This is a genomic window from Janthinobacterium pasteuri, assembly GCF_051380775.1.
In the GTDB taxonomy this organism is placed as follows: domain Bacteria; phylum Pseudomonadota; class Gammaproteobacteria; order Burkholderiales; family Burkholderiaceae_D; genus Janthinobacterium.
In genome coordinates this window covers 442,875-499,056 of record NZ_JBNYXS010000001.1, presented here as the reverse complement: position 1 = coordinate 499,056, position 56,182 = coordinate 442,875, and the positions used below count along the sequence as shown (strand labels likewise).

Annotated in this window: 54 protein-coding genes (2 of these 54 only partly in view); 37 read left to right on the top strand and 17 right to left on the bottom strand. The window is 62.4% G+C overall.

Translation table 11 applies throughout. The features are described from left to right. The 8 genes from ACQ4WN_RS02250 to ACQ4WN_RS02215 form a co-directional block, all read left to right on the top strand. A protein-coding gene (locus ACQ4WN_RS02250; RefSeq protein WP_436550066.1) for an amidohydrolase crosses the window boundary here: on the top strand, positions 1-1,025 show its 3' portion. 649 nt of this gene lie to the left of the window's left edge; the window shows 1,025 of its 1,674 coding nt (coding positions 650-1,674); its start codon lies off the left edge, out of view; the stop codon is at positions 1,023-1,025. A gap of 118 nt (positions 1,026-1,143) precedes the next feature. After that, positions 1,144-2,847 carry a urocanate hydratase gene (gene hutU, locus ACQ4WN_RS02245; RefSeq protein ID WP_436550065.1) on the top strand — a complete coding sequence of 568 codons (1,704 nt, stop codon included), beginning with the start codon at positions 1,144-1,146 and terminating at the stop codon, positions 2,845-2,847. Positions 2,848-2,866: 19 nt separating this feature from the next. After that, entirely contained in the window at positions 2,867-4,435 is a 1,569-nt protein-coding gene (gene hutH, locus ACQ4WN_RS02240; RefSeq protein ID WP_436550064.1) for a histidine ammonia-lyase, read from the top strand. 20 nt (positions 4,436-4,455) lie between these two features. After that, complete coding sequence (hutG, locus tag ACQ4WN_RS02235; protein WP_436550063.1) at positions 4,456-5,244, top strand: N-formylglutamate deformylase; 789 nt, start codon at positions 4,456-4,458, stop codon at positions 5,242-5,244. Next, positions 5,229-6,617: a formimidoylglutamate deiminase gene (locus ACQ4WN_RS02230; protein ID WP_436550062.1), complete on the top strand. Its 1,389-nt coding sequence runs from the start codon at positions 5,229-5,231 to the stop codon at positions 6,615-6,617. Before hutG ends, ACQ4WN_RS02230 begins: the two co-directional genes overlap by 16 nt. After that, on the top strand, positions 6,617-7,192 hold the full coding sequence (locus tag ACQ4WN_RS02225; RefSeq protein WP_436550061.1) for a HutD/Ves family protein: 576 nt from the start codon (positions 6,617-6,619) through the stop codon (positions 7,190-7,192). Before ACQ4WN_RS02230 ends, ACQ4WN_RS02225 begins: the two co-directional genes overlap by 1 nt. Before the next feature lie 13 nt (positions 7,193-7,205). Further along, a complete protein-coding gene (gene hutI / locus ACQ4WN_RS02220; protein WP_436550060.1) occupies positions 7,206-8,432 on the top strand; it encodes an imidazolonepropionase in 1,227 nt (408 codons plus the stop codon). Positions 8,433-8,500: 68 nt separating this feature from the next. Continuing rightward, positions 8,501-9,943 (top strand): glycine betaine ABC transporter substrate-binding protein, encoded by a 1,443-nt coding sequence (locus ACQ4WN_RS02215; RefSeq protein WP_436550097.1) that lies wholly within the window; start codon positions 8,501-8,503, stop codon positions 9,941-9,943. Positions 9,944-9,954: 11 nt separating this feature from the next. Here the strand turns inward: ACQ4WN_RS02215 and ACQ4WN_RS02210 are convergent, their stop codons facing one another. Next, positions 9,955-10,134, bottom strand: coding sequence for a hypothetical protein (locus tag ACQ4WN_RS02210; RefSeq protein ID WP_034746290.1), 180 nt, complete (start codon positions 10,132-10,134; stop codon positions 9,955-9,957). Positions 10,135-10,366: 232 nt separating this feature from the next. Between ACQ4WN_RS02210 and ACQ4WN_RS02205 the strand changes: the two genes are divergently transcribed. Then, on the top strand, positions 10,367-10,504 hold the full coding sequence (locus ACQ4WN_RS02205; RefSeq protein ID WP_436550059.1) for a hypothetical protein: 138 nt from the start codon (positions 10,367-10,369) through the stop codon (positions 10,502-10,504). Between the two features lie 197 nt (positions 10,505-10,701). On the opposite strand, the gene ACQ4WN_RS02200 is transcribed toward ACQ4WN_RS02205, so the two are convergent. The 4 genes from ACQ4WN_RS02200 to ACQ4WN_RS02185 form a co-directional block, all read right to left on the bottom strand. Continuing rightward, on the bottom strand, positions 10,702-11,223 hold the full coding sequence (locus ACQ4WN_RS02200; RefSeq protein WP_436550058.1) for a GNAT family N-acetyltransferase: 522 nt from the start codon (positions 11,221-11,223) through the stop codon (positions 10,702-10,704). Beyond that, positions 11,220-12,164: a DMT family transporter gene (locus ACQ4WN_RS02195; RefSeq protein ID WP_436550057.1), complete on the bottom strand. Its 945-nt coding sequence runs from the start codon at positions 12,162-12,164 to the stop codon at positions 11,220-11,222. Before ACQ4WN_RS02195 ends, ACQ4WN_RS02200 begins: the two co-directional genes overlap by 4 nt. A 325-nt stretch (positions 12,165-12,489) precedes the next feature. After that, a complete protein-coding gene (locus tag ACQ4WN_RS02190) occupies positions 12,490-12,939 on the bottom strand; it encodes an outer membrane lipoprotein (protein WP_034746298.1) in 450 nt (149 codons plus the stop codon). A 142-nt stretch (positions 12,940-13,081) separates the two neighbouring features. Further along, on the bottom strand, positions 13,082-13,510 hold the full coding sequence (locus tag ACQ4WN_RS02185) for an Mpo1 family 2-hydroxy fatty acid dioxygenase (protein ID WP_436550056.1): 429 nt from the start codon (positions 13,508-13,510) through the stop codon (positions 13,082-13,084). 91 nt (positions 13,511-13,601) lie between these two features. Between ACQ4WN_RS02185 and ACQ4WN_RS02180 the strand changes: the two genes are divergently transcribed. Continuing rightward, positions 13,602-14,144, top strand: a complete 543-nt coding sequence (locus tag ACQ4WN_RS02180) for a DNA-deoxyinosine glycosylase (protein WP_436550055.1) — start codon at positions 13,602-13,604, stop codon at positions 14,142-14,144. A 14-nt stretch (positions 14,145-14,158) separates the two neighbouring features. Here the strand turns inward: ACQ4WN_RS02180 and ACQ4WN_RS02175 are convergent, their stop codons facing one another. Further along, positions 14,159-15,367, bottom strand: a complete 1,209-nt coding sequence (locus tag ACQ4WN_RS02175) for a hypothetical protein (protein ID WP_436550054.1) — start codon at positions 15,365-15,367, stop codon at positions 14,159-14,161. 105 nt (positions 15,368-15,472) lie between these two features. Continuing rightward, a complete protein-coding gene (locus ACQ4WN_RS02170; RefSeq protein ID WP_436550096.1) occupies positions 15,473-16,339 on the bottom strand; it encodes an HDOD domain-containing protein in 867 nt (288 codons plus the stop codon). 276 nt (positions 16,340-16,615) lie between these two features. Between ACQ4WN_RS02170 and ACQ4WN_RS02165 the strand changes: the two genes are divergently transcribed. Then, on the top strand, positions 16,616-17,194 hold the full coding sequence (locus tag ACQ4WN_RS02165) for a DNA-3-methyladenine glycosylase (RefSeq protein WP_436550053.1): 579 nt from the start codon (positions 16,616-16,618) through the stop codon (positions 17,192-17,194). On the opposite strand, the gene ACQ4WN_RS02160 is transcribed toward ACQ4WN_RS02165, so the two are convergent. Next, complete coding sequence (locus ACQ4WN_RS02160) at positions 17,191-18,900, bottom strand: methyl-accepting chemotaxis protein (RefSeq protein ID WP_436550052.1); 1,710 nt, start codon at positions 18,898-18,900, stop codon at positions 17,191-17,193. The genes ACQ4WN_RS02165 and ACQ4WN_RS02160 overlap by 4 nt on opposite strands. Positions 18,901-18,980: 80 nt before the next feature. Continuing rightward, entirely contained in the window at positions 18,981-19,439 is a 459-nt protein-coding gene (locus ACQ4WN_RS02155) for a cache domain-containing protein (RefSeq protein ID WP_071075415.1), read from the bottom strand. Positions 19,440-19,723: 284 nt separating this feature from the next. Between ACQ4WN_RS02155 and ACQ4WN_RS02150 the strand changes: the two genes are divergently transcribed. The 5 genes from ACQ4WN_RS02150 (at position 19,724) to ACQ4WN_RS02130 (ending at position 25,454) form a co-directional block, all read left to right on the top strand. Continuing rightward, positions 19,724-21,088, top strand: a complete 1,365-nt coding sequence (locus ACQ4WN_RS02150) for a KamA family radical SAM protein (protein WP_436550051.1) — start codon at positions 19,724-19,726, stop codon at positions 21,086-21,088. A gap of 2 nt (positions 21,089-21,090) precedes the next feature. Next, positions 21,091-22,437, top strand: coding sequence for an MFS transporter (locus ACQ4WN_RS02145; RefSeq protein WP_436550050.1), 1,347 nt, complete (start codon positions 21,091-21,093; stop codon positions 22,435-22,437). Beyond that, complete coding sequence (locus ACQ4WN_RS02140) at positions 22,382-23,230, top strand: fumarylacetoacetate hydrolase family protein (protein ID WP_096237933.1); 849 nt, start codon at positions 22,382-22,384, stop codon at positions 23,228-23,230. Before ACQ4WN_RS02145 ends, ACQ4WN_RS02140 begins: the two co-directional genes overlap by 56 nt. Next, positions 23,230-23,796, top strand: coding sequence for a carboxymuconolactone decarboxylase family protein (locus tag ACQ4WN_RS02135; protein WP_436550049.1), 567 nt, complete (start codon positions 23,230-23,232; stop codon positions 23,794-23,796). The genes ACQ4WN_RS02140 and ACQ4WN_RS02135 overlap by 1 nt, the downstream gene beginning before the upstream one ends. Positions 23,797-23,891: 95 nt before the next feature. Beyond that, entirely contained in the window at positions 23,892-25,454 is a 1,563-nt protein-coding gene (locus ACQ4WN_RS02130) for a S1C family serine protease (protein ID WP_436550048.1), read from the top strand. Between the two features lie 54 nt (positions 25,455-25,508). Here the strand turns inward: ACQ4WN_RS02130 and ACQ4WN_RS02125 are convergent, their stop codons facing one another. The 3 genes from ACQ4WN_RS02125 to yjgA form a co-directional block, all read right to left on the bottom strand. Beyond that, positions 25,509-26,177 (bottom strand): alpha/beta hydrolase, encoded by a 669-nt coding sequence (locus tag ACQ4WN_RS02125; protein WP_436550047.1) that lies wholly within the window; start codon positions 26,175-26,177, stop codon positions 25,509-25,511. Then, positions 26,174-26,806: a molybdopterin adenylyltransferase gene (gene mog, locus ACQ4WN_RS02120; RefSeq protein ID WP_436550046.1), complete on the bottom strand. Its 633-nt coding sequence runs from the start codon at positions 26,804-26,806 to the stop codon at positions 26,174-26,176. The genes ACQ4WN_RS02125 and mog overlap by 4 nt, the downstream gene beginning before the upstream one ends. Before the next feature lie 89 nt (positions 26,807-26,895). Then, complete coding sequence (gene yjgA, locus ACQ4WN_RS02115) at positions 26,896-27,495, bottom strand: ribosome biogenesis factor YjgA (RefSeq protein ID WP_436550045.1); 600 nt, start codon at positions 27,493-27,495, stop codon at positions 26,896-26,898. A 92-nt stretch (positions 27,496-27,587) separates the two neighbouring features. Between yjgA and pmbA the strand changes: the two genes are divergently transcribed. Further along, the gene (gene pmbA, locus ACQ4WN_RS02110) at positions 27,588-28,940 is read left to right on the top strand and encodes a metalloprotease PmbA (protein ID WP_436550044.1); all 1,353 of its coding nucleotides are present in this window, start codon (positions 27,588-27,590) and stop codon (positions 28,938-28,940) included. Positions 28,941-29,002: 62 nt separating this feature from the next. Here pmbA and ACQ4WN_RS02105 read toward each other — a convergent pair whose 3' ends face one another. The 3 genes from ACQ4WN_RS02105 to paaX all read right to left on the bottom strand — a co-directional run bounded on the left by ACQ4WN_RS02105 (position 29,003) and on the right by paaX (position 33,402). Then, positions 29,003-30,700, bottom strand: coding sequence for a methyl-accepting chemotaxis protein (locus ACQ4WN_RS02105; protein ID WP_436550043.1), 1,698 nt, complete (start codon positions 30,698-30,700; stop codon positions 29,003-29,005). A gap of 394 nt (positions 30,701-31,094) precedes the next feature. Next, on the bottom strand, positions 31,095-32,219 hold the full coding sequence (locus ACQ4WN_RS02100; protein WP_034746346.1) for a M14 family metallopeptidase: 1,125 nt from the start codon (positions 32,217-32,219) through the stop codon (positions 31,095-31,097). A gap of 253 nt (positions 32,220-32,472) precedes the next feature. Then, positions 32,473-33,402: a phenylacetic acid degradation operon negative regulatory protein PaaX gene (paaX, locus tag ACQ4WN_RS02095; RefSeq protein WP_436550042.1), complete on the bottom strand. Its 930-nt coding sequence runs from the start codon at positions 33,400-33,402 to the stop codon at positions 32,473-32,475. A gap of 267 nt (positions 33,403-33,669) precedes the next feature. On the opposite strand from paaX, the gene paaA reads away from it, so the two are divergent. From paaA to ACQ4WN_RS01995, 20 genes are all read left to right on the top strand, one after another. Next, positions 33,670-34,659: a 1,2-phenylacetyl-CoA epoxidase subunit PaaA gene (gene paaA / locus ACQ4WN_RS02090; RefSeq protein WP_436550041.1), complete on the top strand. Its 990-nt coding sequence runs from the start codon at positions 33,670-33,672 to the stop codon at positions 34,657-34,659. 28 nt (positions 34,660-34,687) lie between these two features. Further along, the gene (paaB, locus tag ACQ4WN_RS02085) at positions 34,688-34,972 is read left to right on the top strand and encodes a 1,2-phenylacetyl-CoA epoxidase subunit PaaB (protein ID WP_034746356.1); all 285 of its coding nucleotides are present in this window, start codon (positions 34,688-34,690) and stop codon (positions 34,970-34,972) included. Continuing rightward, the gene (paaC, locus tag ACQ4WN_RS02080; RefSeq protein ID WP_436550040.1) at positions 34,972-35,739 is read left to right on the top strand and encodes a 1,2-phenylacetyl-CoA epoxidase subunit PaaC; all 768 of its coding nucleotides are present in this window, start codon (positions 34,972-34,974) and stop codon (positions 35,737-35,739) included. The genes paaB and paaC overlap by 1 nt, the downstream gene beginning before the upstream one ends. Further along, positions 35,739-36,278, top strand: a complete 540-nt coding sequence (paaD, locus tag ACQ4WN_RS02075; RefSeq protein WP_436550039.1) for a 1,2-phenylacetyl-CoA epoxidase subunit PaaD — start codon at positions 35,739-35,741, stop codon at positions 36,276-36,278. The genes paaC and paaD overlap by 1 nt, the downstream gene beginning before the upstream one ends. Positions 36,279-36,318: 40 nt before the next feature. Then, positions 36,319-37,398, top strand: coding sequence for a 1,2-phenylacetyl-CoA epoxidase subunit PaaE (gene paaE / locus ACQ4WN_RS02070; RefSeq protein ID WP_436550038.1), 1,080 nt, complete (start codon positions 36,319-36,321; stop codon positions 37,396-37,398). A 123-nt stretch (positions 37,399-37,521) separates the two neighbouring features. Beyond that, a complete protein-coding gene (gene paaG / locus ACQ4WN_RS02065; protein ID WP_436550037.1) occupies positions 37,522-38,313 on the top strand; it encodes a 2-(1,2-epoxy-1,2-dihydrophenyl)acetyl-CoA isomerase PaaG in 792 nt (263 codons plus the stop codon). A 1-nt stretch (position 38,314) separates the two neighbouring features. Then, positions 38,315-39,883: a 3-hydroxyacyl-CoA dehydrogenase PaaH gene (gene paaH, locus ACQ4WN_RS02060; protein WP_436550036.1), complete on the top strand. Its 1,569-nt coding sequence runs from the start codon at positions 38,315-38,317 to the stop codon at positions 39,881-39,883. Between the two features lie 22 nt (positions 39,884-39,905). Beyond that, on the top strand, positions 39,906-40,331 hold the full coding sequence (gene paaI, locus ACQ4WN_RS02055) for a hydroxyphenylacetyl-CoA thioesterase PaaI (protein ID WP_436550035.1): 426 nt from the start codon (positions 39,906-39,908) through the stop codon (positions 40,329-40,331). Between the two features lie 68 nt (positions 40,332-40,399). Continuing rightward, positions 40,400-41,728, top strand: coding sequence for a phenylacetate--CoA ligase PaaK (paaK, locus tag ACQ4WN_RS02050; protein ID WP_436550095.1), 1,329 nt, complete (start codon positions 40,400-40,402; stop codon positions 41,726-41,728). A gap of 22 nt (positions 41,729-41,750) precedes the next feature. Then, a complete protein-coding gene (gene pcaF, locus ACQ4WN_RS02045) occupies positions 41,751-42,956 on the top strand; it encodes a 3-oxoadipyl-CoA thiolase (RefSeq protein WP_436550034.1) in 1,206 nt (401 codons plus the stop codon). 79 nt (positions 42,957-43,035) lie between these two features. Continuing rightward, entirely contained in the window at positions 43,036-44,187 is a 1,152-nt protein-coding gene (locus tag ACQ4WN_RS02040; protein ID WP_436550033.1) for an ABC transporter substrate-binding protein, read from the top strand. Between the two features lie 84 nt (positions 44,188-44,271). Beyond that, complete coding sequence (locus ACQ4WN_RS02035) at positions 44,272-45,150, top strand: branched-chain amino acid ABC transporter permease (protein WP_426087774.1); 879 nt, start codon at positions 44,272-44,274, stop codon at positions 45,148-45,150. Continuing rightward, positions 45,147-46,142: a branched-chain amino acid ABC transporter permease gene (locus ACQ4WN_RS02030; protein WP_436550032.1), complete on the top strand. Its 996-nt coding sequence runs from the start codon at positions 45,147-45,149 to the stop codon at positions 46,140-46,142. Before ACQ4WN_RS02035 ends, ACQ4WN_RS02030 begins: the two co-directional genes overlap by 4 nt. 1 nt (position 46,143) lies before the next feature. Then, positions 46,144-46,899, top strand: coding sequence for an ABC transporter ATP-binding protein (locus ACQ4WN_RS02025; RefSeq protein WP_436550031.1), 756 nt, complete (start codon positions 46,144-46,146; stop codon positions 46,897-46,899). Beyond that, positions 46,899-47,630 carry an ABC transporter ATP-binding protein gene (locus ACQ4WN_RS02020; protein ID WP_436550094.1) on the top strand — a complete coding sequence of 244 codons (732 nt, stop codon included), beginning with the start codon at positions 46,899-46,901 and terminating at the stop codon, positions 47,628-47,630. Before ACQ4WN_RS02025 ends, ACQ4WN_RS02020 begins: the two co-directional genes overlap by 1 nt. Before the next feature lie 100 nt (positions 47,631-47,730). Continuing rightward, positions 47,731-48,345, top strand: a complete 615-nt coding sequence (gene paaY, locus ACQ4WN_RS02015) for a phenylacetic acid degradation protein PaaY (protein ID WP_436550030.1) — start codon at positions 47,731-47,733, stop codon at positions 48,343-48,345. Positions 48,346-48,377: 32 nt separating this feature from the next. Further along, positions 48,378-50,429, top strand: a complete 2,052-nt coding sequence (paaZ, locus tag ACQ4WN_RS02010) for a phenylacetic acid degradation bifunctional protein PaaZ (protein ID WP_436550029.1) — start codon at positions 48,378-48,380, stop codon at positions 50,427-50,429. 389 nt (positions 50,430-50,818) lie between these two features. Beyond that, positions 50,819-52,084: a hypothetical protein gene (locus ACQ4WN_RS02005; protein WP_436550028.1), complete on the top strand. Its 1,266-nt coding sequence runs from the start codon at positions 50,819-50,821 to the stop codon at positions 52,082-52,084. Between the two features lie 10 nt (positions 52,085-52,094). Further along, positions 52,095-52,502, top strand: a complete 408-nt coding sequence (locus ACQ4WN_RS02000; RefSeq protein WP_436550027.1) for a type 2 periplasmic-binding domain-containing protein — start codon at positions 52,095-52,097, stop codon at positions 52,500-52,502. Positions 52,503-52,563: 61 nt separating this feature from the next. Then, a complete protein-coding gene (locus tag ACQ4WN_RS01995; RefSeq protein ID WP_436550026.1) occupies positions 52,564-54,135 on the top strand; it encodes a methyl-accepting chemotaxis protein in 1,572 nt (523 codons plus the stop codon). 5 nt (positions 54,136-54,140) lie between these two features. On the opposite strand, the gene ACQ4WN_RS01990 is transcribed toward ACQ4WN_RS01995, so the two are convergent. Continuing rightward, complete coding sequence (locus ACQ4WN_RS01990) at positions 54,141-55,364, bottom strand: M24 family metallopeptidase (protein WP_436550025.1); 1,224 nt, start codon at positions 55,362-55,364, stop codon at positions 54,141-54,143. A 166-nt stretch (positions 55,365-55,530) separates the two neighbouring features. Then, on the bottom strand, positions 55,531-56,182 hold the 3' portion of the coding sequence (gene argH, locus ACQ4WN_RS01985; protein WP_436550024.1) for an argininosuccinate lyase. The gene runs 746 nt beyond the window's last position; only the last 652 of its 1,398 coding nucleotides appear in the window; its start codon lies off the right edge, out of view; it ends in the stop codon at positions 55,531-55,533.

Here is a 56,182-nt window from a genome sequence, read left to right as displayed (position 1 = left end):
ATGTCGTGCTGCCCAAGCCGGGCGACGTGGAAAATCGCGCCGCCCTCGATGGCGCGCTGGCGCAGCTGTCGCAAGTGGGGCTGACCAGCGTGCACGATGCGGGCATCGGCCAGATGCAGGACCGGCTGTTCCGCGATTACGCGGACCACGGCAAGCTGACGGTGCGCGTCTACGGCATGATTGCCGACACGACGGAAGATTTCGACGCGCTGTCAAAAAATGGTCCCATGAATAGCTACGCGCGCGACATGTACGCCTTGCGCGCTGTCAAACTGCTGTCCGACGGCGCCCTGGGCAGCCGCGGCGCGGCCCTGCTGGCGCCCTACAGCGACGATCCGTCTACCCGCGGCCTGCTGTTCTACGCGGACGCCGCCATGCGCGCGAAGATGGAAAAAGCCATGCGCGCAGGCTACCAGGTGAACGTGCACGCCATCGGCGACGCGGGCAACCATCAAATCCTCGACGGCTATGAAGCCTTGATCGCGCAGTACCGCAGCGCGGGCCTGCGCCACCGCATGGAGCATGCGCAGGTGGTGCAATTGAGCGACATCCCCCGTTTCAAGACTCTTGGCATCGTGCCGTCGATGCAGCCCACGCATGCCACGTCCGACCAGAACATGGCGGAGCAGCGCGTGGGGCACGAGCGCATCAAAGGCGCGTATGCGTGGCGCACCTTCCTCAAGCAGGGTTCGCGCATCGCCTGCGGTTCCGATTTTCCCATCGAGTCGCCGAATCCGTTCGAGGGCATCCACGCGGCCGTCACGCGGCAAAACAGCGAAGGATTCCCGGCTGGAGGCTGGTATCCGCAGCAAGCGATGACGGTGACGCAAGCGCTGCGCTGCTTCACGCTCGACGCGGCCTGGGCGGCGCACCAGGAAAAGGTCATCGGCACCCTGGAAGCGGGCAAATGGGCGGACTTCATCGTCGTCGACCAGGACCTGTTCAAGGTGGCGCCGACCGCCATCGGCAAGACGCAGGTGCTGCAGACGTGGGTAGCGGGCCAGCGCGTGTTCGAGAAAAAATAGACGGTTTACGCTTGCAAAAATCTGTTGACTTGGTTGTATAGACAACCTATGCTGGGAGTACAAGAGCGGGTCAGGTAGTGGGCCAAGTACGCCCGCTCGCACCCTACGAGGAGACAGCATGAATAGCACAATGGACACCGATCCACGCTTTGATGCCAGCCGCACCATCCGCGCCCCGCGCGGCACGGTCATGGCTTGCAAGAGTTGGCAGGCCGAGGCGGCCTACCGCATGTTGCAAAACAACCTGGACCCGGAAGTGGCGGAAAATCCGCAGCACCTGGTGGTCTACGGCGGCATCGGCCGTGCCGCCCGTAACTGGGCCTGTTTCGACCAGATACTCGCCTCGCTGCGCGAGCTGGAAGACGACCAGACCTTGCTGATCCAGTCCGGCAAGCCGGTGGGCGTGTTCCAGACTCACGCGGATGCGCCGCGCGTGCTGATCGCGAATTCCAACCTGGTGCCGAAATGGGCGAACTGGGAACACTTCAACGAACTCGATCGGCAAGGCCTGTTCATGTACGGCCAGATGACGGCCGGTAGCTGGATTTATATTGGCACGCAGGGCATCGTGCAGGGCACGTATGAAACCTTCGCCGAGGCGGGGCGTCAGCATTTCGGCGGCGACTGGGGCGGGCGCTGGATCCTGACGGCGGGCCTGGGCGGCATGGGCGGCGCGCAGCCGCTGGCAGCCACCATGGCGGGCGCCGTATCGCTCAATATCGAATGCCAGCAAAGCAGCATCGACTTCCGTTTGCGCACGCGCTACCTGGACAAGCAGGCGGCCAGCCTGGACGAAGCCCTGGAACTGGTGAAATACCATACCGAACGCAAGGAAGCCATTTCCATCGGCCTCCTGGGCAACGCGGCCGAAGTGCTGCCGGAACTGGTGCGTCGCGCGAAAGCGGGCGGCATGCTGCCGGATCTGGTGACGGACCAGACCTCCGCGCATGACCTCGTCAACGGCTATCTGCCGCGTGGCTGGAGCGTGTCGGACTGGAAGGCGGCGCAGCAAGATCCGCAGCGCCATGAGCGCCTGACGGTGGCGGCCGCCGATTCCTGCGCCGCCCACGTGCAAGCCATGCTCGATTTCCACGCCATGGGCGTGCACACCGTCGATTACGGCAACAACATCCGCCAGGTGGCGTTCGACCAGGGCGTGAACAACGCCTTCGACTTTCCCGGCTTCGTGCCAGCCTACATCCGTCCGCAGTTCTGCGAAGGACGGGGGCCGTTCCGCTGGGTGGCCTTGTCGGGCGACCCGGAAGATATCTATAAGACGGATGCGAAGATCAAGCAGCTGTTCCCGCACCACAAGCAGGTACACCACTGGCTGGACATGGCGCGCGAGCGCATCGCCTTCCAGGGCCTGCCGGCGCGCATCTGCTGGCTGGGACTGGGCGAGCGCCATATCGCCGGCCTGGCCTTCAACGAGATGGTGCGCACGGGCGAGCTGAAGGCGCCCATCGTCATCGGCCGTGACCACCTCGATACGGGTTCCGTCGCCAGCCCGAACCGCGAGACGGAAAGCATGAAGGATGGCACGGACGCCGTTTCCGACTGGCCGCTGCTGAACGCCATGCTGAACACGGCCGGCGGCGCCACCTGGGTTTCGCTGCACCATGGCGGCGGCGTGGGAATGGGGTATTCTCAGCATGCGGGCATGGTCATCGTGGCCGACGGCACGGCAAGCGCGGCGAAACGCCTGGCGCGCGTGCTGGTCAACGACAGCGGTTCGGGCGTGATGCGCCATGCCGATGCCGGCTATGAAACAGCGGCTGCCTGCGCCAAGCGCAACGGCCTGATTCTTCCAATGCTTCCTTGAGATATTGATTCGAATGACTATGACACAGCATGCCAAAAGTTGGACGTTAAAACCCGGCGCGATGACCCTGGGCGACCTGCGCGCCGTCTGGGCCGCGCCCGTGAAACTGATTCTCGCCGCCGAGGCGTATCCCGTCATCGAAGCGTCGGCCGCCGCCGTGCAAGCCATCGTTGCCAAGGGCGATGCGGCGTACGGCATCAACACGGGCTTCGGCCTGCTCGCCAAGACGCGCATCCCCGATGAAAAGCTCGAGCAATTGCAGCGCAACCTGATTCTGTCGCATTCCGTCGGCACGGGCGAACTGCTGTCGGATGCCGTCGTGCGCCTGATCATGCTGATGAAAATCGGCAGCCTGGCGCGCGGCTATTCCGGCGTGCGCCCGCTGATCGTCGATACCCTGATTGCCCTGTACAACGCGGGCATCATGCCGGCCATTCCCGCCAAGGGTTCCGTGGGCGCTTCGGGCGACCTGGCGCCGTTGTCGCACATGACCCTGGCCATGCTAGGCGTGGGCGACGTGCGCGTCAACGGCGAATTGATGCCGGCCCCCGAGGCGCTGGCGCAGGCGGGCATCTCGCCCGTCGTGCTGGCGGCAAAAGAGGGCCTGGCGCTGATCAACGGCACGCAAGTGTCGAACGCACTGACGCTGCATGGCTTGTTCATGGCCGAGCGTCTGCTGGAAGCGGCCATGGTCACGGGCGCGCTGTCGCTCGACGCGGCCAAGGGCAGCGATGCGCCGTTCGATGCGCGCGTGCATGCCGTGCGCGGACAGCCGGGACAGATCCTGGCCGCGCAGATGTACCGCCAACTGGTGGCGCACAGCGCAATCCGCGCTTCGCACCGGGAAGGCGACGAGCGCGTGCAAGACCCTTACAGCCTGCGCTGCCAGCCGCAAGTCATGGGCGCCTGCCTCGATTTGATCGGCAATGTGGGCCGCACCCTGCTGATCGAAGCCAATGCCGTCACGGACAATCCGCTGATCTTCCAGGATGGCCAGGATGGAAAATACGGCCAGGCGGAAATCGTCTCGGGTGGCAATTTCCACGCCGAACCCGTGGCCTTTGCCGCCGACACCCTGGCGCTGGCGATTGCCGAAATCGGCGCGCTGGCCGAGCGCCGCATCGCGCTGCTGATCGACGCCACGCTGTCTGGCTTGCCGCCCTTCCTCGTGCGCGACCCGGGCGTCAATTCCGGCTTCATGATCGCCCACGTGACGGCTGCCGCGCTGGCGTCGGAAAACAAGTCGCTCGCGCATCCGGCCAGCGTCGACAGCCTGCCGACGTCCGCCAACCAGGAAGACCATGTGAGCATGGCCACGTTTGCCGGGCGCCGCCTGGATGACATGGCGCACAACACGGCCGTCATCGTCGGCATCGAGCTGCTGGCCGCCGCGCAGGGCATCGATTTCCACCGCCCCCTGAAAACCTCACCGCACCTCGAACATGTACACCACCAGCTGCGCCAGAAGGTGCCGTTCTTCGACGCCGACCGCTTCTTCGCGCCGGACATCGAGGCGGCCAAGCAAATGGTCTTGCGCGGCGAGTTGAGCAGCACTTGCAAGAATTTGTTCGCCCCGCTGTACGCTTGAGCGAAAGCAAGGAGACAAGCATGGATTTCCGCTTCAACGAAGGCAGCATCCCGCTGCTGGTGTCGATGCCCCACGTGGGCACCGACATACCCGATGATATCGCCGCGCGCATGACGCCGCAGGCCTTGATCAAGGCCGATACGGACTGGCATTTGCGCGAGCTGTATGGTTTTTTGCAGGAGATGGATGCGTCCGTGCTGTCGGCGCGCTGGTCGCGCTACACCATCGACTTGAACCGCCCGCAGGAAGACACGAATCTGTATCCGGGCCAGGATACGACGGGCTTGCTGCCCAACGATACCTTCCACCGCGAGCCGCTGTACCTGGCCGGCAAGGAACCCGACGCGGCCGACGTACAGCGCCGGTTGCAGTGCTACTGGGCGCCATACCACCGGCAGCTGCGCGAGGAACTGGACCGCCTGCTGCGCGTGCACGGCGCGGTGGTGCTGTTGGATGCCCATTCCATCGCCTCGCACGTGCCGCGCTTCTTTGATGGCAAGCTGCCCGACCTGAACTTCGGCACGGCCGATGGCGCCAGCTGCGATAGTGGCCTGACCTCCGCCGTGGTCGATATCGCGCGCGCGCAGGAGCAATTTACGGTCGCCCTGAATGGCCGCTTCAAGGGCGGTCACATCACGCGCCAGTACGGCCAGCCGGCCAGCCGCGTGCATGCGATCCAGCTGGAGATGTGCCAGTGCCTGTACATGGAGGAAGCGATGCCGTTCGGCTACCGGGCCGACCTGGCCGCACAGGTGCAGCCGCTGCTGCGCCAGATGATGGAAGCGGCCGTGGCATGGGTGGCGCGTTGAGCGGCTGTTTGTTCGCGCGCCATGCGCTGCTGCCGCAGGGCTGGCGCCGCGACGTGCTGCTGGAGTGGGATGCGGCCGGCGATTTGACGGTGGTGACGGAAAATACCGCATCGTCTGCCGGCGTCGAAGTGGCCGAATATGTCTTGCCCGGCATGGTCAACCTGCATTCGCATGCCTTCCAGCGCGCGCTGGGCGGTATGACGGAAGTCGCCGGCGAGGGAAGCGGCGATATGCCGGACAGCTTCTGGACCTGGCGCGAACTGATGTACCGCTTCGCGCGCCACATCACGCCAGAGCAGATGCAAACCATCGCCGCTCAGCTGTTTGCCGAATGCCTGCGCCATGGCTACACGGCCGTGTGCGAATTTCACTATCTGCAGCGCGATGCGGCTGGCGCGCTGTATGCGCGCCCCGCCGAGACGGCTGAACGGGTGCTGGCCGCGGCGCGCATCAGCGGCATCGGCATGACGATGTTGCCTGTGCTGTACAGCCATGCGGGCTTCGGCGAACAGCCATTGAAAGCCGAGCAGGCGCGCTTCCGCACCGACGCGGATGATGTCTTGCGCATCATCGAGGCGCTGGCGCCGGTGCGCGGCGGACAGGTGGAAGTGGGCTTTGCGCCCCACTCGCTGCGCGCGGCCGGCGTGGCGCAGATCCGCGCAGTGGCGCAAGCGCTGCCAGCTGGCCGCCCCATTCACATTCACATCGCCGAGCAGCAGGGCGAAGTGCACCAGTGCCTCGATGTCAGCGGCCGGCGTCCGGTGCAGTATCTGTACGATCAGGTCGATGTCGACGCGCGCTGGTGCCTCGTGCATGCCACGCATGTGCAGCCCGATGAAGTGGCGCTGATGGCTGCCAGCGGCGCCGTGGCGGGCCTGTGCCCGACGACCGAAGCAAATTTGGGCGATGGCCTGTTCCCGCTGGCCGAATTCATTGCCGCCGGCGGGCGCTTCGGCGTCGGCAGCGACAGCCATGTATCGCAGTCGCCCGTCGAAGAGTTACGCTGGCTCGAATACGGCCAGCGCTTGCAGCGCCAGCAGCGCAATGTCGCCGCCACCCCCGATGAACGCCATGTGGGCGACTACCTGTGGCAGGCGTCCTTGCGCGGCGGCGCCCAGGCGTCCGGGCGCAAGCTGGGCGCGCTGGCGCAGGGCAACCGCGCGGACTTGCTGGTGCTCGACGAGACGCATGTGAACCTGTGCGGCGTGGCCATCGGGGATGTGCTGGGCAGTTTTCTTTTCTGCGGCAACGATAACCTGGTGCGCGACGTGTTGTGTGGCGGCCAGTGGCAGGTGCGCGGTGGGCGCCATCTGGCGCAGGACGCCATCGCCACCGCCTACAAGCGCACCCTTGCGCAACTGAGGGCGCTCTGATGGCGACCTTCATCCCGCATGAATACCTGCGCGCTGTGGCATGGAAAAATGGCGGCGGCAGCACGACGGAAATCGCCATTGCTCCCCTGGGCGCAGGCTTCGACGACTTCGACTGGCGTATCAGCCTGGCGAAAATCACGGCCAGCGGGCCGTTTTCCAGCTTCCCCGGCATCGACCGTAGCCTGATGCTGGTCGATGGCGACAGCGTGCAGCTGACGCTCGATGGCACGCGCAAGGTGACCTTGAGCGCGGCGCAACCGATGCTGTGGTTTCCCGGCGAGGCGGCCGTGTCCGCGCAAGTCAAGGGGATCACGACGGATTTCAATGTGATGACGCGGCGCGACCGCTGCCGCCACCAGCTGGAAAAAATCACGGCACCGGGCAAGCTGGTGCGGCGCAGCGCGGCGACCCTGCTATTTGTCGCCGGCGATGGTGCTGTGCTGGCGCGCGGTGGCGAACGGCAGTTCGCGCTGGCCCGCTATGACGCCCTGCTGCTGGACGCCGACGATGCGCAGGAATGGCGGCTCGACGCCTTGCAGCGCACGGCCGTGTTCCGCGTCGACCTGTTCATCTAGGAAGGAAAACACCATGCAAGACTGGGACCTGGTCATCCACAACGTCCACCTGGCCACCATGGAGCACGGCTATGGCGAGCTGCTGGACGCGGCCATCGCCGTCAAGGATGGCCGCATCGCCTGGTTCGGCCCCGGTGACGAGCTGCCGGCCAGCGGCGCAGTCCTGCTCGACGGGCAGGGCTGCTGGCTGACGCCGGGCCTGATCGACTGCCATACGCACATCGTCCACGCGGGCAACCGCAGCGACGAATTCGAGGCGCGCCTGAATGGCGCCAGCTATGAAGACATCAGCCGCGCCGGCGGGGGCATCATGTCCACCGTGCGCGCCACGCGCGCGGCCAGCGACGACGAGTTGCTGCGCCAAAGCCTGCCCCGCGTGCTGGCGCTGCTGGCCGAGGGCGTGACCACCTTGGAGATCAAGTCCGGCTACGGCCTGGCTGCGGATAGCGAGGCGAAGATGCTGCGCGTGGCGCGCACGATCGCAGAAAAGCTGCCGGTGTCCGTGCGCACCACCTTCCTCGGCGCGCATGCACTGCCTCCCGAATATACGGGCCAGCCCGATGCGTATATCGACCTGCTGTGCGCGCAGATGCTGCCCAGGCTGGCCAGCGATGGCCTGGTCGACGCCGTCGATGCGTTTTGCGAGCGCATCGGCTTTACGCCGGCGCATACGCAGCGCGTGTTCGAGGCGGCGCGAGGCCTGGGCTTGCCCGTCAAATTGCATGCGGAGCAGCTGTCTGATTTAGGCGGCGCGGCCCTGGTCGCCCGCTACGCTGGCCTGTCGGCCGACCACCTGGAATTTTTGTCGGCAGACGGCATCGCCGCCATGGCGGAACATGGCACGGTGGCCGTGCTGCTGCCGGGCGCGTACTACTTTCTGCGCGAGACGCAGCCGCCACCGGTGGCGGCGCTGCGCGCGGCCGGCGTGCCGATGGCCGTGTCCACCGATTGCAATCCTGGCACGTCGCCCATGACGTCATTGCTGCTGGCGATGAACATGGCTTGCACCCTGTGGCGGCTGACGCCGCAGGAGGCGCTGGCCGGCTGCACGTGCCATGCGGCGCGCGCGCTGGGCCTGCAGCATGAAACGGGCAGCCTGGTAGTGGGCAAGCGCGCCGATTTCGCCCTGTGGCGCATCGCGCGTCCGGCCGACCTGGCGTATGCGCTGGGCCTGAATCCATGCGTGGGCGTGGTGCATGGCGGTGTCTGGCGCGCGCCGGTGTTAAGCTTGCCGGATTGATCACCATCCTGGAGCGCCGCGTGCGTGTTGTTTACCTGTTGTTGTTGCTGTTCTTCGCCGCCGCGCCCATGTCCTCCCTTGCCATGGATAGCGGCACCTTGAAGGTGGGCTCGAAGCGTTTCACGGAATCCTACATCCTCGGCGAAATCGTCAAACAGAGCGCCGCGCCGCACGTCAAGACGGAGCACCGTCAGGGACTTGGCAATACGGCCATCGTGCTCGCCGCGCTGCACGCGGGCAGCATCGATGTGTATGCCGAATACACGGGCACCATCGCCAGCGAAATCCTCAAGCACGACAAACCGATTGATCTGGACCAGATGCGGCGCGAGCTGGCGGCGCTGGGGCTGGGCGTGGGCGTGCCTTTGGGCTTTAACAATACCTATGCGCTGGCCGTGCGCGGTGATGAACAGGCCATCGCCAGCCTGGAGCAGCTGGCCCAGCATCCCGCCTTGAAATTCGGCTTGTCGCATGAATTCATTGGCCGGGTCGATGGCTGGCCGGGCCTGGCCGCGCGCTATACTTTGCCGCAGCGCCCGCGCGGGCTCGATCACGGCATCGCCTATGAAGCGCTGGCACAGCGCCAGGTGGACGTGATCGACATTTATTCGACGGACGCGAAGATCCGCCAGTACGGCTTGCGCGTGCTGGCCGACACGCAGCAGTATTTTCCCCGCTACGACGCCATGTTGCTGTACCGGCTCGATGTGCCACAGCGTTTTCCCGCCGCCTGGCAAGCGTTGCAAGGGCTGCAGGGGCGCATCAGCGAGGGCGACATGATCGCCATGAATGCGGCCGTGGAAATCGATGGCAAGAGCTTTGCCAGCGTGGCGCGGCAGTGGCTGGCCTCGGGGACGCAGGTGAACAAACCGGCGGCGCGCAGCACTCTGCTGGATAAAATCATCGGCGACGATTTGTGGACCCTGACGCGCCAGCACCTGACCCTGGTGCTGCTGTCGGTCGCCCTGGCGTGCCTGATCGGCATTCCGCTGGGCGTCCTGGCGGCGTTTTCGGCGCCGCTGCGGCAAACGGTGCTGGCCTGCGTCGGCGTGCTGCAGACGGTGCCCTCCTTGGCCTTGCTGGCGATCTTGATCCCCGTGCTGGGCATGATCGGATTGGCGCCGGCGCTGGTGGCCTTATTCGTGTACGCCTTGCTGCCCATCGTGCGCAATACCTGCACCGGCATCTTGCAGGTGCCGCAAGGCTTGCGCATGGCGGCGCTGGCGCTGGGCTTGAGCCGGCGCGACCGCCTGCTGCACGTGGACTTGCCGCTGGCCTTGCCCGTGATGCTGGCAGGCGTGAAAACGGCGGCCGTGATGAGCGTGGGCACGGCCACCATCGCCGCCTTCATCGGCGCGGGTGGCTACGGGGAACGCATCACCATCGGCCTGGCGTTGAACGACAACGACATGCTGCTGGCCGGTGCGATCCCCGCAGCCGTGCTGGCCCTGCTGACGCAAGGCTTGTTCGAGCTGGTGGAGCGCTGGGCCGTGGCCGGCCGGCAGCACTGACGGCATCACGGCTACAGCGAGTGCAGTTTCGAGCGCACCGAGACGACGGCCTGGTGCAGGATGCGTTCAGCCTGGAAGTCGTTTTCGCGCTGTTCGGCGATGGCTTGCAAGTCGCGCGTGTAGCGCTCCAGGCGGGAGCGCAGGTAGGCGCGGTAGATTTTCATGACGAGCGGTTTGGCAGAGACATTCATGATGTGGCTCCCATAGGCGTAACGATTCGGTCATTGATTCGTTCATTGTGTGTGAGCGCATTGCCGCCATTTTGCATCGTATCAAACGCCCGCGCGCCGTCACTTTGACGCGTTTGATATTGCGCAATGCCCCACCAGCAGAAGATGCCACACTGAATCTTCCCTGCCTGACCATCATCGGCCGCAGGCTCTGTTTTCCCTGATACCTTCAAAAAAATTCAAGGAGCGTCGCATGGTCATTTTTGCCGTGGTTGCTGGCTGCACCGCCTGCTTCACAGTGTACCAAATCTATAAAAATGCGCAGGGTGACATTGGGGTTACGCAACAACAAATCGGTTTGCACGGCACATTGATTGAACCACGGAAATAAACTGTGGTGAAGGATGGACAGTTAGCTGACAGATTTAAGGAAAATGTAAGGCCCGGTAAGCAAATGTAAAGGTTGGCGCGGTGACCAGTCGTAGCGTTTATATTGATAACCGTTGATTGCATTCTCCCCCTCCCACTTGACAATGGGTTCACCCCGCGGTGCCGCTAGCCTGCGGGGATTTTTTTTGGAACTTACGCTTACAGTTCCAACGCGATGGTTTTTGGCGTGCCCGCCGACAATTGCGTCAAGGCATCGCCAGCGACCCGGCAGATGCGCCAGTCCGGCATCACGTCCGCGCCCATGCCCTTGTAGAAGTTGATCGCGTTTTCATTCCAGTCCAGCACCGACCATTCGAAGCGGCCGCAATCGCGTTCGACAGCCAGTTGCGCCAGCGCCACCAGCATCTGCTTGCCATAGCCCTTGCCGCGCACCGATTGCTTCACATACAGGTCTTCCAGGTACAGCCCCTTGCGGCACAGGAAGGTGGAAAAATTATGGAAGAACAGGGCGAACGTCACCACTTCGCCATCTTCCTCTCCGACCAGCGCTTCGCACGCGCGATGGGTGCCGAACAGGCTGTCGTGCAGCATGGATTCCTTGGCGATCATCATGTGTTCGAGTTTTTCAAACACGGCCAGTTCATGGATCATGCCAAAGATGGCTGCCACGTCGGTTTTCTGGGCGGGACGGATGGCGAGAGTGGCGGTGGAAGTGTTCATGTTGCCTTTGCTGATGGAGTGGTGGAAAGGGTAGCAATGGTACTCGTCTTGCGCGCGCCCGAGGTCAGGGCCCAGGCTACGCTGGACAGGCATAGCAGCATGCCCACCCATTCGATGGCGGCAGGCCGGTAATGTTCGAACTGCACCGACAGCAGCACGGAGATGACGGGCGTGACGACGCCGATATACACGGTCTTTTGCGTGCCGATGCGCGCGATTAAAGTGAAATACGCGCTGAAGGCGATCACCGAGCCGAAGATGGCCAGATATACCAATCCCATCCAGTAACTGGGGCGCGTGGGCAACTGCCAGGACTGGCCCGTGGCGATGGCGCAGGCGGCTACCATGAGCGTACCCCACAGCATGGTCCAGGCCATGGTCAGCATCACGTTGCCGGAGTGTTCGCGCACTTTCATGACGAGGGCATTGCCCACCGTACTCGATACGGTGGCCACCAGGGCCAGCATGAAACCGAGCAGGAAATGCCCGTTGCCGCCGCCGAGGATGTCTTGCAGTGCCGCGCCGATGGACTGGTAAAACAGCAACACGATGCCGCAGATGGCGACAAATGCCGCGCAGCATGTGCTCCAGGTAATCGGCGTGCCGAAGGCGATGCGGTTGAGCAATGGCGTCCAGAACACCATCAGCGCAAACAGCACGCTGACGAGAGCGGAGACCAGGTATTGCTCCGAGCTGTAGGTGCAGACATAGCTGAGGGCGAACGAGGCCAGGCCTTGCAGCAGCATCCATTTTTGCGCGCGCCAGGGCAGGCGCAAGGTGTCGCCGCGCAAGGCGCACCAGGCAAACAGGGTAGCGGAAGCCAGGCCGAAGCGGTAGACCACGGAAACGGCGGGGGCGACATCGCCCAGCTGCAAAGTGATGGCCCAGAAGGTGGAGCCCCAGATCAGGCAGGCAATGATGAACAGGAGAGGAGAGGACATCGCGCAAGTATACGGGCATAGCGCGTCCCGGTCGAGCTTGGCAAATGGAAGGTGAAATGTGCGGCAAGATCCCCTCAGGCATTGAGCCAGAGCAGTGCTTCTGGAAAATGTTAAATTTATGAAAATATTTACATTATTATTAAGTAAATATTTTCTGAATTGCATCCTTGAAGGAGAAGCGCTATGCCAGCTTCACTGCAGATCAAAGTCTGGAGCGTGCTTGTCTATGTCATCGTGGCAACAGTGGTTGCCATCTGGCTGCACCCCTCGGCGTCCTTCATGGCTGCCGGCGCCTTCGGCTAATGCCTGGGCGCCAGCCTGCCGATCAATGCGTGACGCGGGTCTTGCGGCCATCCGACAGCAGGCGCACGCGCTCGCCTGGACGGAACAGCTCGTCGGCGTCTTGCACGATGGCGCGCATGTCGCCATTGTCCAGGCGCACGGTGATTTCCAGGCCGGCCTTGTTTGAGGCATTCGCTTCGATGCTCTTGCCGGCCATGCCGCCGGCGACGGCGCCGAGGATGCTGGCCGCGATGGCGCCCTTGCCACCGCCGACTGTCGAGCCGGCCACGCCGCCCAGCGCCGCACCAGCCAGCACGCCCGTGCCCGTTTCACCCTTGTCGATGGTCACTTGGCGCACGGATTCAACCGTGCCCATGCGAACCGATTGTTCATTCTGCGCCTGGCGCGCATTGTAGACATTGGCCGAGTTCGGTTGTACGGCGCAGCCGGCCAGGGTGGCGAGCAATGCCACTGCAATGATTGGTGCTTTCATGTGGAACTCCCTTGGACAAAAGTTAGTTGCCGATTGCGTCGACCGGCAGTAAAGATGCTGACTGATCATAAGGACACTTACCGCAGATAACTAGTTGCGAATAGTAAAAATCTGTTACCGGCCGCGCGTAGCCACGTGCCGCTCAATACGCCAGCCGCAGGCGCCGGTACAAAAATCCCAGCACGAACAGCGGCCCCACCAGCAAGAAGCGCAAGTCGTCAAGGAACGACGGTTTCTTGCCTTCGATCTGGTGGCCGATGAACTGGCCTATCCAGGCCAGCACGAACAGCGCCAGCGACACTGGCAGGATGGTCAGCGGGGGCATGAGCAGCAGCAGGCCCAGCATGGCGGCCAGCATCGCCAGCATGCCCGCCGCAAACGGGCGCGACAGCTTGTAATAATAGTATAAGGCCAGAATACTACCGAGCAGCGCCACGCTGGGGTGCAGGCTCCACAGCAGTCCCAGCAGGCTGAAAACGATCAGGGGCACGCACACGATGTGCACCCATTCATTGACGTGGTTGCGGTGGCTTTCGCCATATTGGGCCAGCAGGGTGTCGATGGTGCGCATGGGCGGTCTCTCGTGGTGTTCTGTCTGGAAATTCTACACCGTTGCGTGGCCGGGTAAAATGGCCCTTCGCCTTCCCTTCCGGATATCTCATTTGAATAGCCCAGCTTTCTTGCCAGACCATGCCGCCGATGCGCGCAAGCGCTGCTTCGCACCCGTCGTCGACGCCGGCACGCGCTTGCTGATACTGGGCAGCTTGCCCGGCGAAAAATCGCTGGCGCACAGCCAATACTATGCGCATCCGCAAAACAAATTCTGGAGGCTACTGGGCGAGGTGCTGGGCGTGGATTTGACTAGTTTGCCCTATGAGGCGCGGTTGAGCACCTTGTTGGCGCACGGCGTGGGCCTGTGGGATGTGGTGGCGCAGGCGCAGCGCACGGGCAGCCTGGACAGCAATATCCGCGCCCGCGACGACAACGACCTGGTGGCCCTTGCCGCCAGCTTGCCTCAGCTGCACACGATCGCCTTCAACGGCGGCACGGCGGCGAAACTGGGCATCAAGGTGCTGGGCGAGCACGCGCAGCGTTATCGCATCGTCAGCTTGCCGTCGAGCAGTCCGGCGCATACGCTTGCGTATGCGCAAAAGCTGCAGGCATGGCTGTTGCTGCGCGGCCAGCAGGAGCCGGCCGCGCGTTGAGCATGTCGCCGGCTTTACGCCGGCGCGTACGGTTGCGCTTCCAGCGGCTGTCCCTTGGCGTCGAATTTCAGCGCCACGGATAATTGCGTCACGCCGATGGTGGCCAGTGCATCGCAGATGTCGTCGACTTCGTCCTGCAGGTCGGCAGCCAGGTCCAGCGGCTTGTCGGCGCTGTGCAGCATCTCGCCGCCCGCCGTGGTGACGTTGACGCGCAGCAGCATTTCGCCGTGCTCATCGGCCGGGCCGACGACCACCGAGACGTCGCCGGCGTCCACCTTGTTTTCCGCCAGCGCATGGTTGATGCCCGACATCATCTGCAGCATCGCATACTCGCTCATGCCTTGTTCCTTGCCGCCGTGGAACAGATCCTGGTAGAGGAAGCTTACTTCCAGGGCACTGCCGGCCGGCGCCAGGCAGCGTTTCACCAGGTCGCCGACTTCCGTCGTCCACTGCTGGTAGCGGGCCATGCGCGCATCGAACCAGGCATCGAGTGCCGCTTCGTCCTTCGGTTCCGCATAGAATGGGTCGTCCACGCGCTTGAGGGCAAAGCCCAGCAGGAAGCGCAGTTCGACGGCCGTGTCTTGCGGGCCGAAGGCCGTTTCGCTCCAGCCGACGATGCTGCTTTCCAGGCCTGGCGTGGCGACGATTTTCTTGTCCGTCATCGATGAGTATGCATCGCGCACCATCTCGTGCAAGTGGCTATAGGTGATGCGGTCGATTTCATCGAGGTCGTAGGCATGGCTCATCAAGACCACCTTGGCCTTGGGGCTTTCCAGTTCTGCCTGCTGGAAACTTTTCACCAGCGCTTCGAATGCATCCTGGTCCTGGAAGCTATCCGCTTCCTTCAGGCCGCCCGTGCTTTGCACCAGCAGGGGCACGACAAAGGCGTTGATTTCCATGGCCGGAGCATTCTCGCGGCGGATCACGGAAATGGAGGCCGCTTCCTCGATATGGCTGCGCAAATACTGGTAGGCGCCCACGTCTTCATACTTGGCGCGCTCGATGGCGTCGTACAGAATTTCATCCTTCTTTTGATTCAAGGCCTTGCGGATCAGGCGGCCGAACTCGACGGCTTGCTCGGCCAGCACCGTGCCCTGCGATTCGCTGTCTTCCTGCTCCGCCAGGTTCAGGGCCATCGTGCACAGCATGCGCGTGACGGACTCATCCTTGTCTTCAGGCGTGTTGGCGGATTTACGGGGGACAGGGCGCTTATTTTTGGGCATGGCGATCAACAGGTTAAGAATACAGGTCAGGCAAACGGAAACAGGCGCCAAGGCTTTGCCAGGCGCCGGGACAGATGATACAGGCGGACGCGGCCGCCTGATACATCAATGGTCGGTATCGAACATCTCGTGCAACTCGTCGAGCAGGTCGGCGGCCTCTTCCTGCGACAGGCCAAGATGCTGGCAGGCAAGTTCGCCGCCCTTGTCCCACTCCAGCGAGGTACTGTTGCCATGGTAGCGCTGAATGCCCTTTTCGGCCAGCAGCGACAGGGCGACGAGCGAACGGATGGCGTCGTCCGTGGACGGGTCGGCCAGCACCGTATAGTCGTGGTGGTGCAAGATGGCCCAGGAGACATCGGAGGACAAGCCCCAGTTGCGCGCCAGCAAGCAGCCGATGGCCGCGTGGTTGGTCTGGTGGCGCGCGTCTTCCAGGGCTGTAAAACAATTATGCGCATCGTTGGCCGCCGCCGCGTACGTCTTGACGTAGTCGGGGAAGCGGTTCATCAGCAGGGGCACGCCGATATCGCAGAACAGGCCGAAGGTGTGGGCGATGTCGGGCGGGGCGATGCGCAGCTTGCGCGAGGTAAATACCAGGGCGCGCGCGCGCTTGGCCGACACATCCCAGAAGTTGGTCAGTTCCACGCCTTCCGCTTCCAGCGCCTGGCGTGCCAGCAAGCCCGTCATCATGGCACTGCACTGGTTGATGCCGAGAAAGTTGATGCCTTGCTCGACGGACTTGGCCTTGCGCGCGGCGCCATAGAACGGTGAATTGGCCAATTTCAGCAGGGCGCCGGACATGCCGACATCGTCGGCGATGATGCGCGCGATGCGCCGCGGCGACGGGTCGTCTTCGGCCAGTTCGCGCTGCAAGTCGACCAGCAGGCTGGGACGTGGCGGAATGCGGATGGAACGCATCAAGGCGTCAACCGGATCTTCCTGCACTACCTGCTTTTGCGCTGCCGCTCTCATCATCATTGTCTTACCCGCTGGTTATTCGGTCGTGCGCTGCGCATGGACGGCCTCATGGACGCCTTGTGCAATGCCCGATGATTATCCATGTTTATGCATGGCAATAGTTCATCTCTACAGTAGATTGTCGAAAAATTCCTGTTTTTGCCGTGATTGCCACCGATGTTGCTCATTTGGCGACGCAATCAGCCCCTGTTTTTATGGTGAAAAAAGTAAGATGTATTTGTTTTTAAGACAGCCGCCGGTGCGTGCGGGCAAGCGTGACGCTACAATTGCCGCATGAAAAAACTCCTGGCGGACATCGATTTTGCGGACGATTCTTGCAGCGTGGCGCGCCAGCTGATCGGCGTGACCGTGCTGGTGGACGGCGTGGGCGGGCGCATCGTGGAAACGGAAGCGTATGACCGGCTGGACCCGGCTTCGCATACGTATGGGGGCATGACGCCGCGCAATGCCGCCATGTTCGGCCCGCCCGCGCACGCCTATGTCTACCGCTCCTACGGCATCCACTGGTGTTTGAACTTTGTGTGCCGCGAAGCGGACCATGGCGCTGGCGTGCTGATCCGCGCCATCGAGCCGCTGGCGGGCCTGGATCGCATGCGCGAGCGGCGCGGCGTCGAGGAACTGCGGCTGCTGTGTTCGGGGCCGGGCAAGGTGTGTCAGGCGCTGGGTGTCACGCATAGGCATAACCGGCTGGCGCTCGATGCGCCGCCGTTCATGCTGCTGGCCCGCGAGGATGAAGTGACGGTGCAAGCGGGGCGGCGCATCGGTATTTCCAAGGCGATGGAAACGCCGTGGCGCTTCGTGCTGGCCGGTTCGCGCTACCTGAGCAAGCCGATGCGCGCACCAGCCAGTTAATCGCGCATCTGGCCACGCTGGCGCTGCTGCGCATCCTTGGCGCCGCGCAGGCCGGGCATGCTTCGCAGCGGGCTGTGCAGCGCGCGTCTGTCCTGGCCCGGTTTCCTGGCCGGATTCAGGAAGACTTCATCGTCTACGCTGGCGGGCGTCGTTGGCGTGGTGTGATCCAGGGTAAAGACGCTGACTGCCGCCGACAGTTTGACGGCCTGGTCCTGCAAACTGGCCGCCGCCGCTGCCGCCTGTTCCACCAGAGCCGCATTTTGCTGGGTAACGTCATCCATTTGCGTGACGGCCTGATTCACTTCCGTGATGCCGGATGCCTGCTCGGCGCTGGCCTGTTTCACGCGCTGGATGATGTCATTGACTTGCTGCACCGAGGCCACGATGGCGCCCATGCTGTCGCCCGCTTGCTGCACGGCCACGCTGCCACCATCGATGGTGGTCACGGACGTGGCGATCAGGGTCTTGATTTCCCTGGCCGCCTGCGCCGAGCGCTGCGCCAGGGTGCGCACTTCGGACGCCACCACGGCAAAGCCGCGGCCTTGTTCGCCCGCGCGCGCCGCTTCCACCGCCGCATTCAGCGCGAGGATATTGGTCTGGAAGGAAATACCATCGATCACGCCGATAATATCCACGATCTGGCGCGAATTGGCGCGTATCGTCGCCATCGTCGTCACCGCCTGCTGCATCGACTCTCCCCCTTGTACGGCCAGGGTTGACGCTTGCCCCGCCAGCTCGCAGGCCAGCTGGGCGTTGTCGGCGTTGTCATTGACGGCTTGCGTCAGCGCTTCCATGGCGCTCGACGTTTCTTCCAGCGAGCTCGCTTGCATTTCCGTGCGCGCCGACAGATTCAGATTGCCGGTGGCAATTTCGCGCGAGGCCGCGTCGATCGATTGCACGGCGCCCATGATGGTACGCAATGTCTGGTTCAGGTTGGCGATGGTCTGGTCCAGCACGCGCGACGTGGCCGCGATCTCGTCATTGCCCTGCTTGGGCGCACCGGCGATCAGCTTGCCCGCCGCCAGGTCTTGCACGGCGTCGGCAATGCCGCGGATTTCCACCAGCATGGCGCGCCGTACCAGCATGGTCATCACGATGGAGGCCATGATGGAGAGCAGGACGGTCAGCAGCAGGCTCCAGCCCAGGCTGCGAAACTCGGCGCTTGCCGTCGCATGGGCCTGGCTGCTGAGCGTCGTTTCCAGGGCCGACAACTGCGCCAGCTGCGTATTGAACTGGCCGAATTGCGTTTCCGCCCTGAGCATGGAATTGGTGGCGATCGACTGGTCCATCTGTGCCATTTCCATGGTTTCCAGCACGGCCTTGCGGTAGCCGGCCAGGGCCGTGATGGCGGCATCGACCAGGCTGCGCTCGGCGCCCGTGGCCGTCACGCGCAGCGTGGCCAGCTGGGTACCGATGGCCGCGTGGCGCGCCTTGATTTGTTGCTCTAGTGTATCGAGGCGGGCCTTGGCGAAGCTGCCATTCGTCCACGACAGCAACTGGTACATATTGCCGTGTACTTGCCTGGCCTCTCCGAGTACGTCGGCGGCCGCCTTCAAATGCGTGATGCGTACCCGTACCATGTTTTCCAGCGAGGCATTTTGCCGCACCATGCCATACCAGGCGCCGGTCGAGCTGAGTATCAGCAGCAGCAAGACCAGGGCGGGCGCCAGCAATAATTTTGGTCCGATGCGTAATGTATTGAGCATGCTTGACTCCTGGCTATGGCTATGGCGATGGCTGTTCCAGCCGCAGGCGGCGCACGGCGTTCGTGTGCGCCGGCCCTGCCTCATTTTTTGTAGATCCCCGCTTCCAGCACCACATCGTTGACGCGCAGGATATACGTGGTCTTAGGCTCAATCTTGCCGCTGGTGGGGTTCTTGTACTGGTAGTCGACCCAGCCCTTGCCCTGCTTTTGCGCCAGCTCGATGATTTCACGTCGATATTTTTTGCCATTCGCGTCAGGCACATCCGTCAAATCCTTGCCCACGATGGAAGGATTGATGGGGTGGGCCAGCACGATGCCCGTCTTGATGTCACGCATGTCGACATACAGCGAGCCCTGCACGAAGTCGGGGTCTTTCGCCGTGATTTTCTTCATCATTTCTTCCTTGCCATGTGCCTTCATGAAGGCGGCGCCCCGTTCGGCCATGGCGATCGCGTCTTTTTCCGTTGGTTCGACGGCGGCATTGACGCTGCCGCCGGCAAAGGCCAGGCACAGCAGGCTACCCGTGAATAAGCGTTTCATGACAGCTCCTTGTGAGAATCGAGGGATGTGTTGCCAAGCCGTAATTTACGTCGTCGAGGGTCCCATCAAATTGCGATGGAACAAACTAAGGTGTTGCTTGTAGGCAGCGAGCAACGTATCGGAATGCTTGTTGATGTGTAGCAATTTGGTTCTCGATGGCAAGAATTAGGATGGCTTTCACAGCATGCCGAGCTGGCATGGCCTGTGGGATAAAAAAGCTGGAATTGACCGATATAGGGACAATTTCATGAAAGTTATCGCTATTTATTGGCAAGGAGCCTATCGTGTCCGCACTCATTACCGAGCCGTTTTCACCCAAGTTCAAGCCATATACGCGGCAAACCATTCATCAGGCGCGGCAGTGGGAATGGCTGCCGGAAGAGCAGCGTGTAGCGGTGCAAGTGGTTTCTCACGTCTTGCCGTTTCGCACCAATGCCTATGTGCTCGACCAGTTGATCGACTGGAACAATATTCCCGACGATCCCATCTACCGCCTCGTTTTTCCCCACCGCGACATGCTGCCGCCCGAGCAGTACGCGCACTTGCGCGATCTCGTGCTGGTGCAGCAGGACAAGGCTGCCATCGACGCCTATGTGCGTGGGATTCGCCTGGGCATGAATCCCCATCCGGCCGGGCAGATGACGCATAACGTGCCGAAAGTCAACGATGCGCCCGTGCGTGGACTGCAACATAAATATGCCCAAACGGTGCTGTTTTTCCCCAGCGCGGGCCAGACGTGCCACGCGTATTGCACCTTCTGCTTCCGCTGGCCCCAGTTTGTCGGCATGGATGACATGAAATTCGATGCGCGCGAGTCGCATGAGCTGGCCGCCTACCTGAGACTGCATCCGGAAGTGACGGACGTGCTGATCACGGGCGGCGATCCGATGATCATGAACACGCGGCAACTGGCTGCTTACCTGGAGCCGCTGCTCGAACCGGGCCTGGAACATATCCAGAACATCCGCATCGGCACCAAGGCGGTGGCGTATTGGCCGCAGCGTTTTGTCTCCGACCGCGACGCGGACGATTTGCTGCGCCTGTTCGAGCGTATCGTCAAGGCGGGCAAGAACCTGGCCGTGATGGGCCATTACAGCCATGCCGTCGAGTTGCGCCAGGACATCGCCCAACAAGCCGTCAAACGCATCGTCTCGACGGGCGCCACCTTGCGCATGCAGGGGCCGCTGATCCGCCATATCAACGAAGACCCGGCAAGCTGGGCCGAGCTGTGGCAGACGGGCACGCGCCTGGGGGCGATTCCGTATTACATGTTTGTCGAGCGCGACACGGGACCGCGCGGCTATTTCGAGTTGCCGCTGGCGAAGGCGCATGAGATTTTCCAGGCCGCCTACCAGATGGTGTCGGGCCTGTCGCGCACGGTGCGCGGGCCCTCGATGAGCGCCTTTCCCGGCAAGATCGTCATCGATGGCATCGTCAGCATCCATGGCGAAAAACTGTTTGCCCTGCAATTTTTGCAGGCGCGCAATCCGGACTGGGTGCGCCGGCCGTTCTATGCCAAGTTCGATGCGGAAGCGACGTGGATGGACGATTTGAAGCCGGCCTTTGGCCACGAGAAGTTTTTCTTTGAAACGGATGAGCCTATGCCGGACGCGCCGCATAAAATCATCCGCCTGGCACAGGCCGCCTGAGCATGTACACCGCCGGTGCGCCTGCCCGCTGCGGCGTGGACGTGTTTTGCCGGGTGTTCCTGCCGTTTGCGCTCGGCCATTACCTGTCGTGCCTGCTGCGCGGCGTGAATGCTGTGCTGACGGCAGAATTGCTGGGCGCCATCTCCCTGACACCAGCCCAGCTGGGCCTGCTGACCAGCGCCTTTTTTTTCGCCTTTGCGCTGGTGCAATTGCCGGTTGGCATGGCGCTCGACCGCTACGGTCCCCGCACGGTGCAACTGTGGCTGCTGGCGCTGGCGGCCCTGGGCGTGTGGCAGTTCGGCCGGGGCCACAGTTTTGCCGAACTGATGTGGGCGCGCGCCTTGATGGGGGCGGGCCTGGGCGGCTGCTTCATGGCCGCCGTGAAAGCGATCTCGTGGGCCACTGCGCCATCTCGCCTGCCTTCCGTGCACGGCTATCTGATCGCCGTGGGCGGCCTGGGCGCGGCCACGGCCACCATGCCCGTCAAGCTGGCCCTGCATTACACGGACTGGCGCGGCGTCTTCCTGGGCCTGGCGCTGGCGGCGCTGGCCATCGGCGTGCTGATCCGCCTGCTGTCGCCGGCCCTGCCTGCGCCCGCTGCTGCGCACACGGTGAGCAGGGTCAGTGTCTGGAGTGTGTACCGCGACGTGGCCTTTCGCCGCACCATCGCGCTGATCCTGCTGCCGCACACGGTGTTCTTTGGCGTGCAGGGCTTGTGGGTGGGCCGCTGGCTGGCCGACGTGGGTGGTCTGTCCGATGACAGCGTGGCGTATTTGTTGTACCTGGGCATGGCGGCCGTCATCTTCGGTGCCATTGGCATGGGCATGCTGACGGAATGGGTCGGGCGGCGCGGTATTGCCCCCATGCAGTTGGCGGCCGTGGGCATCGCCCTGTTCATTGCCGTGCAAGTGGCGATGGCGTGCAATGTGGTGCCCAGCCTGCCCATGCTATCCGTGCTGTTTACCTTGCTGGGCACGGTGACGGGCCTCGAGTATGCGATCGTCGCGCAAAGCATGCCGGCCAGCCAGACGGGCAGGGCGTCCACTTGCCTGAATTTGCTGATTTTCACGGGCGCCTTCCTGGTGCAGGCGGGCTTTGGCCTGATCCTCGGCTGCTGGCCCCTGAACAGCTTGCAGCAGTATCCGCCGCAAGCGTATCAGGCGGCGTTTGGCGTGCTGGCGGTCTTGCAACTGCCGGGACTTGCGATGTTTTTCATCCACCGCTACAGGCGTGCCGGGCCATCCGGTAAAATGGCAGCCTGCACAGCGGCAATGATCAACTCCAAGGAAGACTATGAAACTCGTTCGTTATGGACGTCCAGGCAAGGAAAAACCGGGCCTGATCGATGAAGAAGGCAAACTGCGTGACCTGTCCGGCGTGATTGCCGATATTGACGGCGCGCAACTGTCCGACAAGGCCCTGCGCAAGCTGGCCAAGCTCGACGAAAAGACGCTGCCCCTGGTGCGCGGCAACCCACGCTTCGGCGTGCCGCTGGCGAAAGTCGGCAAGTTTATCGGCATCGGCCTCAATTACGCGGATCACGCAGCCGAATCCGGCATGCCGATTCCCGCCGAACCCATCGTCTTCATGAAGGCGATTACCTGCCTGAATGGCCCGGACGACAATGTCGTGCTGCCGAAAGGCTCGAAAAAGACGGACTGGGAAGTGGAACTGGGCGTGGTCATCGGCACGCGCGCGCAATACGTGAGCGAAGAGGATGCGCTGAAATACGTGGCCGGCTATTGCGTCGTCAACGACATTTCCGAGCGCTCGTTCCAGCTGGAGCGGGGCGGCCAGTGGGATAAAGGCAAGGGCTGCGACACCTTCGGCCCCATCGGCCCGTGGCTGGTGACGCGCGATGAAGTCATCGACGAGCAAGACCTGGACCTGTACCTGGAAGTCAACGGCAAGCGCATGCAGACGGGCAATACGCAAACCATGATCTTCACGGTGGCGCAGATCGTCAGCTACCTGTCGCAATTCATGACCCTGGAACCCGGTGACGTCATCGCCACGGGCACGCCGCCGGGCGTGGGCCAGGGCCGCAAGCCGCAGCGTTTCCTCAAAAAAGGCGATAGCATGCGCCTGGGCATCCCCGGCCTCGGTGAGCAGCAGCAGGACGTGGTCGCCTGGACTGCCTGATGGCCGGTAGCGATATCGACCGTTTGCCGCCGCTGCCGCTGGCGCAGCTCGACGCGCAGCAGCGGGCCGCCGCGCAAGCCATCATCGACGGTCCGCGCGGTGCCCTGTACGGCCCCTTCGTGCCGCTGATCCGCAGCCCGGAGCTGATGGAAACGGCGCAGCGCATGGGCGAGTATTTGCGCTACCGCAGCGCCATCGGCACGCGCCTGTCGGAGCTGGCGATTCTGGTGACGGCACGCCAGTGGGACCAGCAAGTCGAGTGGGCCATCCACGCACCGCTGGCCGTGCAGAACGGCATCGCGCAAGCGGCCGTGGACGCCATTGCCGCGCGCCGTGTGCCGCTTGCCCTGAAAGAAGACGAGCAAGCCGTGCACGACTTTTGCATCGAACTGCAGCAGAACAAGCGCGTCAGCGATGCCACGTATGCGCGCGCACTGGCGCTGTTCGGCGAGCACGGCGTGGTCGACTTGATGGGTATCAATGGCTACTATACTTTCCTGGCCATGGTCATGAACGGGGCGCAGACGGCGGTGCCCGCATTGGGCGTGCCGCCACTGCCCGCCTGATTAGAGGAGTTCTTCGGGCAAAGATGGACAAAGTGTAATGAAGTTGCAATTATTCAATATATAATTTTACTTCCCTTCCATTGCCAATTAGCTCAATGAAAACTCGTCCGTGCTTCACCCTGATGGGCCGCGCCTTCCTGGCGCTGGCCCTTTCTTTTTCCCCCTTGATGATGGTGCGTGCGCTGGCCGCCGAGACCGCCGCTAACGCTAGCCCCAGCGCTTCCGCCCTGGAAAATTCCGTCGTCAAGGTGTTTTCTACCTTGCGGGGACCGGATCCCTATAAACCCTGGAGCAAGGCCGCGCCGCAAGAGGTGACGGGTTCCGGCGTCGTCATCGAAGGCCGCCGCATCCTCACCAATGCGCACGTGGTCGGCTATGCCAGCCAGGTGCAGATCCAGGCGAATGGTGCGGGCGACAAGATACCGGCGACCGTGCTGGCCATCTCGCGCGGCATGGACCTGGCCTTGCTGAAAATCGACGACGACAGTTTTTTCGCCAGCCACAAAGCGGTGCCACGCGCCAATGTCTTGCCGGACGTGCGCGATGCCGTGCTGGCGTATGGCTATCCGACGGGCGGCACCTCGCTGTCGATCACCAAGGGCATCGTGTCGCGCATCGAATTCGTGCGCTACAACTTCCCTGTTTCCGGCTTGCGCATCCAGATCGATGCGGCCATCAACCCGGGCAATAGCGGCGGCCCCGTGATTGCCGGCGAGAAGATGATCGGCCTGGCCTTTGCCGGCATGCTCAATGCGCAAAACATCGGCTACATCATCCCCAACGAGGAAATCGAGCTGTTCCTGCGCGACCAGGAAAGTGGTGCGCCCAAGGGCAAGCCAGCCATGCGCGACGTGACGCAAACGCTGGAAAATCCCGCGCTGCGCACGTACCTGAAACTGGCCAAGGGGATCGAGGGCGCCGTCGTGATGACGCCGGCCAGCAAGGATGCCGCCTATCCGCTCAAGGAGTGGGACGTGATCACGCATATCGGCGATTTTCCTATCGACAACCAGGGCATGGTCAAGCTGAATGCCAACAGCCGCGTGCGCTTCCAGTACCGGGTGCAGCAGCTGGCGAAAGACGGCCAGTTGCCGTTGACGGTGGTGCGCCAGGGCGCGCCCCTGAAAATCAAGATACCCGTCTCGGCGGCGCACCCGATGCTGATCAGCGGCCTGCAGGGCAATTACCCATCCTATTTCATTTTCGGGCCCATGGTGTTTTCGCGCGCCAGCACGGAATTCATGGCCGCGCCAAATGGCAACCCGGCAATGTTGGGCGGCATGAGTTTTGCCGGTAATCCGCTGGTCACGCGGCGCGGCGATGCGCCCGATAGCGAGCGCGAAGAACTGGTGGTGATCGCCGCGCCGTTCTTCCCGCACAAGCTGATGAATGGCTACAGTACCCGTTTCTTCTCGGTCGTCGATTCCGTCAATGGCGTGCGCGTGCGCAGCCTGGCGCACCTGGTGGCCTTGCTGCGCGACCAGACGGATGAGCTGCTGACGTTCCGCTTCCAGCAGCGCGATGCGGAAATGGTCGTCGTGCCTCGCAAGGATATGCTGGCAGCGACGGAATCGGTGCTGACGGACAACGGCATCCGCTCGGAAGCGTCGCCCGATATGTTGAAAATATGGAATGAAAAAACGCCGGCGAGCAACTAAGCTCCCGGCGTTCCGAACAACAACAGGCGCGGCGCACACCGCGCCTGTTTTGCTTTAAGCCAATACTTTTTTTAGCCACGCGCCGATCGCGTCGATCTCTTCCTGGCACAGCGAGTGCTGCATCATGTATTCGTGCCATTCCACCTTGTAACCCATGCCGGTGAGCAAGTCGCGCGACTGCTGGGCGCGGGCGAGCGGCACCACGGGGTCGGCCGTGCCGTGCGCCATGAAGATGGGCGTCTGCAGGCTTGCTGGCGTGCGCTCAAGCGCCGTTTTGTCGGCCAGCGGCAGATAGCCGGACAGGCACATCAGGCCGGCCAGCGGTTCCGCGTGGCGCAAGCCCGTTTGCAAGGTCATGGCGCAGCCTTGCGAGAAGCCGGCCAGGATGATGCGGCTGGCAGGAATGCCGCGCGCCTTTTCGCGCGCGATCAGCGCCTCGATCTGTGCCTGCGAGGCGCGCAAGCCGCCTTCATCTTCGCGGCGCACCAGGTCATTTTCGCGGATGTCGTACCATGCGCGCATCACATAGCCGTTGTTGACGGTGACGGGCATGGTGCCGGCGCTGGGGAAAATGAAGCGGATGGCGGGGCAGCCGCGCAAATCGAGTTCCTTCACCAGCGGCACGAAGTCGTTGCCGTCGGCGCCCAGGCCATGCATCCAGATGATGGAAACGGTGGGATTCGGTGCGCTGTCGAGTTGTATGGTTTCCAGCAAGGTGCTCATGTATTTTCCTCAGGTAAAGGTTGCGCCGGACGCAGCGCCGATTTGGGACGGAAGGCCTTGCAGATGGCCGGGTCGGTTTCCATGTAGGGGCCGCCGATGAGATCGATGCAATACGGTACCGCGGCAAAGATGCCGTTGACCAGTTGCACGCCATCGGCATCTTTCAAGCCTTCCAGGGTTTCCTTGATGGCTTTCGGCTGGCCCGGCAAGTTCATGATCAGGGCGGCGCGCTCGGGCGTCTCGCGGATCACGGCCACCTGGCGCGACAGAATCGCCGTCGGCACGAATTGCAGGCTGATCTGGCGCATCTGTTCGCCGAAACCGGGCATTTCCTTGGTGCCGACGCTGAGCGTGGCGTCCGGCGTCACATCGCGCCGCGCCGGGCCCGTGCCGCCCGTCGTCAGGATCAAATGGCAGTGGCTCAGGTCGACCATGTCGATCAGGGTGTTTTCAATCTGCGAGCGCTCGTCCGGGATCAGGCGTTTTTCCAGGCGGAACGGCGTGCGGATGGCGGCGGACAGCCAGCTTTCCAGGGCCGGAATGCCCTGGTCTTCATACACGCCGCCGCTGGCGCGGTCCGAGATCGACACCAGGCCGATAATCAATTCGTCTTCGATGGTGGTGGGCATCTTGCACCTATACAGTCTGGAGTGGCGTAAAAACAATAAAACCGGGATTATCCCGGTTTTTTGTGCATCTTTGCGTTTCGGACGCTAAATTACTCGTCGTCTTCCGCTTCTGCGTCATCTTCGTCGGCATCTTTCTTGCCGCTGTTTTTCTTCTTGGCGATCTCTTTCAATATCTGGAAGATTTCACGGTAGGCTTTTGGCGGCTTGTTCTCGGCTAGCTCCTTGCGGGCATTGCGGATCAGGGTGCGCAGGTGCTGCACGTCCAGTTCCGGGTTTTCCGACAGCAAGACGGTCAGGGCCTTGTCATCCGTCAAGAGTTTGTCGCGGCGGCGTTCCATCGCGTGCATATTGGCCGTGTCGGCTTTCGACAAGCCTTTCCAGCTATCGATGGTGCGTTGGATGGCGGCAACTTCTTCCTCATCCAGGGTGCGCATCTTCTTGCCCACAAATTGCAGTTGGCGACGGCGGCCTTCGTGATCCTTGATTTGCTGGCATTCGAGAATGGCGTCGCGCACGTCTTCCGGCATCGGGACGCGCTTGACGCGGTCACGTGCTTCATTGACGAGTTCTTCGCCCAGCTTTTGCAGGACGGTCATCTGGCGCTTGAGTTCCGACTTCGAAGGACGTTCATATTCCTGTTCGAATTCGGTGGATTGGAAGCCGCAAGCTCCCCGGTTTGGATTTGGCATGATAAGGCGGGATTGGCCGCGTAGGCCGCACCTGTAAACTGTAAACGACTGCTATGATACCCTTTTTAGCGGCTTTCCGAAGAAAACAGCGCATGAACGACTCCGTATTTACCCATAGTCAAGAGCAATTGCAGCAACTGGCCCGTGATGTGTTGTCTTTTGCGCGGGAAGCGGGCGGCACCGACGCAGCCGTCGAAGTCAGCGAAGGCGGTGGCCTGTCCGTTTCTGTCCGAAAAGGCAAGATCGAGACGATCGAGCAAAACAAGGACAAGGGCATGGGCGTGACCGTGTTTGTCGGCAAGAAACGCGGCAATGCCAGCACGTCCGATTTCTCGCCATCCGCCCTGCGCGCCACGGTGGACGCCGCCTACAACATCGCCCGTTTCACGGCCGAGGACGATTGCGCGGGCCTGGCCGACGCCGACATGCTGGAAATGTCGCCCCGCGATTTGCAACTGTTCTATCCCTGGCTGATTTCCGCCGAGGAAGCCGTCGTGCTGGCCCAGCGGGCCGAGGCGGCCGCGTTTGCCGTCGACCCGCGCATCACGAATAGCGAAGGCGCTGGCGTGCATGTGCAGCAATCGCATTTTGTTTCTGCCAATTCGCGCGGTTTCATCGGCGGCTACCCGTTTTCGCGCCATACCCTGTCTGTGGCGCCCATCGCCGGCAAGGGTGCCAAGATGCAGCGCGACGACTGGTATTCGTCCGTGCGCGACGCTTCCAAAATGTCGAGTCCGGAAGCCATCGGCCGCTACGCCGCCGAACGCGCCCTGTCGCGCCTGAATGCGCGCAAGCTGGGCACGCGCACTTGTCCCGTCCTGTTCGAGGCGCCGCTGGCGGCTGGCTTGCTGGGTACCTATGTGCAAGCGACCTCGGGCGGCGCCCTGTACCGCAAATCCACTTTCCTGAACGATTCCCTTGGTACGCAAGTGCTGCCGTCGCATGTGCAGATCTTTGAAGACCCGCACGTGATCGGCGGCGTCGGTTCGGCGCCGTTCGACGAAGAGGGCGTGAAAACCGTGAGCCGCGATGTCGTCAAGGATGGCGTGGTGCAAGGTTATTTCCTGTCGACTTACACGGCCCGCAAGCTGGGCATGCAGACCACGGGCAACGCGGGCGGCTCGCACAATCTGTTCCTGACGTCCAGCCAGACGGCCACCACCGACGATTTTGTTGCCATGTTGAAAAAGCTGGGCACGGGCTTGCTGGTGACGGAACTGATGGGACAAGGAACCAATTACGTGACGGGCGACTATTCGCGCGGCGCCTCCGGTTTCTGGGTGGAAAATGGCGTAATCCAGTACCCGGTGGAAGAAATCACCATCGCCGGCAACATGAAGGACATGCTGCGTAACATCGTCGCAGTGGGTGCCGACGTCTTGCGCCGTGGCACCAAGGAGACGGGGTCCATCCTCATCGAGAGCATGGTGGTGGCGGGCGGCTGAGGCACAGGCCTATGGCGATGCCCCCGCTGCAAGCTGCTCGATGCCTAGCGGCAGGCGGCGCCTCAATACTCTTCCCACTCGGTCTCGGCGACCGCAGCCAGTGCGACCACCTTGCCTGCTTTCCTGGCGGGTGCGGCAGTGGCCGTGACGCGTGGCGTGGCGGCAGGCTTCGCTGGCGCGCGGATGGCTGGAACCTGAACCGGCGGCAGCGCTTGCATGCCGTCGAGCTTGAACACACTGACGGCTTCGGCCAGGATGCCGGCTTGATCCTGCAGCGCTTCGGACGCGGCCGCCGCTTCTTCCACGAGGGCGGCATTTTGCTGTGTCACGGCGTCCATTTCCGTGATGGCCTGGTTGATCTGCTCGATGCCCGCTTCCTGCTCGTTGCTGGCGGACGTGATCTCGGCCATGATGTCCGTGACGCGCCGCACGCTGCTGACGATCTCTTCCATGGTGCTGCCCGCCTGGTTCACCAGGGTGCTGCCCAGATTGACCTGGTGTACGGAATCGTCGATGAGGATCTTGATTTCCTTGGCGGCGGAGGCTGATCGGTGAGCCAGGTTGCGCACTTCCGTGGCCACCACGGCAAAGCCACGGCCCTGTTCGCCCGCCCTGGCTGCTTCCACGGCCGCATTCAGGGCCAGGATATTGGTCTGGAAGGCAATGCTGTCGATGACACCGATGATGTCGACGATTTTCTTCGAGGAGGCATTGATCGACTCCATGGTCGTGATCACTTCCGCCACCACCTGGCCGCCTTTGCTGGCCACGCTGGAGGCCGATTGCGCCATCTTGTTGGCCTGGCGTGCATTTTCGCCATTCTGCTTGACGGTCGACGTCAGTTCTTCCATCGACGATGCCGTTTCTTCCAGCGAACTGGCTTGTTGCTCCGTGCGCGAGGACAAGTCCATATTGCCGGAGGCGATTTCGCGCGAGCCATGTGCGATGGCATCCGTGCCATGGCGCACGCGGGCCACGATGCCTTGCAAATTGTCGTTCATCTCTTTCAGGGCGCGCAGCAGCATGCCTGTTTCATCGGTGCCGCGCGCGTCGATGCTGCCCGACAAGTCGCCGGACGCCACCCGTTGCGCCACCTTGACGGCTTCGCCGATGGGCCGGCTGATGGAGCGGCTGATCAGGATGGCCAGCGCGATGGCGATCACCGTCGCGGCGATGGACAGGGACAGGGTCAGGAGGATGGCCAGACGCCCATCGGCGAGGGCTTGCTTGCCTTCGGCTGCCATCAGCGATTCCTGGAAGCTGGCCATGGCCGCCAGCGCGGTGAGATATTTTTCTTGCGGATAGCGCAGCTGCGTCAGCAGGAAGATGCCGGCCGTTTCGGCTTTTCCTTCTTGCAACAATTTTATATTGGCATCGCGTGTTTTGCGATAGCTTTCATTGCTGCTGCTCACGGCCTGGAACAGTTCCTGGCCCTTGGGTGTGTTGATCATGGTTTTCAGGCGCGCCAGCAGTTCCATGTTTTTTTTTGCCGATGCCTGCACCTTGGCCAGGGCACTGCTGACTTCGTCGGCATCGTTGGCGCCGATGATGGCGATGCTCAAGAGGCGGGCCTGGACATTGACCTCGGATTGTATGGTATTGGACAGCATGACCTTGACATAGCGGTCGTCGAGGATTTTTTCCGTCGTGGCATTGATGTTGCGGATGCGGCTCACGGAAACAAATGCCACCATGGCAAGCAGGACAATGATCAAGCCGAAACTGAAGGCCAGGCGGGTACTGATTGTAAACTGAGACATAGGGAATCCATTCTTGGCGCCATGCGGGAAGCGCCCGGCACCATGTGAGCACGAGCCAGACAGATGGGCAGGGTGCGGCACGATGCAGAGACGGTCGTTTTTTCGTGCAGAAAGCTAGCTCGGCAGGTATGGGGCTGTGTGATGCCAAGGGCAATGCCGTGGATGCGCCTGCCAGATCGCCGGTGGGGGCGTGGCGGCCTGGCAGGCGGCGTATTTTTGCGGGGCTGTGCAGCGTGGCACGGCCCGATTCTGTTATTGAGTGTAGGACGATAATTTTTGGCAGGCAAGAAGTTCGGAAAGAAAACGACTCGGCCAACAACGCTTGTCGTGCGGGCATAAAAAATGCCCCGGCGTGCGGGGCATGGACTTAGGCAGGCCTGCTCGGCTCTGGCGTTCAGGCGCGCAAGGTGGACAGGATAGGTTGCAGCACGGCCGCGCCCAGGGCGGCGCTGCGGGCGCCGCTCCAGCCCGTTTGCGGGTCGGGATCGTTGGCATTGTCCTTGAACGGCAACTCCAGGGTCAGCGACAGGCAGCCGAAGGCGTGCGTGATATGGGGCGAACCCATGGTCAGCACTTCCGGCGTGAACGGGCCGTCTTCATAGCCGTGTTCATCCTGGAAGTCGGGACTGGCCACCTTAAAGTCGGCGATGAAGCGGTCTTGCTCGGCCTTTTGTGCAGGCGTGAAATTTTCCAGCGCATCGCTGCCGGCCACGAACACGTAAGGCAGACCTTCGTCGCCATGCACGTCGAGGAACAGGTCGCAGCCGATTTCATGCATTTTCTGTTTCACCAGGAATACTTCCGGGCTGCGTTCCATCGTCGGCGTCATCCATTCACGGTTCAGGTTGGCGCCGGCCGCGTTGGTGCGCAGGTTGCCATGCACGGAACCGTCCGGATTCATGTTCGGCACCACGTAGAAGACGGCGTCTTGCAGGCACTGGCGGGCAAACGGATTGGCCTGGTCCAGCAAGGCTTCGAGCATGCCTTCGACAAACCATTCCGCCATCGTTTCGCCGGGATGCTGGCGCGCGATGACCCAGACTTTCTTCTCGGCATCGGCGTCGCCGACCACCAGCAGATTCATGTCGCGGCCTTCCACCGTGCTGCCCAGGTCGATCAGGCGCACCAGCGGCGACGCTTGCGCGCTGTCGATCAGGGCCAGGTGGCGATCCCATGGGTACGGTTCGAAGTAGGCGTAGTACACGCTTTCTTCTTCCGGCGTGTGTTCGATGGTCATCACCGTGCCGTCGAAGCTGGTTGGCACGCGGAACCAGGTTTCGCGGTCATAGCTGGCCACGGCCTGGTAGTCTTTCCAGCCGTCCGGATAGGCCGACTTGCCTGCATTCATGAAGCGGATCGTGCACGCCTCGCCTTGCGCGCCTTGCAGGCGGAAATAAAACCACTGCGTGATGTCGGCGTGGGAATCCTTGCGGATGTTCAGCTCGATGGATTGGGCATCGTCGGCGCGCAGCACCTCGATCGCGCCGGCGTCGAATTGCTGGCTGATTTTAATGGTCATGAGTGTTCCTGATAAAAACGTATGGGTTTTGCATCGTGTGCAATGGCGCGATGATACCTGTTTTGCGGAGGCCTTTGTGCTGGCGCAAACGATAACGAACGTGCTTTGCAAACGTGGAAGCTCCAACACGGGGAGAGCATCATGGTTGACAACGGCGTTTGCTGAACGCCTGAAAAATGTTCATGGCAAGGCGCAGGGCCGCAGGCAGTACGAATGTACGCCCAGACCCTGCAACGTCGCCATGGACGTTTTATCAGGTGTTCAGGCCGCCAAAACGTTCAAAAAACCACGGCTCCACGTCCGGCGCGTGCTCATCCTCGCGCCGCAGGGTGGCCAGGATATGTTCTTCGGCCGCCGCATAGGTGAGGCGGTACAGGTCGCGCGCCAGCGCATAGGCTTGCGTGCCGGGCCACGGTTCGGGCAGCAGTTCGACGGGCAGTTGCGGATCGTGTAACTGCACGCGGCGGTAGGCGTGCGTCAGCAGCGAGCGGATGACGAAGGCTTGCTCGGCATCGAACACGGGCTCTTCTTGCAGCAGGGTCAGCAGCGGCTGGAAACTGGCGATGAATTTTTCGTAGCCAGCCATCACTTCCGACAAGTCCCAGCATTCTCCCACCATGTCGCGCAGGGGCCGTGTGCTGACATCCGGCAACTCCGTAGTGTGACAGACATACAGCTTGCCCTGTACGTCGTTGCGCACGAGGATGTCTTCCAGCGCCTCCGAGTTGCTGGCCGGATGGCCAAAGATGCCAGGAGAGATCAATCCATAGCCAGCCCACAATAATTCCTTGCGCAGTGCCCCCCGCTCGGCGGCGCCGATGCTGCCGGCCGGTCCGATCACCAGGGTCCAGCTGCCATCCCAGTGCACGACCAGTGGCGCATAGATGCGTCGATAAGCGCGCTCGAAGCGGCGCAGCGCGTCCGGGCGTATCGTATAGGCGCTGCGGCGGCCATCGCGCTGCGAGCTGAGCCAGCCCTCCTGCGCCAGGCGAAACACGCTAGTGCGCAGCAGGCGGTCATTCACGCCAAACGGTGCCAGCAGGTCGATCAGGCTGCCCAGCCAGATGGCGCCGCCGCGCGGCACGATGGCGTCGCCAAAGATGGTCATCACCAGAGACTTCGAGCGCGGTGGGTCGTTTTCCAGGAAATCGGCTATCCATGCCGTGCAGCGGGTGTTCTTCATGTGGTTCCGGTCTGGCCGTGTTGCGGTCGATTCAATAAAAGCAGCAGTTTACTTGGCTGCGCGGGTAGCGCGTCAATAATTTGCCGGAAGCGCTGGTGGCACTACACAGTGTTTTCTCATCAGCAATATCATACGCACAAAAAAGCCGCACAAGATACGAATTTTTAAAATGATTCATATCAAGTGTATGCAAATAGATTTTTGTATCGTATTATCTGTTCATCGCACCGCGTTGCTGCGCAAAATCAAAGACATGGGAGACAGATCATGTACGCACAAATGGTTGAAACCGGCCTCAAGAACGTCCGTTCCATCGATGACATGGGGGCGGAAGAGCGCGCTTTTCAGGCGCGCATCGACGAAGGCATCAAGATCGAGGCCAAGGACTGGATGCCGGACGCTTACCGCAAGACCCTGATCCGCCAGATTTCGCAGCATGCGCATTCGGAAATCGTCGGTCAATTGCCCGAAGGTAACTGGGTCACGCGCGCACCGACCCTGAAACGCAAGTCTATCCTGCTGGCGAAGATCCAGGATGAAGCGGGCCACGGCCTGTACCTGTATAGCGCTGCGGAAACCCTGGGCGTCTCGCGCGACGATCTGCTCGCTGCCTTGCACTCGGGCAAAGCCAAGTATTCCAGCATCTTTAACTATCCCACCCTGTCGTGGGCCGACATGGGCGCCATCGGCTGGCTGGTCGATGGCTCCGCCATCATCAACCAGATTCCCCTGTGCCGCTGCTCATATGGCCCGTATGCGCGCGCCATGATCCGCGTCTGCAAGGAAGAATCGTTCCATGCGCGCCAGGGCTACGACATCATGATGTCGCTGTGCAAGGGCACGCCAGAACAGAAAGCCATGGCGCAGGATGCGCTGAACCGCTGGTGGTGGCCGTCCCTGATGATGTTCGGCCCGTCCGACGCCGCCTCCGTCAACAGCGCCCAATCGGCGCAATGGCGCATCAAGCTGTTTTCGAACGATGAATTGCGCCAGCGCATGGTCGACCAGACCGTGCCGCAAATCGAATACCTGGGCCTGACCGTGCCCGATCCCGACCTGAAGTTCAATGCCGAAACAGGCCACTATGAATTCGGCGAGATCGACTGGTCCGAGTTTAACAATGTATTGAAGGGCAATGGCCCGTGCAACCGCGAGCGCCTGCAAACGCGGGTCAAGGCGTATGAAGACGGTGTATGGTTCCGCGATGCCTTGCTCGCGTATGCAGATAAACAAGCCGCAGTCAAAGCGGCAGCGTAAATACATAAGACAGATAGGGGAGAGCAACATGAGCAAAGAATGGCCATTGTGGGAAGTTTTCATCCGCAGCCAGCACGGCCTGGCGCACAAGCATGTGGGCAGCCTGCATGCCTCCGACGCCACCATGGCGGTCAACCATGCACGCGACGTCTACACGCGCCGCAATGAAGGCGTGAGCATCTGGGTGGTGCGCGCGGCCGATATCGTCGCCAGCAGCCCCGGCGACAAGGGCGCCCTGTTTGAACCGTCAAACAGCAAGGTGTACCGCCATCCCACCTTCTTCCCGATGCCGGAAGAAGTCAAGAACCTGTGATGGGAGCGCCTGCAATGGATGACAAAGTCAATTACCTCTTGCGCCTGGGCGACAATGCCCTGATCCTTAGCCAGCAGCTGTCGCAGCTGTGCGGCAAGGGTCCCGCGCTGGAGGAGGACATGGCGCTGACCAATGTGGCGCTCGATCTCCTGGGCCAGACGCGCTTGTGGTTCAGCTATGCGGCCGAACTGGAAAACGCGGGCCGCGACGAGGACGACATCGCCTTTTTGCGCGACGCCCACGACTTCAAGAACTGCCTGCTGCTGGAACAGCCGAACGGCAATTATGCCGACACCATGATGCGCCAGTTCTTCTTCGACACATGGCACTACTTCCAGCTGCTGGAACTGGCGAAATGCAGCGATCCACGCATCGTCGAAGTGGCGCAGAAGTCGATCAAGGAAGTCACCTATCACCTGCGCCGCAGTGGTGACCTGATCGTGCGCCTCGGCGACGGCACGGCGGACAGCCACGCCAAGACGCAGGCCGCGGCCGATAAACTGTGGATGTACACGGGCGAGATGTTTACGTACGACGCCGTCGACCAGGCCATGCTTGCCGCCGGCATCGCGCCTTCATCGGACGTGCTGCGCCAGGCCTTCCTGGAACACGTGGCCGAGATCTTCGCCGAAGCGACGCTTGTCATGCCGGCGCCCGACGCCTGGATGCAAAAGGGCGGCAAGCAGGGTACGCACACGGAACACCTGGGCTTTATTTTGGCCGAAATGCAGTTCCTGCAGCGCGCCTATCCCGGGGCGGAGTGGTAATGAACGCGCCCACGGCAGCGCTGGACGCCGCCCAGGTATGGGCCTGGCTGGGCGACATCCCAGACCCGGAAATTCCTGTCATTTCGGTGGTGGACCTGGGCATCGTGCGCGCTGTCGACGTGGTCAGCAGCGACGAGTGCATCGTGACGATCACGCCCACGTATTCGGGCTGCCCCGCCATGCAGGTGATCGCCGATGCCGTCACGGATGCGTTGCGCAGCCATGGCGTGGCCAAGGTGACACTGGTGAACCAGCTGGCGCCCGCCTGGACTACGGACTGGATGAGCGAATCGGGCAAGGCCAAGCTGAAAGGCTATGGCATCGCCCCGCCGCAGCAGCAGGTGATCGATATCAGCGGCCTTCGTAGCGGAACAGCGGGCGGGGTCAAGCGCCTGCCCATGCCGCAGCTGGAGGTGATTTGTCCGAACTGCGGTTCCACGCATACGCAGCTGATCAGCCAGTTCGGCTCCACGCCGTGCAAGGCCCTGTACAAATGCCTGGCTTGCCGCGAACCGTTTGATTACTTCAAGTGCCACTAAAAAAATCAGGCACACGTTCCGAAGAAACTGGAGATGAAGCATGAGTAAATTTTATCCGCTGTGCGTATCGAACGTGCGCAATGAAACGCGCGACACCATCGCCGTCACGTTCGACGTGCCAGCCGAACTGCAGCAGCAGTTCCGCTTTCAGCAGGGCCAGCACCTGACCCTGCGCGCCAATATCAATGCGGAAGACGTGCGCCGTTCGTATTCCATCTGTTCGGCGGTGCAGGACGGCACGCTGCGCGTGGCCATCAAGCGCACGCCCGGCGGCGCCTTTTCCACTTGGGCGAATGACACCCTGAAAGCTGGCGCCACCATCGAGGTGATGCCGCCCATGGGCCACTTCAACGTGCCGCTCGACTGCGTCAACCGCAAGCACTACCTGGCGTTTGCGGCCGGCAGCGGCATCACGCCCATCCTCTCCATCATCAAGACGACACTGCTGACGGAACCCCTGAGCCGCTTTACCCTGTTCTACGGCAACCGCGCCTCGTCGTCCGTCATCTTCAAGGAAGAATTGACGGACTTGAAGGATGTGTACCTGGAGCGTTTGAACCTGGTGTACGTGATGAGCCGCGAGCAGCAGGACATCGAATTGTTCAATGGCCGCATCACGCAGGAAAAATGCGAACAATTCCTGCAGCACTGGATCAAGGTAGAAGACTACGACAACGCCTTCATCTGCGGTCCGGAAGACATGATGCTGGGCGTCTCCGCGGCCCTGCAGGCGGCCGGCATGCCGAAGCAAAATATCAAGATCGAGCTGTTCGCCGCCAGCATCCCGAAAAACTTTCATAAGCCGCGCGCCCTGCTCGATGCGGGCGCCGTGCAGGAAACGGAAGTGACCGTCATCATGGATGGCAACCACACCACCTTCACGATGGACAAGGACAAGGAATCGATCCTCGACGCGGGCCTGCGCCAGGGCATCGACATGCGCTACTCGTGCAAGGGCGGCGTATGCTCGACCTGCCGCTGCAAGATACTCGACGGCAAGGTCGAGATGGACGTCAACTACGCGCTGGAAGACTATGAAGTGGCGCGCGGCTTTGTCCTCAGCTGCCAGAGTTTTCCCCTGACCGACAAGGTCGTGGTCGACTTCGACCAGGCCGAATAACCCAACTGCGACTGCCGGGGTCAGACCCGTCGGGGTCATTCGCCCCAGTGGGGCGAATGACGATTCCGAAGGAACTGACCCCAGATTTCCGCTGCGGGTTGAAAACTAAAAAAGCGAGACGCCATGAGCTACCAGAACATTCTCTTCACCATCGAACAGGGCATCGCCACGCTGACCCTGAACCGTCCCGACAAGCTCAATAGCTTTACCCAGGCCATGCACGAGGAAGTACGCGACGCGATTGCGACAGTGAACGCCGACAGCTCCGTGCGCGTATTCGTGCTGACGGGCGCGGGGCGCGGATTTTGCGCAGGCCAGGATTTGTCCGACCGCGCCGTCGAACCAGGTTCGAGGGGCGTGGACCTGGGCGAGTCGGTGGAAAAGAACTATGCACCGCTGGTGCTGGCCTTGAAAGCACTGCCGATGCCCGTGATTTGTGCCGTCAATGGCGTCGCCGCCGGCGCGGGTGCCAACCTGGCGCTTGCCTGCGATATCGTCATCGCTGGCAAGTCGGCCAGTTTCGTGGAAGTGTTCTGCAAGCTGGGCCTGATCCCTGACACGGGCGGCACCTTCTTCCTGCCGCGCCTGATCGGTTCGGCGCGCGCCATGGGCCTGGCCATGCTCGGTGAAAAACTGACGGCGGAAAAGGCCGAGGACTGGGGTTTGATCTGGAAATGCGTGGACGACGCGCAGCTGGCCGAAGAAACGCGCAAGCTGGCCGTGCACTTTTCCACGGCGCCGACCAAGGGCCTGGCGTTCACCAAGCAGGCGCTGGCCGCCAGCGGCGCCAATACCTTGCCGCAGCAGCTGGCGCTGGAAGCGCGCATGATGAGCGAACTCGGTAACAGCGACGATTACCGCGAAGGCGTGGCCGCCTTCATGGAAAAGCGCGCACCGCAATTCAAGGGACACTGATATGACCGCATTGGCAAACAACAGCATCATCGCCGTCATCGGCAGCGGCGCCATGGGCGCCGGTATCGCACAGGTGGCCGCGGCTGCCGGTTACCGGGTAAAACTGTACGACACGCGCGCGGAAGCGGTGAGCAAGGCCTTGCTCGATATTGGCAAGATGTATGCGAAGCTGGCCGAAAAGGGCCGCATGACGCTGGACGACGCGGCGGCCGCCACGGCGCGCCTGCAGGCGGCCGGCAGCCTGGCCGATGTGAGTGATGCATCCATGGTGGTGGAAGCCATCGTGGAAAACCTCGACGTCAAGCGCGGCCTGTTCGCCGAACTGGAAGCGGTGGTCAGCGACGACTGCATCCTGGCGACCAACACGTCATCGATTTCCGTGACGGCCATCGCTGCCAAGCTGCGCCGTCCGGAACGCCTGGTCGGCATGCACTTCTTCAACCCGGTTCCCTTGATGGCGCTGGTGGAAGTGATCAGTGGCCTGGCCACCAGCGAGCAAGTCGCCGCCACCGTGTATGACACGTCGATTGCCTGGGGCAAGAATCCCGTGCATGCGAAATCGACGCCCGGCTTCATCGTCAACCGTGTCGCCCGTCCGTTCTACGCGGAAGGCTGGCGTTTGCTGAGCGAACAGGCAGGCGATCCCGCCACCATCGACGCGGTGCTGCGCGAAGCGGGCGGTTTCCGCATGGGCCCATTCGAGTTGATGGACCTGATTGGCCACGACGTCAATTTCTCCGTCACCCAATCCGTGTTCGGCGCCTATTTCAACGACCCGCGCTTCACGCCGTCCGTGCTGCAACAGGAAATGGTCAACGCCGGTTTCCTCGGTCGCAAATCGGGCCGTGGCTTTTACCTGTATGGCGAAGGCGCGCCTGCCCCCGTGGCGCAGGCGGAAAGCGCGCAAGCGTCCCCGGAATTCGTCGCCCTGTCGGCTGCCATCGGCGGCGATGGCCGTGGCCACAGCGGCGTCATTCGCAGCCTGGTGCAGCGTCTGGAGCAGGCTGGCATCACGGTCAGCCGCCGCGTGATGCAAGAAGGCCAGACACACGACGAGGCACCCGCCCTGCATTGCCATGGCGCCGCGATTTATCTGACCGATGGCCGTAGCGCTACCCAGCGCGCGCACGACAACCAGCATCCTGACACGGTGCTGTTCGACCTGGCGCTCGATTACGCCGGTGCCAAACGCATCGCCGTGGCGCGTGCCGACCAGTGCAGCGATGCCGCCTATGCGGCCGTCGTCGGCCTGTTCCAGGCGGCCGGTTTCATCGTCACGCGCCTGGACGATGTGCCTGGCCTGGCCGTCATGCGCACGGTCGCCATGCTGGCCAACGAGGCAGCCGATGCTGTCAACCAGGGCGTGTGCACGGTGGCTGCCGTCGACATCGCCATGCAGAAGGGCGTCAACTATCCACGCGGACCGCTGGCCTGGGCTGATGCGGTGGGCGTCCAACATATCGTGACCGTGCTGCACAATCTGGCACAAGGCTATGGCGAAGACCGCTACAGAGTCTCGCCGCTGTTGCGCCGCAAACTTGCCAATGGAGCCTCGTTTCATGCCGAATGATATGTCAAATGAGAACCACAACATGACTGCGCAAGCCCTGGCCGAAGCGGCCGCCGCTTCCATGCTGTCGCGCGATAACGCCACCGTTGCCATGGGCATCGCTCTGGCCGAGGTGGGACCCGGCCACGCGCGCATGACGATGACGGTGCGCGCTGACATGCTCAACGGCCACCAGACCTGCCACGGCGGCTTTATCTTTGCCCTGGCCGACAGCGCCTTCGCGTTTGCCTGCAACAGCTACAACATGAATACCGTGGGTGCCGGCTGCACCATCGATTACCTGGCACCGGGCCGCGAAGGCGACGTGCTCACGGCCGACGCCGTCGAGCAGGCGCTGGCGGGCAAGAGCGGCGTCTACGACGTCAAGGTCAGCAACCAGGAAGGGCGCGCCATCGCGCTCTTTCGCGGCAAGTCGATCCGCGTGGCCGGTGAAGTCATTAGCGGGTGAAGTGACAAGAGCAGCTTTGAACTGCCGCAGCTGATTTGAAAAGTTAAAGAACCAATTAGGAGACAATGATGATCCAACGCTATCCCGCCCCGAATGACCTGGAGCCGATCGAACGCGCCAGCAAGGATGAACTGCAGGCGCTGCAGCTCGAACGCATGAAATGGACGCTCAAGCACGCGTATGACAACGTGCCCCATTACCGTGCCGCTTTTGACGAAGCGGGCGTGCATCCGGACGACCTGAAGTCGCTGTCCGACTTGTCGAAATTCCCGTTCACCGATAAAAAAGTCTTGCGCGACAATTACCCGTTTGGCCTGTTTGCCGTGCCGCGCGAGCAAGTGGTGCGCATCCATGCGTCGAGCGGTACCACTGGCAAGGCCACGGTGGTTGGCTACACGCAGAACGACATCGATACCTGGGCCAATGTGGTGGCGCGCTCGATCCGCGCCGGCGGCGGCCGCGCAGGCGACATGGTGCATATCTCCTACGGCTACGGCCTGTTCACGGGCGGCCTGGGCGCGCATTACGGCGCCGAGCGCCTGGGCTGCACCGTCATCCCGATGTCCGGCGGGCAGACGGAAAAGCAGGTGCAACTGATCCAGGATTTCAAGCCATCGATCATCATGGTCACGCCGTCGTACATGCTCAACATCATCGAGGAATTCACGCGCCAGGGTCTCGACCCGGCCGAATCGTCGCTGAAGGTGGGCATCTTCGGTGCCGAGCCGTGGACCGACGCCATGCGTGCGGAAATCGAAGCGCGCGCCGGCATCGACGCCGTCGACATCTATGGCCTGTCCGAAGTAATGGGGCCTGGCGTGGCTTCCGAATGCATCGAAAGCAAGGACGGTCCCGTCATCTGGGAAGATCATTTTTATCCCGAGATCATCGATCCGGAAACGGGCGAAGTGCTGCCGGATGGCGAAGAGGGCGAACTGGTCTTCACCTCGCTGTCGAAGGAGGCGCTGCCCATCATCCGCTACCGCACGCGCGACCTTACCCGCTTGCTGCCGCCGACCTCGCGCTCGATGCGCCGCATTGGCAAGATCACGGGCCGCTCGGATGACATGCTGATTATCCGCGGCGTGAACGTTTTTCCCACGCAGATCGAAGAGCTGATTTTGAAGATGCCGAAGCTGGCGCCGCAATACCAGCTGGTGGTCACGCGCGATGGCCACCTCGACAAGCTCGAAGTGGTGGCCGAGCTGCGTCTCGATCTCAGTGCCACCATCTCGGCCAGCGAGACCGAAGGTCTGGCGCGCGAGCTGGAACACCGCATCAAGACACACGTGGGCGTGAGCACGCGCGTGCGCCTGGTGGCCGCCGCCGGCATCGAACGCACCCTGACTGGCAAGGCCCGCCGCGTGGTCGACCAGCGCCCGAAGATTTTCTCCTGATAGCCAGAACAAGGAAACACACATGAACGACGCTTTTATCTGTGACGCCGTACGCACTCCCTTTGGCCGCTATGGCGGGGCACTCTCCAGCGTGCGCGCTGACGACCTGGGCGCGCTACCGATTGCCGCGCTGATCGCCCGCAACCCGTCCGTCGACTGGTCCGCCATCGACGACGTGTTCTATGGCTGCGCCAACCAGGCGGGCGAGGACAACCGCAACGTGGGCCGCATGGCCGCGCTGCTGGCTGGCTTGCCTGCCGCCGTACCCGCCAATACTATCAATCGTCTGTGCGGCTCCAGCCTGGACGCTGTCGGCATGGCTGCCCGCTCCATCAAGGCGGGCGAGGCGGAACTGATCATCGCCGGCGGCGTAGAAAGCATGACGCGCGCGCCTTTCGTGATGGGCAAGGCTGACAGCGCGTTCTCGCGCGCGGCGAAAATTGAAGACACGACCCTGGGCTGGCGCTTCGTCAACGGCAAGATGAAGGCGCAGTACGGCATCGATACCATGCCGGAAACGGCGGAAAACGTGGCCGTGGAATTTGGCATCAGCCGCGCCGACCAGGATGGTCTGGCCTTGCGCAGCCAGCAGCGCTGGGCCGCCGCTAACGCGGCTGGCGTCTTCGAGCGCGAAATCGTGCCTGTTGCCGTGCCGCAGAAAAAAGGCGAGCCGAAGATGGTGACGATGGACGAACATCCGCGTCCCGATACCTCGCTGGACATGCTGGCAAAGCTCAAGGGCGTAGTCAAGCCGGACGGCACGGTCACGGCTGGCAATGCCTCGGGCCTGAACGACGGCGCCTGCGCCATCCTGCTGGCGTCCGCCGCCGCCGTGGATAAATACAAATTGACGCCGCGCGCAAAAGTGCTGGGCATGGCCACGGCCGGTCTGGCGCCGCGCATCATGGGCTTTGGCCCGTCGCCCGCGTCGCGCAAGGTGCTGGCGCAGACGGGGCTGACCATCGAACAGATGGACGTCATCGAACTCAATGAAGCGTTTGCGGCGCAGGCGCTGGCCGTCACGCGCGACCTGGGCCTGGCGGACGACGCGGCCCACGTGAACCCGAATGGCGGCGCGATTGCCATCGGCCATCCGCTGGGCGCATCGGGCGCGCGCCTGGTGATGGCGGCCCTGAACCAGCTGGAACGGACTAGCGGGCGCTATGCGTTGTGCACCATGTGCATCGGCGTGGGGCAGGGTATTGCTGTCGTCATTGAACGCGTATAACAAAGTAAAAAAAGGCGCAGGCTTGTAAAAAAAGCGCCAATCCTACATTGACCGTAGTGCCAACCTGGTGGAGACCACAATGATTGCCAATATTTTCAAGAAAACCCTGATCGCCGGCGTACTGGCCATGTCCGCTGCGGGCGCGTATGCGGCCGAGAACATCAAGATCGGTTCCGTGCTGTCCGTCACGGGACCTGCCGCCTTCCTCGGCGATCCGGAGCTGAAAACCTTGCAGCTGTATATCGAGAAAATCAATGCGGCCGGCGGCGTGCTGGGGCGCAAGCTGGAACTGGTGCACTACGATGACGGCAGCGACGCGGCCAAGGCCAACGGTTTTACCAAGCGCCTGATCGAGTCGGACAAGGTCGATGTGCTGATCGGCGGCACCACCACCGGTGCGACGATGGCGATGGCGCCGCTGGTGGACCGTGCCAGCATGCCGTTCATTTCGCTGGCAGGCGCCGTGGTCATCATCGACCCGGTCAAGAAGTGGGTGTTCAAGACGCCGCATACGGACCGCATGGCGGCCGAGAAGGTGTTCGAGGACATGAAGAAGCGCGGCATCAGCAAGGTGGGCCTGCTGTCGGAAACGAGCGGCTTCGGCGCTTCGGGCCGCAAGGAATCGCAGATCGTCGCGTCCAAATATGGCATCAGCCTGGTGGCCGATGAAACCTATGGACCGAAAGACACGGACATCACGGCGCAGCTCACGCGGATCAAGAACACGGCCGGCGTGCAGGCCGTCTTCGTGTTCGGCCTGGGCCAGGGGCCGGCGGTCGTGACCAAGAACTACGGCCAGCTGGGCATGTCCGCGCTGCCGCTGTACCAGTCGCATGGCGTGGCGTCGGATGAGTATCTGAAGCTGTCGGGCAAGGCCGCCGAAGGCGTGCGCCTGCCAACGCCGGCCCTGCTGATCGGCGCCATGCTGCCGGACAGCGACGCGCAAAAGGCCATCGTGATCGGCTACGACAAGACGTATAAAGAGCGCTACAAGATCGATCCGTCGACCTTTGGCGGCTATGCGCTCGATGCCCTGAATCTGTCGGTGGATGCCATCAAGCGCGCCGGGGGAACGGACCGCGAAAAAGTGCGCACGGCGCTGGAACAGACCAAGGGTTTTGTGGGCACCACCGGTGTCTTCAACATGTCGGCCAAAGACCACATGGGCCTGGACCTGTCGGCGTTCCGCATGGTGGAAGTGAAGAACGGCGAATGGCAACTGTCGAAATGATGTTCGAAATAAGGTAAGCCAGAAGTACCTGCGCGGGCCGCCCTCGAAGGCAGCCCGCGCATAGCCGAACATAATGGAGACACCATGGAAGTCGCTCAATTTTTACAATTTCTGTATTCCGGGATGACGGTCGGTTCCGCCTACGCGCTGGCGGCGTTGGGCTTCACCATCATTTACAACACCAGCGGCGTGATCAACTTCGCGCAAGGCGAATTCATCATGCTGGGCGGGATGCTGGCCGCCGTGATGTCCGCCGCTGGCGTGCCGCTGCCGCTGGCCATCATCCTGGCTGTCATCGCCACGGGCCTGGTTGGCCTGTTGATGGAAAAAACCGTGATCGAACCGGCGCAAAATGCGCAGGTCATTACCCTGTTGATCATCACCATTGGTGCCTCGCTGGTGCTGCGCGGCCTGGTGCAAATCTGGCTGGGCAAGGATACGCATACACTGCCTGCCTTTTCCGGCGACGCGCCGATCGAATTTTTGGGCGCCAGCCTGCTGCCGCAAAGCCTGTGGGTGCTGGGTGTCACCATCGTCATCGTGCTGGTGCTGGGCTGGTTCTTCGGCCGCACCCTGATGGGCAAGGCCATGCTGGCCACGTCGCACAACAAGCTGGCCGCGCAACTGGTGGGCATCAACACGCGCAAGGTGCTGCTGTTTTCGTTCGGTCTGTCAGCCCTGCTGGGCGCGGCGGGCGGCATCCTGGTCGCGCCGATCACGTATACCTCGTATGACGCGGGCATCATGCTGGGCCTGAAAGGTTTTGTCGCCGCCGTACTCGGTGGCCTGGGCGGCGGTGCCGGTGCGATTGCAGGTGGCCTGATCCTGGGCATCGCCGAAGCCATGACGGCCGGTTACATTTCGTCGGCCTACAAGGACGCCGTGCCATTCGTGCTGATTTTATTGATCCTGTTCTTCCTGCCGCAAGGCTTGTTTGGCGCTAAAAATTCGGAGCGTGTATGAAGACGCGGTTATCAACATTATTTTCCCGCTCACGCCACGGTGGACTGCTGGTGCTGGCCCTGGTGCTGGCCATTTTGCCGCTGTTCCTCACCAATGCGTTCTACTATGACGTGGCGATCCGCATTGCGCTCAACGCCATCGTCGTCATCGGCCTGAACCTGTTGATGGGCTACACGGGCCAGATCAGCCTGGGCCACGCGGGTTTCTATGGCCTGGGCGCCTACGCGTCGGCTGTGCTGACCACGCACTATGCCTGGCCGCCTCTGGCTGCGCTGGCGGCGGGCGCCGTCGCGACTGGGCTGCTGGCGCTGTTGCTGGCCCGCCCCGTATTGAAGCTCAAGGGCCATACCCTGGCCATGGCGACGCTGGGCCTGGGTATCATCATTTCCATCGTCATCAACAACGAGACGCAGTGGACGGGCGGCCCCGATGGGATAGGCGTGTCCGCCTTCACGCTGGCCGGCCTGGAAATCGCCGGTGAGAAAGCGTGGTACCTGGTCTGCGCCGTACTGTTGTTGCTGGTCACCTGGCTGGCCCTGAACCTGATCGATTCGCCCGTCGGGCGCGCACTGCAAGCGATCCACGGCTCGGAAGTGGCGGCCCGCGTGGTCGGTGTCGACACGACCCGCTTCAAGGTCCGCGTGTTTGTGCTGTCGGCCGTCATTGCCAGTATCGCAGGCAGCATCAGCGCCCATTACATCGGTTTTATCACCCCCAACCTGGCCGGCTTCTTCCACTCGATCGAGCTGGTGACGATGGTGGTGGTGGGCGGCATGGCGTCGATCTTCGGTTCCATCATCGGTGCAGCCCTGCTGACGATCCTGCCGCAACTGTTGTCCAGTTTTGAAGGCTGGGAAACGGTGGTGTTCGGCGTGATCCTGATGGCGACCATGATTTTCATGCCCAAAGGCCTGGTACCCAGCCTGGCCAGCCGTTCGCGCAAGCGTGCCGCCACGCCCAAGGCGCCCGTCAAATCCGCGCTGGAGGTGTGAGATGCTGACGATTAATAATCTGAGCAAGCGCTTTGGCGGTGTGCACGCGGTGCAGGACGTGAGCTTCACCGTCAAGGAAGGCAATATCCACTCCGTGATCGGGCCGAACGGCGCCGGCAAGACGACCTTGTTCAATTTGATCACGGGCGTGTACACGCCGACCAGCGGCGAGATTTTGCTGAATGGCGAAAACGTGGCCGCCATGCCGCCCGATGCGCTGGCGCGGCGCGGCATGAGCCGCACCTTCCAGAACCTGCAAGTGTGCATGAACATGACGGCCATCGATAATGTGATGGTGGGCGCGCACCTGCGCCTGAACCAGAACCTGTTTGCCTCCATGCTGCGTTTGCCGTCCGTGCGCCGTGCCGATGCGGCCTGCCGCGACGAGGCGGCCAGCCTGATGGAGTTTGTCGGCGTGGGGCGGCATATCGACGACGAGGCGGGACAGATGTCGTATGGCGCCTTAAAGCGCCTGGAAATCGCGCGCGCACTGGCGGCCAAGCCGAAGGTGCTGCTGCTCGATGAAGCGGCGGCTGGTTTGAACCATACCGAGACGGGCGAGATCGAAGCCTTGATACGCAAGGTGGCGCAATCGGGCGTGACGGTGGTGCTGGTCGAGCATGACATGAAACTGGTGATGAACCTGTCGGACCATATCCTGGTGCTCGACTATGGCAAGAAGCTGGCCGAAGGGACCGCCGCCGAAGTGCGCGCCAATCCCGACGTGGTGGCGGCATACCTGGGAGTGGCGGCATGATGAAGATGGAAAAACCTCAGACTCCGCTGGTGCTCGATATCAAAGGCTTGACCAGCCACTATGGCCGCATCCAGGCCCTGCACGGCATCGACTTGCAGGTGCGCCAGGGGCAACTGGTGGCGCTGGTGGGCGCGAATGGCGCCGGCAAGACCACCCTGTTGCGGGCGATTTCGGGCGTGCAGCCGATCGGCGCCGGCAGCATCGCCTTCGCCGGCCAGGACGTCAGCCGCATGAGCGCCGACAAGCGCGTGCGTGCCGGCATTTGCCAGGTGCCGGAAGGGCGGCAAGTGTTCGCCCCCATGACGGTGGAAGACAATCTGCGCCTGGGCGCCTTTACGCGCCCCGCGCAGGACGTGGCGGGCGACATGGAGCGCATGTACGGCCTGTTTCCCATCTTGAAGGAAAAGCGGCTGCTGCTGGCCGGTACGCTGTCCGGGGGGCAGCAGCAGATGCTGGCCATGGCGCGCGCGCTGATGGGCCGCCCGCAACTGCTGTTGCTCGACGAGCCCAGCATGGGCCTGGCACCCTTGCTGATCGCCGAAATCTTCCGCATCGTGGCCGAGTTGCGCGACCAGGGCATCACCATCTTCCTCGTCGAGCAGAACGCCCACGCGGCCCTGTCGATCGCTGACGTGGGGTACGTCATCGAGACGGGCGCCATCACGCTGTCCGGTCCCGGTCCCGAGTTGCTGCATAACGAGCAGGTACAAAGCGCCTATCTCGGCATGTAACCCAAGAGCAGAGACCGGGGTCGGACCCTGAGGGTCCGACCCCGGCAGTTGAGGTCTTGGGCTGAAAGCACGCTTTATCTCAAGGCATATAGGAGTTTTTATGGTCAAAGTCTACGAAATCAACGGCGTCACCCCCGTCGTCCACCCCAGCGCCTATGTGCATCCGTCGGCCGTGCTGATCGGCGACGTGATCGTCGGCCCGCGCTGCTATATCGGTCCGCTGGCCTCGATCCGCGGCGACTTCGGCCGATTGATCCTGGAAGAGGGCGCGAATCTGCAGGATACCTGCGTCATGCACGGTTTCCCCGGCTGCGACACCGTGGTCGAAGTCGACGGTCACATCGGCCATGGTGCCGTGCTGCATGGCTGCCGCATCGGCCGCAACGCGCTCGTCGGCATGAATGCCGTGGTGATGGATAACGCCATCATCGGCGAGGAATCCATCGTCGCGGCCATGAGTTTCGTCAAGGCGGGCATGATCGTCGCGCCGCGCAGCATGGTGGTGGGCACGCCGGCCAAGGTGATACGGGCGCTCACCGACGATGAAATCAAGTGGAAAAGCTCGGGCACCAGCCAGTACCACGAACTGGCCGTGCGCTCCATGCAGACGATGCGCGAAGTGGATGCCCTGACGGAAGTCGAGGCGAATCGCCAGCGTCTCAATTTTGAATCCGCATTGCCGCTGCATTTGCACAAGAACGCCGCAGCGCAGTAAGCACGCAGTCAACCAACATAGGAGTAGTACAGATGGCTCAAATATCCACCCTGCAAAGCCTGATCGCCGGCCGCTGGCTGGGCGAAAGCGCCGCCGTGGCCCTGCATAGCGCCTTGAACAACCGCGTGATCTATCACACGCATGCTGAGAAGATCGACTTCGACGAAGCCGTCACGTATGCCCGCAAGACGGGTGTGCCGGGCCTGATGGCGCTGGACTTCCAGCAGCGCGCCGCGCGCTTGAAAGCATTGGCACTGTACCTGGTCGAGCGCAAGGAAGAACTGTATGCGATCTCGCACCTGTCGGGCGCCACGCGCGCCGATAGCTGGGTCGACATCGAGGGCGGCACGGGCACCCTGTTCGCCTACGCCAGCATGGGCAGCAACGAGCTGCCGTCGTCGAACGTGCTGCACGAAGGCCCGGCCATCGCGCTGGGCAAGAAGGGCGGTTTCGCCGGCACGCACATCCTGGTGCCGCGCGGCGGCCTGGCCGTGCACATCAACGCCTTCAATTTCCCCATCTGGGGCTTGCTGGAAAAATTTGCGCCGAGCTTCCTGGCCGCCATGCCCTGCATCGCCAAGCCGGCCACGGCGACGAGCTATCTGACGCAAGCCGTCGTGCGCATGATGCATGAATCGGGCTTGCTGCCGGCCGGCAGCCTGCAACTGGTGATCGGCTCCACGGGCGACTTGCTGGACCGCCTGAATGGCCAGGACTTCGTCACGTTCACGGGGTCGGCCGCCACGGCCGCCAAGCTGCGCACCAATCCGAATCTGATCGCCCAGTCCGTGCCCTTCAATGGCGAAGCCGATTCGCTCAACTGCGCCATCCTGGCGCCGGACGTCACGCCCGACGACGTGGAATTCGACCTGTTCGTCAAGGAAGTCGTGCGCGAAATGACGGGCAAGTCGGGGCAGAAGTGCACGGCGATTCGCCGCATCATCGTGCCCGAGCACCTGATAGATGCTGTCGGTACGCGCTTGCGCGAACGCCTGGCCAAGGTGGTGGTGGGCGACCCGTCCATCGAAGGCGTGCGTATGGGGGCGCTGGCATCGAAAGAACAGCAGAACGACGTGGCCGAACGGGTCGCCACCTTGTCGCAAGGCAACGAGGTGGTGTTCGGCGCGGCCGACGGCTTCCATCCTCTGGGCGATGGCGCGCAGGATGGCAGCTTCTTTTCGCCGACCTTGCTGCTGTGCCGTGATGCCTTCGCCAACGATGCCGTGCATGACGTGGAAGCGTTCGGCCCCGTCAGCACCATGATGGGCTACACGGATATCGACGAAGCGCTGGCCCTCGCCGCGCGCGGCAAGGGCAGCCTGGTGAGTACCCTGGTGACGCGCGATCCGAAGATCGCCGCGCGCGTGGTGCCGCAAGTGGCGGCCACGCATGGCCGCGTGCATGTGCTTGAGCGCGTGGCCTCCGTCGATTCGACGGGCCATGGTTCGCCTTTGCCGCAACTGAAGCACGGCGGCCCTGGCCGCGCGGGCGGCGGCGAGGAACTGGGCGGCGTGCGCGCCGTGCGCCACTACCTGCAACGGGCGGCGGTGCAAGGCTCGCCGACCATGCTGGCGGCGATCACCGGTGAATATGTGCGCGGCGCGGACGTCAATGAAAGCCCGATCCACCCGTTCCGCAAGCACTTCGAAGACTTGAAGACGGGCGACTCGCTGCTGACGCACCGCCGCACCGTCAGCGAAGCGGACATCGTCGCCTTCGGCGGCATCTCGGGCGACTTCTTCTACATGCACTTCGACGAAATCGCGGCGAAGGAATCACAGTTCGGCAAGCGCATCGCCCACGGCTATTTCGTGCTGTCGGCTGCCGCCGGCCTGTTCGTCTCGCCCGGCGTCGGCCCCGTGCTGGCCAATTATGGCCTGGACAACCTCCGCTTCGTCGCCCCCGTCGCCATCGGCGACACCATCCGCGCCCGCCTGACCTGCAAGCGCAAGGTTGACCGCAACCGCAAGGACGTGTTTGGCGTGGGCCAGGGCGTAGTCGCGTGGGACGTACAGGTGACCAACCAGAACGAGGAATTGGTGGCCAGCTACGATATTCTGACCCTGGTGTCGAAGCGCGAGTAAGCGTTGCTGTAGCACCGCATCGGCCAGCGCCACCCGTGATCTTTGTGCGGGTGGCGTTTTTTTTATCCGAGTTATTTTTGTCTTGATTTATCCATAAGTGTATGAAAAATATAGCGAAAGTGTGGTTTTGCACGGCGTTTTTTTTAGATAAACCCCTCTAGAACGCATGCTTTTTTCGGGAAAAGGGACGAATTCGCTCATTGCCTCAAGAAAACATTCCAAAGTAAAACCTTTTTTCTGTAGCATGTGGTCATTCACTGGTTACGCAGCCATGCACGCCCCAGGCGATGGCGGCGCGAAGAAACGGACCCGGCCTTTTACGGTCGCTGCGCCACCAACCTCGAATCCACTCCACGATTAATGTTCACCGCTACGGGTATTTAATTACTATGAATAAACACGTCCTGCTTTTCCTGTTGGCCATGCCCCTGGCCATCAGCCACGCCTACGCCGAAGATGTCGCCAGTGGCCCGACCGTCAAGATCAGCGGTTACGGCTCGGCCGCGCTGACCATGGCTGATACGGACAACGCGCAGTTCGCGCGCCCGAACCAGGCTGCCGGCGCGGGCCGCACTGCCCGCACGGGCGTCGATTCCAACCTGGGCCTGCAGGCCAATGTTACCGTCAACCCGTGGCTGTCGGCCACCGTGCAGGGCCTGGCGCGCAAGGATGGCGAGGATGATTTCGGCGCCGAACTGGCGTGGGCTTTTGCCAAGGCCAAAGTGTCGGACAGCTTCAGCGTGCGCGTTGGCCGCATGGGCCTGCCCGTCTTCATGATTTCCGATTACCGTAACGTGGGCTATGCCAACACCATGCTGCGTCCACCGGGAGAAATGTATTCGCAGGTACCCCTGAACAGCATCGACGGCATCGACGGTACCTACCAGTTCAGCGCGGGCGACACCAGCATCACCACGCAGCTGGCGCTGGGCCGCACCAAGGCGACCCTGGCCACTGGCCCCGAATCCACTGTGCACGTGGAAGGCAAGTCCATCGTCGCCCTCAACCTGGTGGCTGAACATGGCCCCGTTACTGTGCGTTTCGGTCGCGCCGAAACCAAGCTGAGCATCGACGATTCTGCCAGCCAGAATGCGCTGATGGCGGCCTTGCGCGCAGCCGGCGCTGGCTACAAGTTTGTCCAGTTGGGCGCACTGGCCGATGCGCTGGTGGTGAAGAACAAGAAAGCCTCGTTTACTTCCGTTGGCCTGGGCCTGGACTGGAACAATATCCTGTTGCAGTCCGAGTACGCCAAGCGCAAGACGGATAGCTACATCAATGACAGCACCTCGTGGTATGTGATGACCGGCTACCGCATCGGCGCCTTTTTGCCGTATTACAGCCATGCCAGCCTGAAGGCCGATGATCGCGTGAACAACACCGTGCCGGCGGCATGCCCGGCCGGCTATCCGGCCGCCTGCACGCCGACTTTGCGCGCGCTGTCGGCGGGCGTCAACACCATGGCCATGACGCTCAATCAGCTGGAGCAATCGACGGACAGCATCGGCGTGCGCTGGGACTTCCACCGTTCGGCCGCGCTGAAAGTGCAGATCGACCGCATCAAGCCGAAGAATGGCGTTGGCCTGTTCGTGCAAGCCAAGCCTGGCTTCCATGGTCCAGTCACGGTGGCTGCCGCCGCCATCGATTTCGTTTTCTAAGGAGCGCCATATGAAACCATTTATTCTGAATGTGGCTGCCTTGCTGGCGCTGTCGGTTGCCGTTCCTGCCATGGCCGAAGTAGTCGTTGTGGTCAATCCGAAGAGCGCTGCCGGCGCAATGACGAATGAACAGGTGGCGCAATTCTTTCTCGGAAAATCGACAGCCATGACGCCGATCGACCAGCCGGAAAACGCCCCTGTGCGCGCCGAGTTCTACAAGAAGGTGACGGACAAGGAGCCGTCGCAAGCGAAGGCCCTGTGGTCCAAGCTGGTCTTCACGGGCAAGGCGACCTTGCCGAAAGAGGTGGCCAATAGCGCCGACGTGAAAAAGGCCGTGGCCGCCGATCCGAAAGCCATCGGCTATATCGAAAAGAGTGCCGTCGACGGTACTGTCAAAGTAGTGCTGACGGCGCCATAAAGCCGGCTCGGGCCGCGCGCCATGTGGCGGCCCGATAATTCATCAACATCAGGAGACAGCAATGAGCATCAAACGCAAGATATGGGCGCTGCCTGTCGTCTCGGCCGTGATCTTCGGCCTGGGACTGGCCGTCAGTGCCTACCTGTCTACGGCCGCGCTCAATTCCATTCACGCCACTGAAAGCGCCGACTATCCCGTGCTCGACATGGCCAAGTCGCTGACGCTGGACGTGGCCGCCGTCGGCGATGGCTTACGTGACGCCGTCAGCGAAGGCGACAAGGAGCGTATCGGGCAAGTCGGCGGCCAGGCCGTCAAGCTGCGCGGCAAGCTGGGCGACTTTGCGGCGATCCCCGGCCAGCGCGAACAGGGCCAGCGCCTGGCCAAAGAATTCGATGCCTATTATGCGCCGGCGCTGAGCGCGGCGCGCATCATGCTGGAAATGGAAGAGGGCGATCCGCAAGCGACCGTGGCGCGCATGCAGGGCGCGCTGGCAGTGCTCAATGCCGACCTGGCAAAGACCAACGAGCAGGCGCAATTGCAGTTCAAACAGGGCATAGAGCGCAGTGCGGCCAACGTGCGCCATGCCCTCAATACCAGCATCGCCGTGGCACTGGCCGTGATCGTCTGCCTGGTGGCCGTGTCGCACTTTGTCGTGCGCGCCATCTGGCAGCAGCTGGGCGGCGAACCCGAATATGCACGCCAGATCGCGCGCGCGGTGGCCGATGGTGACCTGTCGATGGAGATCGCCACCGATGCGGGCGACCAGGCCAGCCTGCTGGCGGCCTTGAAGGACATGCGCGGCAAGTTGGGCGGCATGGTAGCCGATATCAAGGCTTCCGCTGAAACCATCCAGGTGGCCAGTGCCGAAATCGCGCAAGGCAATGCGGACCTGGCCGCACGCACGGAATCGCAAGCGGGCAGCCTGGATCAGACGGCGCGCAGCATGGATAGCCTTACAAGCACCGTGCGCGACAACGCGGCCAATGCGGGGCAGGCGCATGCACTGGTGGTGTCGGCGTCTTCTGTCGCCGTGAAAGGCGGGCAAGTGGTCAGCCAGGTGGTCACCACCATGGGTGAGATCAACGACTCATCGAAACGCATTGTCGACATCATCGGCGTGATCGACGGCATCGCCTTCCAGACGAATATCCTGGCCTTGAATGCGGCCGTGGAAGCGGCCCGCGCGGGCGAGCAGGGGCGCGGCTTTGCCGTGGTGGCATCCGAGGTGCGCAATCTGGCGCAGCGCAGCGCCGCAGCGGCCCGCGAAATCAAGGAATTGATAGGAGACTCGGTGGCCAGGGTGAATGTCGGCTCGAAGCTGGTCGACGAGGCGGGGCTGACCATGGGCCAGATCGTCGATTCCGTGAAAAAAGTGGCCGACATCATGGCCGAGATCAGCGCCGCCAGCCAGGCGCAGAGCGCCGGCATCGGCGATATCGGCGTGGCCATCGGCAGCATGGATCAGATGACGCAGCAAAACTCCGCGTTGGTGGAAGAGGCGTCGGCGGCGGCCGAATCGCTGCAGGAACAGGCCGTACAACTGGGCACTGCGCTGGCCGTGTTCAAGCTGGCGCAGGGCGGCGTGCCGGCGATTGCCACCGCACCAGCGGCACGGCGGCTGGCGTTGAGGTAAGCTGCCTAGGCGTGCAGACCGAACGGATCGTCGATGCTGTGCGCCGGTTGCGTGAACCAGCGCGGACCGTTTTCTGTCATGTAGAAATGGTCTTCGTGGCGGATGCCGAATTCGCCGGGGATGCAGATCATCGGCTCGTTCGAGAAACACATGCCCACGTCGAGCGGCGTGGTGTCGTTGCCCACCAGGTAAGGCCACTCGTGGATATCGAGACCGATCCCATGGCCCGTGCGGTGCGGCAGTCCGGGCAATTTGTAGCCGGGGCCGAAGCCGTCTGCTTCCAGGGATACGCGGGCGGCGCGGTCCACGTCGCCGCAGGGAACCCCTAGCTGCGCGGCGGCGAACGCGGCTGCCTGCGCCGCCTTTTCGCTGTTCCACACGCTGCGCTGGCGCTCGCTGATGGCGCCAAACACATAGGTACGCGTGATGTCGGAAATATAGTTCATTACCTGGCAACCTGTATCGATCAGCACCGTGTCGCCTGCCTTCAGTGTCTGTACATAGTTGACGCCATGCGGATAGGCCGTCGCTTCGCCGAACAGCACGATACAAAAATACGAGCGCGGCGCACCCACCTTGCGGTGCGCACGCTGGATGAATTCCTCTACTTCCACCGTCGTGATGCCTTCATACAGCATGCTGGCCGTGGCCACGTGCACGGCCAGGGTCATGTCCATCACGCGCTGTATCAGGGCGATTTCCGCCTGTGACTTGCGGCTGCGGCAGTACGCCGTGACAGCGCGCGCGTTTTCCAGCGCGTAGCCGGGGGCCAGCGGCTTGATGCCGTCATAGATGAAGAAGGCGGCGCTTTCGCAGATGCCCACGCGCGGCGGCTGGTGCGCGTCTTGCGCCACACCCATGCGCGCCAGCACGTCGACGAACAGCAGGTACGGGCTTTCATGCTCTTCCCAGCAATTGACACGGCCTTCGATGAGCATGAAGCCCGTCAAGGTGCTTTCCTCGAAGGCCGGAGCGATGTATTCGATCTCGCCGCTGGCCGGCAGGATGGCGCCCACCATGCGTTCGCTGGCATACCATTTTGTGCCCGTGAAATAAGTGAGGTTGGCGCCCGCGTTCAGGTAGATCGCCGCGATACCCTGTTCGCGCATGTACGCTTGCGCCCTGGCGATGCGTTGCGCATGTTCGGCCTTGCCGATGGCGAGCATGCCGCCCGTCATGTCAGACAGCGATGCCAATGCCTGTTCGATGGAAGTGCCACCTATGCTCATGCCTGCTCCTTTGTTCGATGCTGATTTGGAATGCGGGCATGATATCAGTTCGCGCCTTTCGGCTTGAGCCCGGGCGCTGCCTTTTCTGGATTGTCGAAAATCGTCGCGCAATGAAAAACGCCCCGCTGCAGCGATGCAGCGGGGCGCTTGTGCGCACAAGCGCGGTTTATTTTTCCAGCTGCGAGCGCACGCGGGCGATCGCGGCGCGCACCTGGCGCGGCGCGGTGCCACCCACGTGGTCGCGCGCGGCGACGGAGCCTTCCAGGGTCAGCACTTCAAACACGTCTTCACCGGTCAGCGGGGAAAACGCGCGCAACTGTTCCAGCGACAGGTCGGCCAGGTCGCAACCGGCATCGACGCAGGCGCGCACGGCCAGGGCAACTGCTTCATGGGCGTCGCGGAACGGCAAGCCCTTCTTGACCAGGTAGTCGGCCAGGTCGGTCGCCGTGGCATAACCCTGCAGGGCTGCCGCGCGCATCGCTTCCGGTTTCACCGTGATGCCACCGGCCATGTCGGCGAAGATGCGCAGCGTGTCAATGACGGTGTCGACGGTATCGAACAGCGGTTCCTTGTCTTCCTGGTTATCCTTGTTATAGGCCAGCGGCTGGCCTTTCATCAGGGTCAAGAGGCCAATCAGGTGGCCATATACGCGGCCTGTCTTGCCACGGGCGAGCTCGGGCACGTCCGGGTTTTTCTTTTGCGGCATGATCGACGAGCCGGTGCAGAAGCGGTCGGCGATGTCGATGAAGCCGATGCGTGGGCTCATCCAGATCACCAGTTCCTCGGCCATGCGCGACACGTGCATCATCAGCACGGCG

Bases quoted from the DNA above. Each gene is read 5' to 3' on its own strand.
- ACQ4WN_RS02025 (WP_436550031.1), top strand. From the start codon at position 46,144: ATGCTGACGATTAATAATCTGAGCAAGCGCTTTGGCGGTGTGCACGCG.
- paaX (WP_436550042.1), bottom strand. From the start codon at position 33,402: ATGAAGAACACCCGCTGCACGGCATGGATAGCCGATTTCCTGGAAAAC.
- ACQ4WN_RS02035 (WP_426087774.1), top strand. From the start codon at position 44,272: ATGGAAGTCGCTCAATTTTTACAATTTCTGTATTCCGGGATGACGGTC.
- ACQ4WN_RS02020 (WP_436550094.1), top strand. From the start codon at position 46,899: ATGAAGATGGAAAAACCTCAGACTCCGCTGGTGCTCGATATCAAAGGC.
- ACQ4WN_RS02140 (WP_096237933.1), top strand. From the start codon at position 22,382: ATGAAACTCGTTCGTTATGGACGTCCAGGCAAGGAAAAACCGGGCCTG.
- paaH (WP_436550036.1), top strand. From the start codon at position 38,315: ATGACCGCATTGGCAAACAACAGCATCATCGCCGTCATCGGCAGCGGC.
- pmbA (WP_436550044.1), top strand. From the start codon at position 27,588: ATGAACGACTCCGTATTTACCCATAGTCAAGAGCAATTGCAGCAACTG.
- hutH (WP_436550064.1), top strand. From the start codon at position 2,867: ATGACACAGCATGCCAAAAGTTGGACGTTAAAACCCGGCGCGATGACC.
- ACQ4WN_RS02105 (WP_436550043.1), bottom strand. From the start codon at position 30,700: ATGTCTCAGTTTACAATCAGTACCCGCCTGGCCTTCAGTTTCGGCTTG.
- ACQ4WN_RS02205 (WP_436550059.1), top strand. From the start codon at position 10,367: ATGGTCATTTTTGCCGTGGTTGCTGGCTGCACCGCCTGCTTCACAGTG.
- mog (WP_436550046.1), bottom strand. From the start codon at position 26,806: ATGCCCACCACCATCGAAGACGAATTGATTATCGGCCTGGTGTCGATC.
- paaI (WP_436550035.1), top strand. From the start codon at position 39,906: ATGACTGCGCAAGCCCTGGCCGAAGCGGCCGCCGCTTCCATGCTGTCG.
- ACQ4WN_RS02230 (WP_436550062.1), top strand. From the start codon at position 5,229: ATGGGTGGCGCGTTGAGCGGCTGTTTGTTCGCGCGCCATGCGCTGCTG.
- paaA (WP_436550041.1), top strand. From the start codon at position 33,670: ATGTACGCACAAATGGTTGAAACCGGCCTCAAGAACGTCCGTTCCATC.
- ACQ4WN_RS02190 (WP_034746298.1), bottom strand. From the start codon at position 12,939: ATGAAAGCACCAATCATTGCAGTGGCATTGCTCGCCACCCTGGCCGGC.
- ACQ4WN_RS02195 (WP_436550057.1), bottom strand. From the start codon at position 12,164: ATGTCCTCTCCTCTCCTGTTCATCATTGCCTGCCTGATCTGGGGCTCC.
- ACQ4WN_RS02030 (WP_436550032.1), top strand. From the start codon at position 45,147: ATGAAGACGCGGTTATCAACATTATTTTCCCGCTCACGCCACGGTGGA.
- paaB (WP_034746356.1), top strand. From the start codon at position 34,688: ATGAGCAAAGAATGGCCATTGTGGGAAGTTTTCATCCGCAGCCAGCAC.
- ACQ4WN_RS02170 (WP_436550096.1), bottom strand. From the start codon at position 16,339: ATGATGAGAGCGGCAGCGCAAAAGCAGGTAGTGCAGGAAGATCCGGTT.
- ACQ4WN_RS02040 (WP_436550033.1), top strand. From the start codon at position 43,036: ATGATTGCCAATATTTTCAAGAAAACCCTGATCGCCGGCGTACTGGCC.
- paaD (WP_436550039.1), top strand. From the start codon at position 35,739: ATGAACGCGCCCACGGCAGCGCTGGACGCCGCCCAGGTATGGGCCTGG.
- paaC (WP_436550040.1), top strand. From the start codon at position 34,972: ATGGGAGCGCCTGCAATGGATGACAAAGTCAATTACCTCTTGCGCCTG.
- ACQ4WN_RS02155 (WP_071075415.1), bottom strand. From the start codon at position 19,439: ATGAAACGCTTATTCACGGGTAGCCTGCTGTGCCTGGCCTTTGCCGGC.
- ACQ4WN_RS01995 (WP_436550026.1), top strand. From the start codon at position 52,564: ATGAGCATCAAACGCAAGATATGGGCGCTGCCTGTCGTCTCGGCCGTG.
- ACQ4WN_RS02160 (WP_436550052.1), bottom strand. From the start codon at position 18,900: ATGCTCAATACATTACGCATCGGACCAAAATTATTGCTGGCGCCCGCC.
- paaY (WP_436550030.1), top strand. From the start codon at position 47,731: ATGGTCAAAGTCTACGAAATCAACGGCGTCACCCCCGTCGTCCACCCC.
- ACQ4WN_RS02130 (WP_436550048.1), top strand. From the start codon at position 23,892: ATGAAAACTCGTCCGTGCTTCACCCTGATGGGCCGCGCCTTCCTGGCG.
- paaE (WP_436550038.1), top strand. From the start codon at position 36,319: ATGAGTAAATTTTATCCGCTGTGCGTATCGAACGTGCGCAATGAAACG.
- ACQ4WN_RS02215 (WP_436550097.1), top strand. From the start codon at position 8,501: ATGTCCTCCCTTGCCATGGATAGCGGCACCTTGAAGGTGGGCTCGAAG.
- ACQ4WN_RS02175 (WP_436550054.1), bottom strand. From the start codon at position 15,367: ATGCCCAAAAATAAGCGCCCTGTCCCCCGTAAATCCGCCAACACGCCT.
- ACQ4WN_RS02200 (WP_436550058.1), bottom strand. From the start codon at position 11,223: ATGAACACTTCCACCGCCACTCTCGCCATCCGTCCCGCCCAGAAAACC.
- hutU (WP_436550065.1), top strand. From the start codon at position 1,144: ATGAATAGCACAATGGACACCGATCCACGCTTTGATGCCAGCCGCACC.
- ACQ4WN_RS02005 (WP_436550028.1), top strand. From the start codon at position 50,819: ATGAATAAACACGTCCTGCTTTTCCTGTTGGCCATGCCCCTGGCCATC.
- hutG (WP_436550063.1), top strand. From the start codon at position 4,456: ATGGATTTCCGCTTCAACGAAGGCAGCATCCCGCTGCTGGTGTCGATG.
- hutI (WP_436550060.1), top strand. From the start codon at position 7,206: ATGCAAGACTGGGACCTGGTCATCCACAACGTCCACCTGGCCACCATG.
- ACQ4WN_RS02185 (WP_436550056.1), bottom strand. From the start codon at position 13,510: ATGCGCACCATCGACACCCTGCTGGCCCAATATGGCGAAAGCCACCGC.
- ACQ4WN_RS02125 (WP_436550047.1), bottom strand. From the start codon at position 26,177: ATGAGCACCTTGCTGGAAACCATACAACTCGACAGCGCACCGAATCCC.
- yjgA (WP_436550045.1), bottom strand. From the start codon at position 27,495: ATGCCAAATCCAAACCGGGGAGCTTGCGGCTTCCAATCCACCGAATTC.
- paaG (WP_436550037.1), top strand. From the start codon at position 37,522: ATGAGCTACCAGAACATTCTCTTCACCATCGAACAGGGCATCGCCACG.
- pcaF (WP_436550034.1), top strand. From the start codon at position 41,751: ATGAACGACGCTTTTATCTGTGACGCCGTACGCACTCCCTTTGGCCGC.
- ACQ4WN_RS01990 (WP_436550025.1), bottom strand. From the start codon at position 55,364: ATGAGCATAGGTGGCACTTCCATCGAACAGGCATTGGCATCGCTGTCT.
- ACQ4WN_RS02135 (WP_436550049.1), top strand. From the start codon at position 23,230: ATGGCCGGTAGCGATATCGACCGTTTGCCGCCGCTGCCGCTGGCGCAG.
- ACQ4WN_RS02000 (WP_436550027.1), top strand. From the start codon at position 52,095: ATGAAACCATTTATTCTGAATGTGGCTGCCTTGCTGGCGCTGTCGGTT.
- ACQ4WN_RS02100 (WP_034746346.1), bottom strand. From the start codon at position 32,219: ATGACCATTAAAATCAGCCAGCAATTCGACGCCGGCGCGATCGAGGTG.
- ACQ4WN_RS02145 (WP_436550050.1), top strand. From the start codon at position 21,091: ATGTACACCGCCGGTGCGCCTGCCCGCTGCGGCGTGGACGTGTTTTGC.
- ACQ4WN_RS02210 (WP_034746290.1), bottom strand. From the start codon at position 10,134: ATGAATGTCTCTGCCAAACCGCTCGTCATGAAAATCTACCGCGCCTAC.
- ACQ4WN_RS02225 (WP_436550061.1), top strand. From the start codon at position 6,617: ATGGCGACCTTCATCCCGCATGAATACCTGCGCGCTGTGGCATGGAAA.
- ACQ4WN_RS02165 (WP_436550053.1), top strand. From the start codon at position 16,616: ATGAAAAAACTCCTGGCGGACATCGATTTTGCGGACGATTCTTGCAGC.
- paaZ (WP_436550029.1), top strand. From the start codon at position 48,378: ATGGCTCAAATATCCACCCTGCAAAGCCTGATCGCCGGCCGCTGGCTG.
- paaK (WP_436550095.1), top strand. From the start codon at position 40,400: ATGATCCAACGCTATCCCGCCCCGAATGACCTGGAGCCGATCGAACGC.